Source organism: Aurantimonas litoralis, from assembly GCF_026153195.1.
In the GTDB taxonomy this organism is placed as follows: domain Bacteria; phylum Pseudomonadota; class Alphaproteobacteria; order Rhizobiales; family Rhizobiaceae; genus Aurantimonas; species Aurantimonas coralicida.
This window is the reverse complement of sequence record NZ_JAPFBM010000004.1, coordinates 167,646-224,394: the sequence shown is the minus strand read 5'-3', so window position 1 is coordinate 224,394 and position 56,749 is coordinate 167,646. Positions and strand designations below refer to the sequence as shown.

Genomic DNA, 56,749 nt, shown 5'->3' with positions numbered 1-56,749 from the left:
CGGTCGCCGGAATCTCGATGGCGGCGATGCGCACCGTCACCGCCCGCTCGAAGGCCGAATAGCCGGCGCCGAGGATCGCGATGGCCAGCAGCAGGCCGAGCAGCCCCAGTTGCGCCAGACGGCGCCGCGCCGACATGGGATCAGTTCCCCGTCGCGAAGGCCCGGCGGATCGCGCCCGCCCTCACCGCAGCGGACCGATCACCGAGACGCTCGTCTCGTCGGTGCGCCCGCGCCGGCTCGGATCGTACATGTTCTGCACCAGCGCCGCCGGATGGACGAACTCGCCCGGCGAGACCGCCCGCACGATATAGGCAAAGCGCCTCGTGGCCGTGTCGCCGTCGCCCTGGTCGATCGCCGCCAGGAACCGCTCGGCCCGGAACTCCGTATGTGCCGCCTCGCCGGTCAGCTGCAGCCAGTCCAGCGCTGCCACGTCGCCGCCGCGCAGGATCGCCGGATTGTCGATCTCGAAGCCCGCCGGCAGCGGGTCGTCGACCATCAGCCGCGCCGGTCCCGAATCGAGCGGCGTCACCTCCAGCACCGTGACCAGCCGCTCGCCCTGCCCGATGGCCGACGGATCGGCCGGATCGCCGTCCAGCGTGTAATAGCGCCGGTCGATCGCATAGCCATCCGATTGCGCCGCCGGCGCGAACTCCGGCACGCCGCGCAGGGTGATCTCGGCCCGCACCGGCTCTGCCGCGCGATTGGCGATGTCCAGCCCGCCGCTGATGTCGGCCGCCGTGAAGGCCGCCGCATACGGCCCCTCCACGTCGCGCCCGGCCACCGTCAGCTTGGGCGGGCTGCGGTCGAGCAGCGCATGCGCCGCCAGAAGCGACCAGGAATCCTCCTGCGTGCTGGTAAAGCGCTGGGTCCGCCGCGCATCGTTCACCTGCCGCACCAGCCCGTCGAAGGAGACCCCGTCGATCGCCGTCTCCAGTCCCAGCGTCAGGATCGCCGCATCGTCGCGCAGCGGCGTGCCGTAATCGCCCCGCTGCGAATTGAGCAGCGGCGAGCCGATGGCGTCGTCGACCGCGGCGCGGAACACCCGTTCGGCCCGCACCCGGTCGCCATAGAGCGCCAGCGCGGCGCCGATCTGGGCCTTAGCGAGCGGCGTGCGGAAGTTCACCAGCTCGTTGTCGGCGTAATAGCGCAGGTCGCCGATGGCCGCCCGGCCATTGCGGGCCAGCACATAGCTCGCATAGGCCACCGGCCCGAAGTCGGGTGCGTCCGGCAGATAGGCGAGGCTGTTGCGCAGATTGTCGATGGCGAGGTCGAAGCCTTCCTCCGGCACCTTGTAGCCGGCCTCGCGGGCCCGGGTCAGGAAGTCCGTCACATAGGCGTCGAGCCAGAGGTCGCCGTAATCGGGCCGCCACAGGCCGAAACTGCCGCTGGACGACTGGTTGGCCAGCACGCCCGAAATGGCTCCGTCGACCCGCGTCTTCACGTCCTCGACGCGGTCGAGGCCGGCGGCGAGGATGGTCGGCTCCAGATAGACCAGCGGCATCGCCCGGCTGGTGATCTGCTCGGTGCAGCCATAGGGATAGACGTCGAGCGCCCGCACCACGCCGGCCACGTCGAACTCGGCCGCCCCGGTGACGCTCAGCGTCGCCGTCGCCGTGCCCGGCAGGAAGTCCGCGAAGAGGCTGCGGTCGAAATCGAACCGCCCGCCATTCGCCGCCAGGGTCACGGCGCTCTTGTCGACGGTCTCCGGCGCGATCGAGCGCACCGGCAGCGTGACCCGCTTCGACAGGATGTCGCCATTCGGCAGCGTCAGCGCCACCTCCAGCCTGCCGTCGCCGACCGCCGCGCCGGTCACCGGCATCAGGAAGGTCTCGCGGCGGCCCTCCACCAGGTCGAAGCGCCGCGGCGCGGTGTCGTCGAAGGCGACGATCCCCTCCGCGCCCGACACCGCCAGGCTGGCCGCGCCGGTCGGCCCCTCGACATGGGTCACGTCGATGGCGATACGCGAGCGGTCGCCCGGCGCCAGGAAGCGCGGCTGGTTGACCGCGATCACCACCGGGTCGCGCACGATCATGGAAGCATCGGCCTCGCCCACCCCGGTCTTCGACCAGGCCAGCGCCATCAGTTTCAGCGTGCCGTTGAAGTCGGGAATGTCCAGCGGCACCGCCGCGGTCCCGTCCTCGCCGACCGTCACCACGCCGGAGAACAGCGCGACCAGCGCCTCCATCGGCGGCGGGCTGTCATAGCTCGCCCCGGCGTCGCCGCCCGAGCGCACGCTGCCCGGCGCGCCCTGCATCCGGTCGATCAGCTTGGAATAGAGGTCGCGAATGTCGACGCCGAGACGCCGCTTGCCGAAATAATGCCCGCTCAGCGACGGCGGCTGGAAGCCGGTGATGTTGAGGATGCCCTCGTCCACCGCCGCCAAGGTCAAATAGGCGGTCTCACCCGCCGCGACGCCGTCGACCGAAACCTCCACCGTCATCCGTTGCCGTGGCTCGATCTTTTCCGGCGCCGCGATGGCGACCTGCAGGGCCCGATCGCCCGGATCGACTTCGGCATGGGCCAGCCCGATCGCCCGGCCCGGCATCCGCTTCCGGTCGAGGTCCATCGGCCGGTAGACGATCGCCGCGATATAGGCGCCCGGCCCCCAGTCGCGGGTGACCGGCAGTTCCACCGTGCCGCCTTCGGCATCGATCTCGGCGGTCTGCCGGGTGATCACGCGTTCGTCCATCACCAGCACTTCGGCGGTTCCGGCAAAGCGCGGCTCGATCCGCACAACCGCCGTATCGCCGATCCTGTAGCGCGGCTTGTCCAGCGACACCCGGGCCATGTCCGGCGTGTCGAGCGCGGCGGCCGCGACGTACCAGCCCGCCTCGAAGCCGGCGCTCGCCGGCACCGCGGCACCGGACGGATCGCTCAGCACCAGCTCGTATTCGCCCCATTCCACCGGCAGCGACAGGGCCGCCGGCGCCTCGGTCCCGATATCCACCGTGCCGCTGGCGACGCGCTCGGTGCTGCGGACCGGCTCGTAGTTCCAGTTGCCGCCCGTCGCGTACCACTGGAAGCGGGTGTTCACCTTGTTGAGGACCCAGTCGATCCCGGCCTGTGCCATGCGCGCGCCGTCGGCATCGATGGCGATCAGGTCGAAGCCGGCCTCCGCCCCCTCGCCCACCGTTCCGTCGAAGCGCGGCTTGATGCCGAGGCGCGGCTTGGCGCCGGCCAGCGGCAGGTCCAGCCTGCGCTCCACCGGCCGTCCGCCGGTGTCGATCACCCGCACCTGCAGGGCGGCGGTCACCGGCTTGGTCGTCGCCGGCGCGGTGAACGGGTCGAGCCCGATCGTCGCGTCGCCCGCCTCGTCGGTCTGTCCGCCATTGAACGGCTGGCGCAGCGCCGTCGTCTCGTCGCCGGCCAGCCCGAAGCGGTAGCCCGGATAGGCGCCGAGACGGTCGGTTGCCGTCAGCACCGCCTCGCCGCCGACCTCCAGCCCGCCGGCCGGGGCGCCGAAGAGATAGCGCGCCGCCACCGCGATCACCGGCGGCGCGTCGGGGTCGAGCGTCTCGGCCTGCGTCGTCAGTTCGAAATCGATCTTCTCCGGCTCGAAATCCTCGACGATCACCGTCGTCTCGGCCAAGGCCGGCTGCTTGGGATCGGTATGGAGGGCCACCTTCCAGACCCCGCGCATGGCGCCCGCCGGCAGGTCGAGGCCGAAGGCGAAACCGCCGGCACCCGCATCGGCCACCTGCCGCCGCCGATGCTCGACGCCGTCGGGCCGGGTGACGATCTGCGTCATGGTCAGGCCCTCGACCGCCGCGCCCGTGGCGTCGCGCATCGTGCCTGTGAAGAACGCCGTCTCGCCGGTGCGGTAGATGCCCCGCTCGGAGGTCAGGAACACGTCCAGCGGCCCGGCCGGCGCCCGGCCATCCACGCCGCGATCGGTCAGGTCGAAGGGCGTCTGGGTCAGATCGAGAAAGACGAAGTCCTTTGCCGCCCGCGCTGCTGTCAGAAGCGCCGGCCGGTCGCCGCCGGTGCCGCGCAGGAGGCCCGCCGGCAGCCGCGCATGGCCGGCCGCGTCGGTCGTCGCCGTGCCGAGAACCTGGTTGTTGGCGGCCACGAGATCGAGCGTGATCCCGGCCATCGGATCGGCGCTGCCCAGCGAGCGCGCGAAGACGTGGAAGCCATCCTCGGCGGCCAGGCTGGTCAGCCCGATATCGCTGACGACGAACCACTGGGTGGCGAAGCTGTCTTGGTATCGCAGGCCGTTCTTCGCCTTGGCGGTCAGCACATAGACCCCGGGCTCGATCTCCGGCACGATCTCGGATACCGGGATCGCCGTCGTCACTTCGCTGTTGGTCTCGCGCACCACGCCGACCGTGCCGGTCCACACGTCCTCGCCGGTTTCGGCCGCCACCTCGGTGATCTGCCACTCGGACAATTGCTGCAGCAGCCGCCCGTCGGCGATCGCCCGCGACAGGGCCCGGTCGCCCATCCGCTGCAGCCGCGCCTCGATCTCGTCGGTGTTGATCGTCGTCACCGGGATCGTCGTCTCGCCGCCGGCCGGCAGCACATAGGCATTGGTGGCAAACCGCACCGAGGGGTCGCGGTCGCGCACATAGACGCTCACCTCCGCCGAGCGCGACAGGGTCTCGCCATCGACGGAACGGATGCCGGGACGCGCGACGATGCGGTAGCGCTCGCCGTGCTTGACGCCATCGATGCAGATCTGCGACCCGCTCGCCGTCACCGGCAAGGTCTCGCCGCCCTCCACCTCCACGAAGTCGCCGGCATTCTCCGAACTGGTCAGCTGGCTCGACAGCGCGTCCGAGAAGTTCAGGCAGATGCGCGGGCTGGCCGCATTGTTGTCGACGCTGTTGTCGACGATGCGGAAACCGTGCGCGGCCACGACCGCGTCGAGACTGGCGCGAATATCCGCCATCTCCGCCAGATCGAGGCTCTCGCGATAGGCCTTGATCGCTCGCTTCCAGTTCTGGGCCGCCTCGTAGGCGCGGGCCAGCGTCGCCAGCGCCCCGGCGCGTTCGTCGTCATGGCCGGCGGTCAGATAGGCGTTGATCGCGCCAGCCTCGCGCAGGCGGTTGTTGGCGGGCTGATCGCCATATTGCTCGGGCGTATAGGCAAGCGCCGCATCGGCGATGCCCTGCCAGGCGAAATGCGCCAGCGGCGCGCGCTTCAGCGCTTCCCGCCATGCCCGGATCGCCTGCGGATGGGTCAGTGCCGTTCGCGCGAGGCCGGCAATCTCCAGCGCACTCGCATCGCCGAACCGGATGCTGCGGTCCTCATTGGCGATCTCCAGCCGTAACTGCCTGGCATCGTCCAGCGTCGCGGCCGGCAGGAACGCCAGATCCGCCATGCGCGCCTCGACGCTGTCGGCGTCGATCCCGGCCTCGGCCACCACCTTGCCGGAAATCGCCCCAGCCACCGTCCGCAATTCGCCCACCGCCTCCTTCAGGAAGCACCAGCGGCTGTTGGTATTGAGGGTGAACGCCTGGCAGCGGTCGTCGGCGAGACAGGTCGCGGTGCACTGGTCGAGATCGACATCCTTGAGGATGTCGTAGTCGCGGCCGAAATAATCGGCGCCCTCGGTGGTGATCACCCGGCGCCCGTCTTGCGCAAGGGAAGGCACTGCGGCCTGCCCCGAAAACAGCAATGCGACCGCCAAAACGAAGAAGAGCCTGCCGAAACCGCGCATCGAATGCTTCTCCCCGGCGGACTTCCGCCGGGTTCATCCTATGCCGAAGCTTTGACTCGCACCAGTGGATTCCGGCGGGACGTCCGATGACGACGCCCCGCCGGAATCAGGCCCGTGTCAGCCCGCCAGACCCTGCAGAAGGGCCCGTGCCCGGCCGATCTCGTCCATGTTGATCGTATGGCCGGGCTCCGGATACAGCACCGCGGTCACTGCCGCGCCGCGCGCTTCGTAATGCGCAATTGTCTCGCGCACCCGCACGGCCGGAATGAACGGATCGCGCTCGCTGCAGCCGATGAACACCGGCAGGCCATCGAGCCGGCCCGTCTCCTCGCGCCCCTCCACCGACGGCCCGATCAGGCCGCCGCTGAAGCCCAGCACGGCCGCCACGCGGCCCGGATGGCGCGCGACGTATTCCAGCGACAGGCAGGCGCCCTGCGAGAAGCCGGCGATCACCACCTTGTCCGCCCCGATCCCGGCCGCGTCGAGATCGGCGAGGATCGCCGCGATCCGGTCCAGCGCGGCGCTCAGATCCGGCTCGTTGGCGTGGAGCGGCTCCATGAAGGGGCGCGGATACCACGCCCCGCCGCGGGCCTGCGGCGCCAGATAGGCGATGTCGCCGAGGCCGATCGCCCCGGCGATGCCCAGAATGTCCGCCGCCGTCGCGCCGCGCCCGTGCAGGCAGACGACGACCCGGCGGGCGCTTTCCAGCGGCGCCCCGGCATGGCCGAGATGATGGCGGGCCAGAAGCGCGTTCGAATCCTCGGGGGTCATGTCCTGTCCTTTCTCTAGCGGTCGAGCGGCTTCAGGCCGGCTTCGATCTGCGCGCGCTTGGCCTCGAGGAAGGGCGGCAGCGACAGGCTCTCGCCAAGGCTCTCCATCGGCTCGTCGACGGCAAAGCCCGGCCCGTCCGTGGCGATCTCGAAGAGCACCCCGTTCGGCTCGCGGAAATACAGCGAGCGGAAATAGTACCGCTCCACCTCGCCGCTCGACGGCACGCGGAAGCCGCGCACCCGCTCGGTCCAGGCGTGCAGTTCCTCCACGTCGGCCGTGCGGAACGCCACGTGATGCACGCCGCCGGCACCCTGCCCGGCCGCCGGCAGCGACGGATCCACCGCGACGTGCAGTTCGGCCGCCGGGCCGCCCTCGCCCATCTCGAACACATGCACGCTCGCACCGTCCGCCTCATAGGTGCGGACTTCGCGCATGTTCATCATCTCGGTCAGTACCGGCGCGGTCCGGGCAAGATCCGGCACAGCCATGGTGATCGGCCCGAGGCCGCGGATCTGATGCGCGGCCGGCACGCTGCTCGCGTCCCAGGGATTGGCCTCGCCGGCGCCCCCGTCGTCGATCAGCCGCAGCCGCTGGCCCTCCGGGTCCTCGAAGTCGAGCGAGGCGCGGCCGTCCAGTTCCACGATCTCGCCGGTCGCAACACCGGCCTCCGTCAGCCGCGCATGCCAGTAGTCGAGGCTGGCGCGGCCGGCGACCCGCAGGCCGGTCCGCGAGACCGCATGGTTGCCGCGGGTCTCGGGCTGGGCCGGCCAGTCGAAGAAGGTGATGTCGGTGCCCGGCGTCGCCTTTCCGTCGGCGTAGAACAGATGATAGGCGCTGGTGTCGTCCTGGTTGACCGTCTTCTTGACCAGCCGCAGGCCCAGGACCTCCGTGTAGAAGCGGAGATTGCCGGGCGCATCGGCCGTGATGGCGGTCAGATGATGAATGCCTTTGAGGGCAAGGGTCATGGTATCGCTCCGTTGCACGAGGTCGCTTGGGGCAAGATAAGCGGCCTTGGCCTCGCAATTGGAAGGGCGCCGTTCGTGACGAATCGTTTCTCTTTGTTGAACGGCCGTCGTTCGGATGCGAACAGTGCCCCGTCGTCCACCCGGTCCTCCCGCACCGTTTTCCCTGTTCCCGGAGGCTCACCATGCCCATGACCGACCTGGATCCCATCCTCGACGCCATCGCCGCGCGCCGGGGCACCGATTCCCGGCGCCTCATCGTTGCGCTGGCCGGGGCGCCCGGCTCCGGCAAGAGCACCATGGTCGAGCATCTGCGCGACCGGTTGAACGATGCGTCGCCGACGGCCGGGACCGGCACCGCCGCGCCGGGGATCGCCGACATCCTGCCGATGGACGGCTTCCACTATGACGACCTGGTGCTGGACGCGCGCGGCCATCGCCCCCGCAAGGGCGCACCGCACACTTTCGACGTCGACGGGCTGATCGTCACCCTCGACCGGCTGAAGGCCGATGACGGCCGCGCCGTCGCCGTGCCGGTCTTCGACCGCGCCATCGAGATCGCCCGCGCGGGTGCCCGCATCATCGCGCCCTCGGCCCGCATCATCCTCGTCGAGGGCAATTACCTCCTCCTCGACGATCCGGCCTGGGCGCCGCTGCGCCAGCGCTTCGACCTGACGGTGATGCTCGCCGTCCCCGAACCGGTCCTGCGCCGCCGGCTGAAGGATCGCTGGCTCGGCCACGGCCTGACCACCGACGCCCTCGTCACCAAGCTCGACGGCAACGATCTGCCCAACATGCGGCTGGTGCTGGAGCGCAGCGTGCCGGCGGACCTGACGGTGGTGAATGACGGCTGACGCTACGCGGGCGACCGGCGCCCTGCCCGCCGCGGCTCAGCCGCCGGCCAGGCGCAGCGCCACATAGACCCAACCCGCCAGGGCCGCGCCGGAAATCGCAAGGTAGAAGGCCCGGCAGATCCGCGGCTCGAACCAGTCCCAGTCGCGCCCGGCGCCATAAGTCGCCGCCCCGTCGACCAGCGCGAACAGGCCGAGCGCCACCAGCGCCGGAGCCCAGGCCTGGGTGATCATCGCGTCGAACACCGCAATGCGCGTCATCACGTGAAGCGCCGTCGCATCGATCCGCTCGATGGCGCCCATATAGGCCACCCACAGGGAGCGGCGGGCGCCCGCCAGCCAGCGGGCCAGCTTGTCCGGATCGGGATGGCGATAATCCTCGATCGCCCCCGTCACGAGAATGAAGGCGATCTCGAAGCCGGCCGCGCCCAACCCACAGATCGCCGCCACCTCCAGTCGCAGCGGCAGCCAGCCGGAAGAAGCGATCGCGGCCAGGACGCCGAGTTCCGCAAGGCCCGAGGCTAGGCCCCAGAGACCGGCCCCGGCGACGCCCGCCTTCATCACGCGCCGCGCGAACCGCACCCGCGCCAGGAGCAGCTTCCCCGCGACGGCGAGTGCCCAGGCCGCGCCCCCGATGGCGTAATAGGCCAGATCGCCGGGCCGCACGGCTGCCAGCCAGATGACGGGCCCCAGCGTCAGCACCGCGAGCACGGTCAGCGACACCCGGTGATGCAGATGCGGCAAGGCGACGATGTCTGGCTGCTGCGGACCGGTCATGGCTCCCCTTGCGTCAGATATCGCGCCATGCGGCTTCCATCTTAGGTTGAATTGCTGTAGATTGCCATCATGGGTTGATTTTGCCCAGTATAATCCCTGCCGGTTGCAGGCTCGCGTCTGGCGAGCGGCCCCGCAGGGGCCGTTCCATCGATGCCGAATACGGGAGACCGTCATGCGGGTTGTTCTCTGTGCGCCCCCGATCATGGATCGGTTCGAGGACACGCTGGAATCCATCGCGATGGATGCCCATCGCGAATGTCCGCCCTATGGCATGTATCTCCTGCGCGCCGCCCTGCTTCAGGCCGGCCATCACGTCGATTTCGCCGATCTGATCGCGCTGGGCACCAGTTCGGTCCAGGGCTTCTCGGCCGAGATCGACCGTGCCGATCTCGTCGGCATCGGCGCCACCTCCATGTCCTGGCCCACCGCCATCGAGGTGCTGAAGCAGATCCGCCGTCGCCGGCCCGACGTCCCGGTCGTCGTCGGCGGCATCCACCCGACCATGTTCGACCAGTATGTGCTGTCCGCCTTCCCGGTGCAGTTCGTCGTGCGCGGCGAAGGCGAAGCCGCCATCGTCGCTCTGGCCAACGCGCTGGAGGGCTCCCGCGATTTCCACGAGGTTCCGAACCTCTCCTGGAAGACCGACGACGGCGTCGTCGTGCGCAACAGCATCGAGAAGCTGATCCGCAAGGACGAGCTCACCGATTTTCCGGTGCCCGATTACGGCGACCTGCCCGACCGGGTCTATCAGGCCCTGTCGATCGAATCCTCGCGCGGCTGCGTCTTCGACTGCTCGTTCTGCTCGACCTCCTACCGGCGCACCTGGCGCGGCATCCAGCCCGAGGAATTCGTCGACCGTCTGGAGATGATCCTGCCGCATGTGCCGCGCACCAGCGCCGGCCACATCCACATCATCGACGACGAGTTCTCGATGAACGTCAAGCGCGCCACCCGCATCGCCCAGATCATCAGCCAGCGCGGGCTCGACGCCGGCCTGGTCTACGATTCCCGCGCCAACGATATCTGCGACGAGGCCTATGTCGAGGCGATGGCGCCCCACACGGTGCAGTTCCTGGTCGGCGCCGAATGCGGCTATGACGAGGGTCTGGCGCTGATTGGCAAGGGCACCACCTGCGCCAAGCTGGAAGAGGCCGCCCGCATCCTGCGCAAATTCGGCATCGCCGACCGGGCCGACTTCTCCTTCGTCCTCGGCCTGCCCTGGGAGGGCCGCACAGAGGTCGAGCGCACCATCGCCTTCGCCACCCATCTCCACGCCACCTACGGGGTGCGCGTTCTCCTGCAATGGTACTGCCAGATCCCCGGCTCGCGCCTGTGGGACGAGGCGGCGCGCAACGGCCTCGTCACCGAGGCGATGTATGACGAGTTCGGCTTCTTCTCGAACTACTATCTGTTCCAGTCGGGCGTGAAGATCCCCACCGCCGACATCTATGCGATCTCGGACAAGGTGGCCGCCGTGCGCACCGTGTCGCAGGCCGTCTACAAGGGCCGCAACATGATCGAATATGCCTTCCCCGAGCCGGTCGCGAAGTATTTTCCGCGGATCCTCGAGACCTTCCAGCAGAATGGGCTGGCGAGCCTGCGCCAAGTCGCCGGCCCCGGATCGCAGGCGGCACGCCGCGAGATCCCGGTCGAGCCCCCGAACCCGGCCCCGCCGGGCGAACGGATCGGCATTCCCCTGCGACATTTCCACGGCGTCCACGACAAGGGAGCAGTGACATGACCGACCTGCAGAAGGGCGAAGACACCTATGTGAAGGCCCTGCAACAGATCTTCACCGACCCGGAAGTCCGCAAGGCCCTGGAGGCCGAGCCGGAAGCCACGATGGAAAGGCTCGGCTTCGATCTCGACGACGAGGCGCGGGCCACCCTGCGCGCCAACGACCAGCCCGAACTCGCCGTGGCCGCCGTGCCGGCGGTTCTGGTGAGGGTCGCCACCAACGGCACCCGGCCGGCCGTCCGCGTCGCGGTCTCCAGCTCGACCTTCGCCGCCACCCGTGGCCGCGCCGCCGAGCTCGATGCCGAGCGCGACCGCAGCAGGTAGGCCGGCCCAGCCATCGCTGCGCCGGCCCCACCCGCCTGCCGCCACGGGCGCCGGCACCTCCCGGAGGCGTCGGCGCAGCGACGTCAGACGACGAGCCTCAGGATCGACTGCCGGCCGCGGCCATCCTCAACGCGCCGCGATCACCGGGACGATGGCTGCGCCGATCTCGGCGACTGCGGCATTGCGCGTGCTGAAATCCGCCGGCGAGTCGGACAGATAGATCGCCACGAAGACCGGCGCGCGCCCCGGCGGGGTGATCATCGCCACGAGGCTGCGCGTATAGTCCTGTCCGCCGCCGGACTTGTCGACCACCTCCCAGTCCTTGGGCGTACTGGCGCGGATCAGCTTGCCGGTCACGCCGCCAAGGCGCATCCACTCGCGCAGTTGCTCGCGCGACGCCGGGCGCAATCCGTCCCCGATCAGCATGTTCTCCCAGCTCGTCGCCATGGCTTTGGGGCTGGTCGTGTCGCGCGGATCGCCGGGGGCGAAGATGTTGAGATCGGGCTCGGTCCGGTCGAGCCGGGTCACCGCGTCGCCGATGCCGCGCAGGAAGGCGGTCACCGCCTGCGGACCGCCGAGCCTGGCGAGAAGCAGGTTCGCGGCGGTGTTGTCGCTCATGTCCGTCGTCGCCAGGCAGAGTTCGCCGACCGTCATCGCGCCGCCCTGGCGCGTTTCGGTCACCGGCGCATAGCTGAGAATGTCGGCGGCCCGGATCTCCACCGGCTCGTCGAGCGCCAGTGCGCCCTGTTCGGCCTGCTCCAGCACCGCCCCGCACAGAACCGACTTGAACGTGCTGGTCATCAGGAAGCGCTCGTCTTCGCGGTGCCCCCACTGCCAGTCACTGCCGCTGTCGCGGATGAAGACGCCGATGCGGGCATCCAGCCGCTCTTCCAGCCCCCGCACCGTCTCCGCCAGGCGCGCCGTGGCGTCCTCGGCCTGCGCCTGAGGCCCTGCCCACAGCGCGGCCACGACCACGACAGCCGACAGGACCGATCGGCGCGACACCATCCGGCAAAAGCTCTTCATCTTCATCCCCCACGCAATAGCCGGTTGCCTTTGCAACCGTTGGAAGGGGGCGATCAACTGCTGGTTTATGTCGAAATGGAGGCGAAACGCGGCGCTCGTGAGCGCCATCCACAGGCCGGCGAATGACCCTAGAACTCGATCCCGAGCTGCGCCTTCACGCCCGAGCGGAACGGGTGCTTGATCATTTCCATCTCGGTGACGAGATCGGCGAAGTCGATCAGCTCGTCCTTGGCGTTCCGACCGGTGATGACGACATGCTTCATCTCCGGCTTGCCCTTCAGGAATTCAATCACCTCGGCGAGATCGAGATAGTCGTAACGCAGGACGATGTTCAGCTCGTCGAGCAGCACCAGCTTGTGTTCGTCGTCCATGATCAGCGCCTTGGCCCGCTCCCAGGCCGCCTTCGCCGCGGCGATGTCGCGCTGCCGGTCCTGGGTCTCCCAGGTGAAGCCGTCGCCCATGGCGGTCATCGTCACCTGGTCGGGAAACTTCTCCAGCACCTTGCGCTCGCCGGTCTCCCACTTGCCCTTCACGAACTGCACGACGGCGACCTTCATGCCGTTGCCCAGTGCCCGGAAGACCAGGCCGAAGCCGGCCGTCGACTTGCCCTTGCCCTTGCCCGTATGGACGATGACGAGACCCTTCTCGATCGTCTTGGTGGCGATGATCTTGTCGCGCGCCGCCTTCTTCTTCTTCATCTTCTCGGCGTGCCGGGCGTCGAGCTCGGCGTCCGACATGCCGTCGGTGATCTTGGGTTTGTCGTTCATGTCAGGCCTCCCCTGCGGTCTGTGTCTGGTCGCCGAAGATCTTGGCGTAGAAGATGCGTTCCTCGCCCTCCGGATAGTCCGGCAGCCGGCCGAAGGGGCGATAGCCCATGGCCTCGTAGAAGCCGGGCGACTGGAACGAATAGGTGTCGACCCAGACCCCGCGCAGCGCCGAGTCGCGCGCGATCGCCTCGGCCCGTTCGACGAGCCGCCGGCCCAGGCCCGCGCCGCGATGGCGCTCGGGCACCGCCAGCACCTCGATATGCAGCCAGTTCCAGTAGATCTGGGCGATCAGCCCGCCGTCGATACCCGCCGCGTCGCTCAAAGCCAGGGTCAGGAAGCGCGGCGACATGGCAAAGTCGGTGCGCGTCGCCAGTTCCGCCAGCGGCGCCACGATGCGGCTGCGCGTCTCGTCGTCGGCCATCTCCACCCGGTGGATGTCCATGCGCGCGCCTCCTGCGGTCCGTCATCCGGCACCCAGCTCCGCCCGGGCGGAGTTCGAGCGCGGTATCCATAGGCCCCGGTCGATCGCCTCGGCAAGCTTGTCGCACATCTCGCGATAGGCGTTCGCATTGTTGTCGAGCATGAAGTCCCGCACCGGCTCGTCCACCACGAAGGCCCGGTACACCGCCTCGAAATGATGGTCGCGCACCGCGCCCGTGGTCGCCGAGAAGGCGAAGAGATAGTCCACCGTCGCGGCGATCTCGAAGGCGCCCTTGTAGCCGTGGCGCATGACGCCGGCGATCCATTTCGGATTGACCACCCTGGCCCGCACCACCCGGCCGATCTCCTCGTCCAGCGTGCGCACCACCGGTCGCTCGGGCCGCGAATGGTCGTTGTGATAGACCACCGGCCGGTCGCCCGAGACCTGCTCGACCGCCGCCGTCATGCCGCCCTCGAACTGGTAGTAATCGTCGGAATCCAGAAGGTCGTGCTCGCGGTTGTCCTGGTTCTGGACAACCGCCTCGATCCCCGACAGCCGCTGCTCGAAGCCGGCCCGGTCCGCCTCGCCCGCGGCGTCCGCCCCGTAGGCATAGGAGCCCCAGACGATGTAGCTCTCGGCCAGATCCGCCCGGTCGTCCCAGCCCTTCTCGTCGATCAGCGCCTGCAGTCCCGCGCCGTAGGCGCCGGGCTTGGAGCCGAAGATGCGAAAGCCCGACCGCCGCGCAGCCTCGGCCTCATCGACGCCGTCGGCCATGAGCGCCTGCCGCTCGGCCCGCATCCGCGCCGCGATCGGATTGTCCGCCGCCTCCTCGTCCAGTGCCCCGACCGCCCGGATCGCCCGGTCGAACAGCGCGATCTGGTCGGGAAAGGCGTCGCGGAAGAAGCCCGAGATGCGCAAGGTCACGTCGACCCGCGGCCGGCCGAGTTCGGCCAGCGTCACGATGGCGTAGCCGGTGACCCGCCGCGAGGCCCGGTCCCAGACCGGCCGGGCGCCGATCAGCGCCAGCGCCTGGGCAATGTCGTCGCCGCCGGTGCGCATGTTGGAGGTGCCCCAGGCCGTCAGCCCGATCGAGCGCGGCCAGTCGCCCTCGTCCTGCAGATGCCGCGTTACCAGAAGCTCCGCCGAGCGCCGGCCGAGATCGTAGGCTGCCTCGGTCGGCACGGCACGGGTGTCGACGGAAAAGAAGTTGCGGCCGGTCGGCAGCACGTCCGGGCGTCCCCGCGTCGGTGCGCCCGACGGTCCCGGCGCAACGAAGCGGCCGGCAAGCCCGGCCAGCAGTCCGGCGATCTCGGCCGGGCCCGACCCCGTCACCGCCGGCGCGAGCCGCGTCTCGACCTCTGTCAGCACCGCCCGCGTCGCGGTCCAGCCCGGCTCCGCCGCCGTCTCGCCGGTCACGAGCAGCGCCGCCAGCCATTCGATCCGCTCGACCGTGTCGCCAGCCGTGCGCCAGGCATCGGCCGACAGGTTCTGAAGCACGTCGGGCCGCGCCCCGGTCCAGCGTGCCGCCATGTCGCAATCCAGCGGATCAAAGTCCTCCGCCTCCCCGCCATCGCTTCCCAGCAGATCGGCCGCGATCGCCCGGTGCAGCGAGCCGTCGCCCGGCGCACTGCCGCGCGGCAGCCGGGCCAGCGCCACGGTCAGATCGGTCAGGAGCCGGCCTTCCGGCGCGACGCCGAAGACATGCAACCCGTCGCGGATCTGCATCTCCTTCAGGTCGCACAGATAGGCGTCGAGCTTTTCCAGCGCCCTATCCTCGGCCTCGCCCGCCGCGATGCCGGCATCCTGGTCGAGACCGATGTCGCGGACGAGATCGAGGATCTGCCCCTTCAGCAGCTCCAGCCGCCGCGGATCGCTGCCGGCCGCCTCGTAATATTCGTCGACCAGTGCCTCGAGATCGCGCAGCGGCCCGTAGCTCTCGGCCCGCGTCAGCGGCGGCGTCAGATGATCGATGATCACCGCGCTCGTGCGGCGCTTGGCCTGCGTGCCCTCGCCCGGATCGTTGACGATGAACGGATAGAGATGCGGCAGCGCCCCGAACACCGCCTCGGGGAAACAGGTCTCAGACAACGCCAGCGCCTTGCCCGGCAGCCATTCCAGATTGCCGTGCTTGCCCATGTGGATCACCGCGTCGGCATCGTATTGCGTCCGCAGGAAGGCGTAGAGCGCCAGGTAATTGTGCGGCGGCACGAGGTCCGGCGAGTGGTAGGTCTCCTTCGGGTCGATATTGTAGCCGCGCGCCGGCTGGATGCCGACCAGCGTCGCGCCGAACCGTGCCAGCGGCAGCGCAAACGCGTCCCAATCGGCCAGGAAGAACGGATCGGCCTCGGGCGCGCCCCAGCGCTCGGTCACCGCCGCCCGCACAGCCTCCGGCAAACCGTCGAAGAACGCGCGATAGGCCGCGAGCGCCAGCGTCTCGCGGATCACCCGCGCCGCCGTCCCGGCATTGGTCGGACCGGCCATCAGGTGATCGATCAGCCCGTTGCCCGTCGCCGGCACGTCGGCGACGTCGTAGCCCGCCGCCGCCATGGCGTTGAGGACGGTGATCGTCCCGGCCGGCGTATCCAGGCCGACGCCGTTGCCGAGCCGCCCGTCCCGATTGGGGTAGTTCGCCAGGAGGATCGCCACCCGCCGCGCCTTCGCGGGCTTCGTCCGCAGCCGGCACCAGCGCGCCGCCAGTTCGGCAACGAAATCCACCCGGTCCGGCAGCGCGCGATGCGCCACGATGTCCGTCTGGGTCAGCGCATCCCAGTCGCCCGCCGACTTGAAGGCGATCGCCCGGCCGAGCACCCGCCCGTCCACTTCCGGCAGGGCAACATTCATCGCCAGATCGCGCGCCGAGAGCCCCTGCGACGAGGCCTCCCAGGCCTCGCGCGCCCCGCTCGCCAGCACCGCCTGCAGGACGACGGCCCCGCCTTCCTCCAGCACCGTCGGCACCCGCTCGCCGCCGGGCGACGAGACGGCGAAGCCGGTCAGATTGACGACGACGTCCGGCGCCCGCTCGGCAAACAGCGCCCGCAGGGTCTCGATCGACACCGGGTCCTTGAGGCTGGAGACATAGACCGGCAGGATTTCGAGCCCCTGCCGCGCCATCGCGGTCGCCAGCGCCTCGACGGGCTCGGTCTGGCCGCTCTGCATCAGCGCCCGGTAGAAGACGATCGCCGCCAGCGGCCGCACCGGAGCGGCAGCCGGCCGCGACGCGTCGGCCTCGACGCCCGCCAGTTCCAGCCTGCCCGCCTTCAGGAGCGGCTGCGCCTCCGGCGGCCAGTCCCCGTTCGACAGGATCGCGCCCAGCGCCTGCAGGAAATTCTCCGCATTCGCCGGCCCGCCCTCGACGAGATAGCGCCACAGCCGGGCGCGCGGCCCCTCTCCAAGGGTGTTGTAGCGGTCGAGCCCAGGGTCCGGCTTGTCGTCGCCCGGCACCACGACCAGATGGCCGCCCGTCGCCTGGGCATTGGCCAACAGCGCGTCCAGCCCATAGGGCCAGTAGGCGGCGCCACCGAGAATGCGCACCACCACCAGCTTCGCATGGCGAAGCGTCCGGGCGACATAGGCGTCGACCGACATCGGATGCTTCAGCCGCAGGAAGTTCGCCAGCCGCAGCGACGGGGCAGCCGCACCCAGCCGTCCGGCGGCCCCGGCCAGGCCGGCAATCTCCGTGTCGGCCGCCGACAGCACGACAATGTCGGCCGGCGTCTGGCCGAGATCGACCGCCTCGCCGCCATCGTCGATCGTGCCTTTCTGGGCAAGGAGAAGATGCACGACGCTGCGCCCTACTCCGCCGCCGCCTGCGCCGCTCCATCGGTCAGGGCGCGGATGGTCGCCCGGATCGTCCCGCAGGTCGCCGCGTCCAGCCCGTCATGCAGGCCGATGACGACCAGCCGGGTGGCGCGGGTCTCGCCCGGCTTCCAGGGCCGGTCGAAATAGGTCTCGATCCGCTGGCCGACGGCCTGCACGACCAGCCGCATCGGCTTGCCCGGCACGTCGGCAAAGCCCTTCAGCCGCAGGATGTCGTGGCCGGCGATAACCGCCGACAGTCCCTCCGCGAAGGCCTTCGGATCGGTGACCTGCCCGGCCTCCACGACGAAGCTCTCGAACTCGTCATGGTCGTGATCGTGGCCCTCGCCTTCATGGTGGAGCTCGTGATGCGACTTGCGATCGGCGATCAGGTCCTCCGTCCCGGCCGACAGGCCCAGAAGCACGTCGGTCGGCAGCACGCCGCCTTCCGCCGTGACGATCTTCACGGCCTCGGCGCACTGGCTGCCGATCTCGCCGCGCACCCGCTCCAGCGTCGCCGCGTCGACGAGGTCGGCCTTGTTCAGGACGATCAGGTCGGCCGCCCGGATCTGGTCCTCGAACAGCTCTTCCAGCGGATTGTCGTGGTCGAGGCTCTCGTCGGCGGCCCGGGCCGCGGCGACCTTGGCCTCGTCGTCGGCAAAGCGTCCGGCGGCGACCGCGGCGGTGTCGATGACCGTCACCACGCCGTCCACCGTCACCCGCGTCTTCACCTCGGGCCAGTTGAACGCGGCGACCAGCGGCTGCGGCAGCGCCAGCCCCGAGGTCTCGATGACGATGTGATCCGGCAGCCGGTCGCGGGCGAGCAGCTTGGTCATGGTCGGGATGAAGTCGTCGGCGACGGTGCAGCAGATGCAGCCATTGGTCAGCTCGACCACGTCGTCCTCGGTGCAGGTCTCGATGCCGCAACCGGTCAGGATGTCGCCATCGACGCCAAGGTCGCCGAACTCGTTGATGATCAGGGCGATCTTCCGGCCGCCGGCATTCTGCAGCATGTTGCGGATCAGCGTCGTCTTGCCCGCGCCGAGAAAGCCGGTGACAACGGTGGCTGGTATCTTCTGCACGGCTTCAACCTTTCAGGGTGAGCGGTAGGCCGGCGGCGACGAAGATCGCCTCGTCGCACGCGGCCGCGATCAGTTGGTGGAGACGCCCGGCGTGGTCGCGGAAGCGCCGCGCCATGGCGTTTTCGGGGACGATCGACAGGCCGACCTCGTTGGAGACGAAGACGATCAGCCCCGGCGGCCGGCCCTGCAGGCAGGCCGCGAGCCGGTCGGCCTCCTGGTCGACGTCGCGTTCCGCGAGCATCAAATTCGACACCCAGAGCGTCAGGCAGTCGACCAGCAGCGCCCGGTCCGGCGCCGCTTCGCTTTCAATGGTCGCGACGAGATCGAGCGGCGCCTCGACGGTGCGCCACGGCGCCGGCCGACGCGCTTTGTGCGCGTCGATCCGGGCGGTCATTTCGGCGTCGAAGGCCTGCCCCGTCGCGATGTAGACGGGGGCGCGACCGCTCCCGCCGACGCGGCGCTCGGCGAAGGCGCTCTTGCCCGAGCGCGCGCCACCGAGAACGAGGACGAGGCGGTCGGTCGCGCCGGCCTCAGCCGGCAAGACCGGCGATCGCCAGCAGCTGCTCGCCGAGGATCATCGCCCCGGCACCGGCGACGACGCCGCCTGACACCCGCAGGCCGAAATTCTCGCGGGCGGCCAGGCCGCTGCCGAGAAGCCGCACGGCGATGAAGCCGGCGGAGACTGCGACGACATACTGGATGGCCGCAAAGCCGATCAGATAGGCGACGACCGCGCTCGATTCCGAACCGACCACCGCTTCGCCATAGGCATAGCCGTGGAACAGGCCGGCGACGGCGAAGAGCGAACCGATCGCCAGCATGCCGTAGGAGCGGCCGGACAAAGCGAGGATGCCGATGCCGGCGACCGACAGGGCGACGACGAATTCGGCGGCCGGCAGGTCGAAGGCCATCAGGTGCAGCAGCGTGCCGGCGACGGTGGCGCCGATGAACAGCAGCGGCGCGGCGAAGCGATGCGCGGTCAGCGCGGCGAGCAGGCCGACACCGATGATGAAGGCCAGGTGGTCGAGGCCGATGACCGGATGGGCGAGACCCGACAACAGGCCCTCACCCATGCCCTGCGGCGCCATGCCACCAGCCGGGTGGTGGGCGAAGGCCGCGGTCGGAATCAGGGACAGCAGCGCCGTCACGGCGAAACGATTGCGGAAAGGCATGAAGACAACTCCCGTGTCCTGTTGGAACGGACGCGGATAGTCCCAAAAAACCGGCGTTTCCCCGAAACTCCGCGGCACGACGGCCGCCGGATCGAAACACAGGTCCTGAAGGAACATCCCGTCCCGTAGACGTCGCACGTGGATGGCAGGTCTCCTGGCTCGCGGGTCGTCGGTCTTCGCCTGGCCTTCCCGGAGACATCTCCAGTGGCTTTCGCCGGTCTCGCCTGGCCTGACGGCCCGACGCATCCCGGTGGTGAAGACCTCGCCGCTCTACAGTCGCGGGGTCGGCTGCGATATGGGCCCCCTGTTTGGGTCGGCCCGTCGCATTCCCTCTTCGCCCCTGCCGCGTGGCAGCGGGGGAACCATCCTTCGACGGACCCGGCGCAAGCGTCGAATCCGATCAGCTCGCAGACTAGCGATCGGCCGGCGCGACGCAAGCCAATTCGCCGCACGGGCGGGCGCTGCGTGCCGTGCGCGATACGCATGCAAAAGGCCCGGCCGCAGTCTCCTGCAGCCGGGCCTCGATGCATGTCAGGCGCTCGGTTCAGCGCGCCGCCGACTGCTCGCAGGCTTCCACATGCTTGGCCAGCGCCTCGTTGGAGAGGATCGCGCTGATCGTGCGGATGTCGCGGTTCTGGAACTTCGGCGTCTTCTGCAGCTCCTTGAGCCGCTCGAGCATGGTCACTCGGCTCATGGTGTTCTCCTTCTTGCCGGTTCCGCGACGGGGATCCCGCCGCGGGTTGGGGCGGGCGCCGTCAGGCGGCCCGCACGCTCGCGGTCACGGGAATCTCGATGTCGACCTCGAGGGTCGAGACCTGTTCGCCGCGATCCATCTTCACGATCACCTTCTCGCGGTCGACATGGACGTGCCGTGCGATCACCGCGAGAATCTCCTCGCGCAGGAGCCCGACGAGATCGGAATGGCCGACCGTCGCGCGCTCGTGGGCGAGCAGGACCTGCAGGCGCTCGCGCGCCATCGGCGCCGAGCTCTGCTTGCTGAAGAAACTGAAAAGGCTCATGCCGCTCTCCGTCCGAAGATCTTGCCGAACAGGCCGCGCTTCTCCCCCGGGATCACCATGGGAACGGTCTCGCCGGCCAGGCGGCGCGCGGCGTCGGTGTAGGCCAGCGCCGGTGCGCTGCGGGCGTCGCCCAGCGTGACCGGCGTGCCGAGGTTGGACGCGCGCAGCACGTCCATCGATTCGGGAATGATGCCGAGGAGCGGGATCGACAGGATCTCCAGCACGTCCTCGACCTTCAGCATGTCGCCGCGCTCGGCCCGGTTCGGGTCGTAGCGGGTCAGAAGCAGGTGCTTCTCCATCCGCTCGCCGCGCTCGGCCTTGGCGGTCTTGGCGTCCAGCAGGCCGATGATCCGGTCCGAATCGCGCACCGAGGAGACTTCCGGGTTGGTCACGACGACCGCGACGTCCGCATGGCGCATCGCCAGGGTCGCGCCGCGCTCGATGCCGGCCGGGCTGTCGCAGATGATCCAGTCGAAGGTCTCGCGCAGCTCGTTCATGACGATCTCGACGCCTTCCGACGTGAGATTGTCCTTGTCGCGGGTCTGCGAGGCCGGCAGCAGGAACAAAGTCTCCAGCCGCTTGTCGCGGATCAGCGCCTGCGGCAGCTTGGCGTCGCCCTGCACCACGTTGATCAGGTCGTAGACCACCCGGCGCTCGGCGCCCATGACCAGGTCGAGATTGCGCAGGCCGACGTCGAAATCGACCACGACGGTCTTCTCGCCCCGCTGCGCCAGCGCGGCGCCCAGCGCTGCCGTGGAGGTCGTCTTGCCGACGCCTCCCTTGCCCGAGGTCACCACGATTACTTTTGCCATCTCGTTCTCCTGTATGCTGGTCGGCCGCCGGCTAGACCAGGATTTCCGTCTTCAGCGTGTCACCGTCGAGCCAGACCTGCACGGCCTGCCCGCGATGCGCCGGATTCATGTCGTCGGCCATCTTGTAGAGGCCGTCGATCGCCAGAAGCTCGGCCTCGAGCTTGCGGCAGAAGATGCGGGCCGAGGCGTTGCCGACCGAGCCGGCCATCGCCCGGCCCCTGAGGGTGCCGTAGACGTGGATCGAGCCGCCGGCGACGATCTCCGAACCGGACGCGACCGAGCCGAGAATGGTCACGTCGCCTTCCGGGAAGATCACCGACTGGCCCGAGCGCACCGGCTCGTGGATGATGATCGACGGCATTGCTCGGACCGGCTGCGGCTCGGGCCGCGGGGCCGGCGCTTCGGCCTTCGTGGCAGTGCTGGCCGGCGCGCTCGCGGGAGCCGGCGCGGCCGGCGCCTCGAAATCGTCGGCCGGACGTCCGCCCTTCATCGCCGGCGGCATGCCGAAGCCGAGCAGCGAGGCGCGGGCGCCTTCGATGCCCATGATCCGGACACTGCGCTCGCCGAGTTCGCCGATCAGCTCCTTCAGCTGCGCCTGGTCGATGTCCAGGCCCTCGACGTCGAGAACGATGGGACGACCGAGGAAGAAGCCGGTCGAACGGGCGGCCAGATCGTCGAGGCGAGCCAGCCAGCTGTCGAACGGCAGCTCAGGGGACAGCACCAGCGCGAGGAAGGAGCGGCCCTTGAGGCGGATCGGACGGGTGTCTGTTAGCGCTTTGGTCATCTGCGTTAATTTTCGGTTGCTGGGCGATCTAATCGGACGTCGGTTAACCGGAGATTAAGCCTCAAAGCCTGCGCCGGGCTGACGCGAAAGCGGCGATTTGCCCTGTCCGGATACGGCCTTGGCGGGGCTATGACGTCCTTGTGGCCTTGCGATGGCAGCCGCTTTCGGCCATGACGCCGGGGCAGGGTCGACCCTCGAGACCGGGGGAGCTGCGGCCGCAGACACGGGGACTTGCCATGATCACCGGACGGATGTTCGCCACGCTCGCAGGGGCCCTCGGCCTGTTCGCCGGGCTCGCCACGCCGGGCCTCGCCCAGGAGCCGATCACCCTCGGCGAGATGAACAGCTACACCACCCTGCCCGCCTTCACCGGTCCCTATCGCAAGGGCTGGGAACTGGCGCTGGAAGAGATCAACGCCGCCGGTGGCATCGACGGCCGGCCGGTCGCGGTCGTCAGCCGCGACGACAATGGCAAGCCCGCCGACGCCATCCGCATCGCCGAGGAATTCGTCGCCTCCGACGACGTCGCGGTGGTGTGGGGCGGCTTCTTCTCCAATGTCGGCCTCGCCCTCACCGACTTCGCCAAGCAGCGCCAGGTGCCGTATCTGGCCACCGAGCCGCTGGCCGACGCCATCGTCTGGTCGCAGGGCAACCGCTACACCTTCCGCCTGCGCCCCTCGACGGCCATGCAGGCGGCGATGCTGGCCGAAGAAGCCGCCAAGCTCGACGCCACCCGCTGGGCGACCATCGCGCCGAACTATGCCTATGGCACCGATGCCGTCACCGCCTTCAAGGCCGAGCTGAAGAAGCGCAAGCCCGACGTCGAGTTCGTCGGCGAGCAATGGCCGCCCCAGGGCAAGCTCGACGCCGGCCCCACCGTGCGCGCCCTCGAAGCCATGAAGCCCGACGCGATCTTCAACGTCACCTTCGGCGCCGACCTCGCCAAGTTCGTCCGAGAGGGCGACATTCGCGGCCTGTTCGACGGCCGCGAGGTCGCCTCGCTGCTGTCCGGCGAGCCGGAATATCTCGAGCCGCTGGGCGCCGAGGCCCCCGAAGGCTGGATCGTCACCGGCTACCCCTGGTACGACATCGATACGCCCGAGCATGACGCCTTCCGCACCGCCTATGAGGCGAAATACGGCGAGCATCCCTATGCGGGCTCGCTGGTCGGCTATAACGGGATGAAGGCCCTCGCCGCCGCCCTGACGAAGGCCGGCGGCGCCACCGACGCCGACTCCCTCATCGCCGCCTTCGAGGGCCTCGAGGTGCCCGACGCCCCGTCCGGTCCCTTCACCTTCCGCGAGGCCGACCACCAGTCCACCATGGGCGCCTGGGTCGGCCGCACGGCGGTGCGCGATGGCCAGGGCGTCATGGTCGACTGGCGCTATGCCGACGGTGCCGACTACCTGCCGTCGCCCGAGGATGCCCGCAAGCTTCGTCCCGCCGAATAGGCCGGCCGCACAGGCAGCGCACAGACGCCGGCGCGTGGTGACCCCTCCGGTCGCCGCGCGCTGGCGCCCATCCCCAACGAGGAGACGGTGTTGACGACGCTCGGCTTCGTATTCGCCCAGCTCCTGGCCGGCCTTGCCGACGCGTCGTCGCTGTTCCTGGTGGCGGCCGGCCTGTCGCTGATCTTCGGCGTCACCCGCATCGTCAATTTCGCCCACGGCTCGCTGTTCATGCTGGGCGCCTATGTCGCCTATTCGGCCGTTACCTGGCTGCCGACCGGCCATCTTGGTTTCTGGGGCGGCATGCTGGTGGCGGCCGTCGCAGTGGCGCTGATCGGCGGGCTGATCGAGATCGTCATCCTGCGCCGGCTCTACGCCTCGGCCGAACTCTACCAGCTCGTCGCCACCTTCGGCGTGCTCCTCGTCATTCAGGATGTCGCGCTGGCGGTCTGGGGGCCGGAAGATCTGCTCGCGCCCCGCGCCCCCGGTCTCGGCGGCGCCCTGCGGATCTTCGGCGAGCCGGTGCCGCAATACGACCTCCTGCTGATCGCCGCCGGCCCGGTCGTCCTCGCCGCCGTCTGGCTGGTCCTCAACCGCACCCGCTGGGGCACGCTGGTCCGCGCCGCGACGGAGGACCGCGAGATGACCGGCGCCCTCGGCGTCGACCAGGCGCGCCTGTTCACCACCGTCTTCATGCTCGGCGCCTTCCTTGCGGGCCTTGCCGGCGCCCTCCAGACCCCGCGCGAGGCCGTCAGCCTCGCCCTCGATCTCGACGTGGTGGTCGAGGCCTTCGTCATCGTCGTCGTCGGCGGGCTCGGCTCTATCGGCGGCGCCTATGCGGCGGCCGTCCTGATCGGCGTCCTCAATGCCTTTACCCTCCTGTGGTTTCCGACCCTCGCCACCGTCCTGCCCTTCCTGGTGATGGCGGCGATCCTGGTGGTGCAGCCCTACGGCCTGTTCGGCCAGGCCGCCCTCGTGGCGCCGGCCCCGGCCGAACGCGGCGCCACCCTGCGGCTGCCCGGCCGCACGGTGACGATCCTCGTCGTCCTCGCGGTCGCGGGTTTCGCGCTGCTGCCGCTGGTCGAATCCGGCTTTGCCCTGATCCTGCTCACCGATTTCTTCGTCGCCGCGCTGTTTGCCGCCAGCCTGCAGTTCATCATGGGCCTCGGCGGCATGATCTCCTTCGGCCACGCCGCCTTCTTCGGCCTTGGCGCCTATGGCGCGGCGCTGGCCGCCACGGCCCTCGGCCTGCCGATGTTCGCCGCCATGGCGCTGGGCGTCGCCACCGGCGGCCTCGGCGCCCTCGTCATCGGCTGGTTCTGCGTGCGCCTGTCCGGCGTCTATCTCGCCATGCTGACCCTCGCCGGCGCCCAGATCCTCTGGGCCGTCGCCCTGCAATGGCAGGATGTCACCGGCGGCGACGACGGCATTCTCGGCGTCTGGCCCGACCGCTTCGCCGCCTCCCGCACGGTCTATTATCTGATCGCCCTTGGCCTGTGCGCCGCCGGCCTCTGGCTGATCCGCCGCATCGCCCATGCGCCCTTCGGCTATCTCCTGCGCGCCACCCGCGACTCGCCCCTGCGCGCCGAGGCCATCGGCCTCGACGTGCGCGGCCGCCAGCTCGCCGCCTTCGTCATCGCCGGCCTCTTCGCCGCGCTCGCCGGCACGGTCTTCGTCTTCGCCAAGGGCAGCGTCTTTCCCACCATCCTGGCGGTCGGCCAGTCCGTCGACGCCCTGCTGATGGTGCTGATCGGCGGCGTGCAGGCCCTGTCGGGTCCGATCGCCGGCGCCGCGATCTTCGTCGGCATCGAGGACTGGGTCGGCCGGCTGCCCTATTGGCGGTCGATCTTCGGCGTCATCATCCTCGCCGTCTGCATTCTGGCGCCCCAGGGCATCGCCGGCGGCCTGCGGTCGCTGGCCGGCCGCGCACGCCGCCGCGCCACGTCCCCTTCCGGAGCGCCGGCATGAACGCGCTGGAGATTCGCGGCCTGAGCAAGTCCTTCGGCGGCGTCGTCGCGGTCGACGACGTCGGCTTTCACGTCGCGTCGGGTGAGATGCTGGCCCTGATCGGCGCCAATGGCGCCGGCAAATCCACCACCTTCAACATGCTCAACGGCCAGCTGCGCTCCGATCGCGGTTCGGTGCGGCTGTTCGGGTCCGAGATCGCCGGCCTGCCGGCCCGTCGCATCGCCCGGCGCGGCGTCGGCCGCACCTTCCAGATCACCCAGACCTTCACCTCCATGACGGTGCGCGAAAACCTGCAGACTGCCCTGCTCGCCCATCGCAAGCGCCGCTTCGACTTCTTTTCCCGCGCCGTCGCCGCCGAGCGCGACGCCGCCGACCGCCTGCTCGCCATCGTCGGCATGGAAGAGGCCGCCGACCGTCCCTCCGCCGAGCTTGCCTATGGCGACGTCAAGCGGCTGGAGCTCGCCGTCGCCCTGGCCGCATCGCCGCGGCTTCTGCTGATGGACGAGCCGACCGCCGGCATGGCGCCGCGCGAGCGCACCGCCCTGATGGCGCTGGTGCGCGGCATTGTCGAGGACACCGGCCTCAGCGTCCTCTTTACCGAGCACGACATGGATGTGGTCTTCGCCCATGCCGACCGCATCGTGGTGCTCAACCGGGGCGCCGTCATTGCCGAGGGCACCGCCGATGCGATCCGCGCCGACCCGACCGTTCGCGCCGTCTATCTCGGCGGCGGCACACCGGAATCAGTCACAGAACAAGTCTCGCCAAATGCTTGAACTGCAAGCGATCGACAGTTTCTACGGCGACGCACACATCCTGCATGGCGTGTCGCTGACCGTAAACGAAGGCGAGATCGTCGCCCTCGTCGGGCGCAACGGCGCCGGCAAGTCCACGACGCTGAAGAGCGCCATGGGCCTCGTGCGCCCGCGCCGCGGCACGGTGCGCTATCGCGGCGCCGACATCACCGGCCTGCCGCCCTACCGCATCGCGCGGCTGGGCCTCGGCTACGTCCCCGAGGACCGCCGCATCTTCAAGGATCTGACGGTTTCCGAAAACCTCGAGGTCGGCCACCGCGACGCCGCGGACGCCGACACGCAATGGACCCCGGCGCGGCTCTTCGCACTCTTCCCCAATCTCGGCGAACGCCGCGGCCAGAAGGGCGGGCGCCTGTCCGGCGGCGAACAGCAGATGCTCAGTCTCGCCCGCACCCTGATGGGCAATCCGCGTACCCTGTTGCTCGACGAGCCCTCCGAGGGCATCGCACCGGTCATCGTCGACGCCATGGCCGCGGCGATCCGCGACCTCAAGCGCGAAGGCCTGTCGGTGCTTCTGTCGGAGCAGAATCTCGGCTTTGCCCGCGCCATCGCCGACCGCGCGGTGATCATCGAGACCGGCACCGTCCGCTTCACCGGCAGCTTTGCCGAGATGGAAGCCGATCCCGACATCGTCTCCAGCCACCTCGCCGTCTAGGCAGCGCGGCTCTCCCAGTCGCCGCGATCAGCCGCCGTCGCCGAAACCCGCGCCCTGGTGCTCGCCGAGCTTCGGCGCCGGCCGCTCCAGCGACAGTTCCGCCTCGCCATAGGTGATCGGGCTGCGTACGCCCGCCATGCCGCCCGGCGCGATCTGCATGCCGCGATGGACGATCTGCGGGTCGGCGAAGACGTCGGCGACATCGTTGATCGGTCCCGATGGCACGCCCACCGGCTCCAGCGCGGCGAGAAGGTCGTCGCGGCGCCATGCGGCGATCGCGCCGGCCAGGATCGGCGTCAGCGCCTCCCGGTTGGCGACCCGCGCCTCGTTGGTGGCGTAGAGCGCATCGGCGGACAGCTGCGGCAGGTCGAGGACGGCGCAGAGCCGCGCGAATTGCCGGTCGTTGCCGCAGGCGATGATCAGATGGCCGTCGGCGACCGGAAACACCTGATACGGCACGATGTTGGGATGGGCATTGCCGAGCCGCGACGGCGCGGCGCCGGTGGCGAAGAAGTTCAGCGCCTGGTTGGCGAGGACGCCGGCCATGCAGTCGTACAGCGCCATGTCGACATATTGGCCGCGCCCGGTCCGCTCGCGGTCGGCCAGCGCCGCCTGGATGGCGATGGTGCCGTAGAGCCCGGTGAAGATGTCGGCGAAGGCGACGCCGATCTTCTGCGGCTCGCCCGCCGGGTCGCCGGTCAGGCTCATGATGCCGCCCATGCCCTGGATCATGAAATCGTAGCCGGCCCGGCCCGCATAGGGGCCGTCCTGGCCGAAGCCGGTGACCGAGCAATAGACGAGGCGCGGATTGATCGCCTTCAGGCTCGCGTAGTCGAGGCCGAACTTCGCCAGCCCGCCGACCTTGAAGTTCTCGATCAGCACGTCCGCCTCGGCCGCCAGCGACCGCACCAGTTCCCGCCCCTCCTCGGTGCCGAAATCGGCCACCACCGAGCGCTTGCCGCGGTTGCAGGCGTGGAAATAGGCCGCCGTGCGCTCGCCGTCCCGCTCGACGAAGGGCGGCCCCCAGCCGCGGGTGTCGTCGCCCGCGGGGCTCTCGACCTTGATCACGTCGGCGCCGAGATCGGCGAGCGTCTGGCCGATCCACGGGCCGGCCAGGATACGGGCGAGTTCCAGGACCTTCAGTCCGGCATGGGGTGCGTGCGTCATATCGTCGGCGTGCCGCCCGGCGCCGGCGCTGTCAAGCTGCGCCAGCGCCGATCGCCCCCGCTCTCAGAGCCGCTCCGCAGCCACACACATCGCTTGACGACGGACCCTGGGGCCAACAACATCCTGGACTTACGCAGAGACGCTAACAGCTGATATTCAAATTCATCTGATGCGCCCAAGCATTCGGAAAACATTCGTTCCTGCAGATCCTTGATTACGGAGGAACGCAGATGATCGCCCCGTTCGAAGTCGTCGGTCAACGCGCCCGCTGCTGGCAGCGGGCGCGCCGTCCTCAGTCCACGAAGGCGCGTTCGACGACGAAGGTGCCGGGCTTGTTGTTGGCGCCTTCCTCGAAGCCGCGGGTTTCCAACAGCGCTTCCGTGTCCTTCAGCATCGCCATGGAGCCGCAGATCATCGCCCGGTCGGTCTCCGGGTCCAGCGGCGCGATGGCGAGGTCCTCGAACAGCTTGCCGTTCTCGATCAGCGTGGTGATCCGGTGGCCGCGCGTCTCGCCGTCGCGGGTCGCGCTGGCGTGGAAGATCAGCTTGTCGCCGATGAACTCGCTCATCAGCTCGTCGGCCTTCGACGTCTCCACCAGCTCGCGGCCGTAGGCCAGCTCGGCATTGCCCCGGCAGGTCTGGGTGAGGATCACCTGATCGAACTTCTCGTAGGTCTCCGGATCGCGGATCACCGAGGCGAAGGGCGCGATGCCGGTTCCGGTCGAGAACAGGAACAGCCGCTTGCCGGGCTTCAGCGCGTCATGGACGAGCGTGCCCGTCGGCTTCTTGCGCATCAGCACCGTGTCGCCGACCTGGATCTTCTGCAGATGCTCGGTCAAGGGGCCGTTCGGCACCTTGATGGAGAAGAACTCCAGCTCCTCGTCCCAGGCCGGGCTGGCGATGGAATAGGCGCGATAGACCGGCTTGGCCGCGTTCGGGAGGCCGATCATCACGAACTCGCCCGAGCGGAAGCGAAAGCTCTGCGGCCGGGTGATGCGGAAGGCGAACAGGCTGTCGGTATAGTGCGTGACCTTGGTCACCGTCTCGGCGAAGACGCCGGCGGGAATCGGGAAGGCAGGCTCCGGCGAATGCTCCGGCTGTTGGGCGAGAGAACTCATCAGGCGTCGTTCCTTTCCATGGTCCGCGACCGCGCGAGACGGCCTTGTCCGGTGCGCGCGACGGTCACCGCCGCGTCACGATTGATCGGGTCCCGGCTGTCGGGAGAATGGCAGGCCGGACGGCATCCTTGCCCCGTGCCTACATCGCAGTCGTGCCGGAAGATAGAACCCCGCACCCCGCAATGCAGCGTCGCACGTTCCAAATATCGGCATTGTTCGGGGAAAACATTCGCCGCAGCCGCCATGCGGCGCGTGCGCCCGTCCTCACCTCAGTTCAGGTTCGCCGCGGCCCGCGCCTCGGCCATCTCTTCGAGGCACGCGACCCGCGCGCTCGAACAGGCAAAGCCCGCGATCACGCTGCGCACCACGCGCGCGCCGACCCCGGTCAGGTCGAAGCCCCGATCCGAGCGCAGCCATTCCGAGATGACGCCGCTCACCGCGCAGACATAGGCGGTGGCCGCCTCCTTCGGCTGCCATTCGTGCTTCAGCTCGCCGCGAATCTGCACCGCCGCGAAAATGCCGGTGATCGCCTTGTGCATGGTCGCCTCGGCATCGGCCCGGCGCAGCATCGCATCCTGCATCTCGCCGACATATTCGCAGCGGAACAGGAGAATGGTCAGGATCTTGCGCGTCCGTTCGTCGCGCTCCAGATGGCGAAGCGCCTCCAGCGTGTTCTCGTAGAGGTCCTGCAGCGACCGCCGGCCGGCACAGGCCTGCTCGTCGAAGAACTCTTCCTGGGGCAGCTTCGCGCGCTCCTGCATCGCCCGGAACAGTTCGAGCTTGTTGGAGAAGTGCCAGTAGATCGCGCCGCGCGTCAGGCCGGCACTCGCGGCAATGTGACTGAGGGTCGTTCCTGCGACACCCTGTTCGTAGAACAGCGTTTCCGCCGCGTCGAGGATCGCCTCGCGCGTCTGCATCGCGTCCTGCTTGGTGCGTCTCAAGTCCGGGCCTCCCTTGCTCCGATACATTTATGGATGTATGTATGCCGCAATGCAAGAGAGCGGCGCCATGGCCGGCCGGAAAAAGGTTTTACAATGCGCGGACTTAACCTGATTTTGCGCATGACGGCGTGCGTCGGCGTCTCGCTGGCAGCCGCGGGCGCGGCCTTCGCACAGGCCGGCGGCACCCCGCCCCCGCCTGCCGTCACCGTCCTGACGGTGAAGAGCAAGAACCTGCCGGTGACCTACGAATATGCCGGTCGCGTCGCCTCCTCCCGCGAGGTCGAGGTCCGGGCACGCGTCGGCGGCATCCTGCTCGAACGCAATTTCGACGAGGGCTCGCGCGTCGAGGCCGGCACGCTGCTGTTCCATATCGATCCGGCGACCTACGAGGCGCAGGTGGCGCTGGCCAAGGCGCAGGTGCTCCAGGCGCAGGCCCAGCTCGGCCAGGCCAAGCGGACCGAGGCCCGCGCCCGGCAGCTCGCCCAGAGCGGCGCGTCGAGCCAGGCGACCCTTGAGGACTCCGTCTCGTCGCGCGAACTCGCCGAAGCCCAGGTCGCCGCCGCCGAGGCGCAGTTGCAGACCGCCACCCTCTCCCTCGACTACGCCACCGTCGAGGCGCCGGTCGCGGGCGTGACCAGCCTGGAACAGGTGCCCGAGGGCAGCCTGCTCAGCACCGGCGACCTGCTGACCCGCATCAGCCGCCTCGATCCGGTCTATGTGAACTTCTCGGCCGCCGACAGGGAAGCCGCCTCCATCCGCGAACTGGTCGAGAGCGGCCAGTTGCAGGGCGCCTCCTCGCCGTCCGACCTCACCGTCACGCTGATGTTCGGCAATGGCGAGACCTACGGCGAAACCGGCACCATCGACTTCACCTCGACGACGATCGATTCGCAGACCGGCACGATCCTGTCGCGCGCCGTCCTGCCCAATCCCGAAAGCCGCCTCCTGCCGGGCCAGTTCGTGCGCCTGCAGCTCGAGGGCCTGTCCATCGAGAACGCCATCGAACTGCCGACCGAGGCGCTGATGCAGGGCCCGCAGGGCACCTTCGTCTACACGCTGAACGACGAGAACCTGGCCGAGGTCAGCCCGGTCGTCGTCGGCCGCGAGCTCGACGGCTCCATCGTCATTTCCGAGGGCCTCGCCGATGGCGACAAGGTCGTCGTCAAGGGTGTCGTCAAGGTTCGCCCCGGCGCCCCGGTCAATCCGCAGCCGGCAGCCGCGAACGCCGATGCCGCCGGTGCCAAGCCCGATGCACCTGCGACGGACGCCCCCGCCGCCGAGGCAGCTCCCGCAACAGACGCCCCCGAGCCTGCCGCTGCCGACGAGCCCGCCGCCGACACTGCCAACGAGGCGGCTGGCGAACAGCAGGGTGCGATCGAGCGCGCCGTCGACGCGGCCAACGACAAGGTCGTTGCCGACGCCGGGCACACGCCCGGTGAAGTCGGGCGCACGGATGCCCCGCCGGTGCCGCTGACCGCCCTGCCCGATGGCGCCGACGCCCGCCGCGCCACCAGCGACGGCGACGCTTCGGCGGAGTCCGCCCGATGAATGCGCGGTTCTTCGTCGACCGGCCGATCTTCGCGGCCGTCATCTCGATCCTGATCACCCTCGGTGGCCTGCTGTCGATCAGCGCGCTGCCGATCGAGCAGTATCCGCAGCTGGTGCCGCCGCAGGTCCAGGTGCGCGCCTCCTATCCCGGCGCCAGCGCCGAGACCATCGCCCAGACCGTCTCCGCGCCGATCGAGCAGCAGATCAACGGCGTCGAGGACATGCTCTACATGCAGTCCACGAACTCCTCGACGGGCACGGCGACGATCACCGTCACCTTCGCCAGCGGCACCGATCCCGACCAGGCGACGATCAACGTCAACAACCGCGTCCAGCAGGCCAATGCCTCGCTGCCCGAGCAGGTCCAGCGTCTCGGCGTCACCGTCGCCAAGCAGAACTCGTCGATCCTCGCGGTTCTGACCATGTCGTCGGAGGACCCGCGCTACGACGCCACCTATGTGTCGAACTACGCGCTGCTCAACGTCCTCGACGAGCTGAAGCGCCTGCCCGGCATCGGCGAGGCGCAGCTCTTCGGCGCCCGCAACTATTCCATGCGCATCTGGCTGCGGCCCGACGCGCTGGCCTCCTACGGCCTGACGCCGGGCGACGTGGCCACGGCCGTGCGCGACCAGAACGCCCAGTTCGCCGCCGGCCAGTTCGGCGCGCCGCCCACCAACACCGACCTCGCCTTCACCTATTCGGTGACCACGGCCGGGCGCCTGCCCGACGCCGAGGCCTTCGAGAACATCATCCTGCGCTCCGACGAGAACGGCTCCTCGCTGCTCCTGAAGGATGTCGCGCGGGTCGAGCTCGGCGCCCAGGATTACGGCTTCAACGCCACCTATAACGGCACGCCGACGGTGCCCATCGGCATCTACCTGCAGCCCGGCGCCAACGCCCTCGACACGCTGAGCGGCGTGCGCACCCGCATGGAGGAGCTCTCCGGCTCCTTCCCCGATGGCATCAGCTTCGCCATTCCCTACGACACCACCAAGTTCATCGAGGCCTCCATCGAGGAGGTCATCATGACCTTCATCGAGGCCATGGCGCTGGTCTTCGTCGTCGTCTTCATCTTCCTGCAGAGCTTCCGGGCAACGCTGATCCCGATGCTCGCCGTCCCGGTGTCGATCATCGGCACCTTCGGCGTGCTTCTGGCGCTCGGCTTCTCGATCAATCTCCTCACCCTGTTCGGCCTTGTCCTGGCCATCGGCATCGTCGTCGACGACGCCATCGTGGTGCTTGAGAATGTCGAGCGGATCATGACCACCGAGGGGCTCAACGCCAAGGACGCCACCGCCAAGGCGATGACCGAAGTCGCCGGCCCGGTGATCGCCATCGTGCTCGTCCTGTGCGCCGTGTTCATCCCGGTGGCGTTTCTCGGCGGCCTCGCCGGCACCATGTACCGGCAGTTCGCCGTCACCATCGCCGTGTCGGTGGTGATCTCGGGCATCGTCGCCCTCACCCTCACCCCGGCGCTCTGCGGCCTTCTCCTGAAGCAGGGCCATTCCGAGCCCTGGGCGCCGTTCCGCTGGTTCAACACGGGCTTCGACAAGCTGACCAACGCCTATGGCGCCGGCGTTGCCTTCATCATGCGCCGGGCCGTCGTCGCCCTCGTCCTGTTCGCCGGCATCGTCGGCGGCAGCTACTATTTCTTCCAGACGATCCCCGGCTCGCTGGTCCCCGACGAGGATCAGGGCGTCAATTTCGCCATCGCCATCCTGCCGCCGGCCGCCTCGCTGGCGCGCACGACGGAGGTGATGGAGCAGGTCAGCGCGAATGTGCGCGAGCATCCGGCGGTCGCCGACGTGGTCGCCTTCGCCGGCTTCGACCTCTTGGCCGGAACCCAGAAGTCCAGCTCGGGCGTGGCCTTCGTCACCCTCAAGGACTGGTCGGAGCGCGAGGACCCGTCGCTCGACGCCCGCAACCTCACCGGCCCGATCATGGGCATGAACGCCGGCATCCAGGACGGCATGGTGCTGGCCTTCAACCCGCCGCCGATCCAGGGCCTGTCCACCACCGGCGGCTTCGACCTGTTCGTGCAGGACCGGCAGAACCGCGGCTCCCAGGAACTGGTCGCGGCGACCAGCGCGCTGGTGGCGGCCGCCGCCGAGCGGCCGGAGCTGGCCGGCGTGCGCACCACCTTCTCGGCCAACGTCCCGCAGTACCAGATCGACGTCGACCGCCAGAAGGCCAAGGCGCAGGACGTGCCGATCTCCTCGATCTTCGAGACCATGCAGTCGACCTTCGGCTCGCTCTATGTGAACGACTTCACCCTGCTCGGCCGCAACTACCGGGTCTCGCTCCAGTCCGAATCCGACTTCCGCGAGAAGCCGCAGGATCTGCGCTTCGTCTACGTCAAGGCGAACAACGGCGCGATGATCCCCCTCGACGCCCTCCTGTCGGTCGAGCGCATCGTCGGCCCCGACCTCATCGAGCGCTTCAACGCCTTCACCGCCGCCAAGGTCTCCGGCGGCCCCGCCCCCGGCTATTCGTCGGGACAGGCGCTGCAGGCCATGCAGGAGATCGCGGCCGAAAAGCTGCCCGACGGCTATCAGGTCGCCTGGACGGGTTCGGCCTATCAGGAGATCGCCTCGGGCGGCACCGGGCTCGCCGCCATCGGCTTCGGCATTCTGATGGTCTTCCTCATCCTGTCGGCCCAGTACGAACGCTGGTCGCTGCCCATCGCGGTCCTTCTGGCGGTGCCCTTCGCCATGTTCGGCGCGCTGCTGGCGATCTGGCTGCGCGGCCTCGACAACGACGTCTACTTCCAGATCGGCCTCGTCACGCTGGTCGGACTGGCGGCCAAGAACGCCATCCTGATCGTCGAGTTCGCGGTTCTGAAACGCGAGGAGGGTCTGTCGGCCTTCGACGCCGCGCTGCAGGGCGCCAAGCTGCGCTTCCGGCCGATCGTCATGACGTCGCTCGCCTTCATCCTGGGCGTCGTGCCGCTGGCGATCTCCACCGGCGCCGGCTCGGCCAGCCGCCACTCCATCGGCACCGGCGTCATCGGCGGAATGCTCGCGGCGACCTTCGTCGCGATCTTCTTCATCCCGCTGTTCTACAAGCTGCTGGCCCGCAAGCAGCCGGCCCGCGGCAGCCACACGGCTCCGACCTCCGGCGACGATGGCGCAGCAACGCCGGCGCCTGCCCCGGCCGAATAAATTCCGGCCCGGCCGGTTCGCCTCGGGAACCGGTTCATCCCACGAAAAAGGCGGCGCGCCTGACTGGCGCGCCGCCTTTTTGCCGTGTGAGCACAAAGCATTGCCGGATGGTCCGGAATCGATCTCTCAACCGTTTCCGCCCCGTGCGATCACGCCTCGACCGGCACCTCCAGCTTGTCCAGCGGGCACGGATGATCCTTCTTGTCGCATTTGCGCCGATAGACATGCGCCCAGCGATTGTAGCGCCCGGCCCGGACCAGCCGCTCGGCGAGGGTCCGGAAGAACGCCTTCTTCTCGGCCTTGCCGTCCAGCCGCTTGAACCGCTTCTTTTCCGGCTTGGTCATGGCGCAGCCGATGCAGCGGCCGCCATCCTTGTATTTGCAGATATCGATGCACGGGGACGGGGCATCGGCCCAACGTTTGGCCACGGGCGCTCCTGTGATGGTCGGATGGCGAAGGGGCGAATGACGTGGCGGTCTCGATCCGGCCTGCGGCACTTCCCTTCCATTCCCGGTCTGCTATGAATAGATGAACGTAGTTGTCAAGTTTAGAACGGTTCGAGACGTCGGGTGCGATTCCCTGTCGCGGGTTCCCGGCGCGGTCTTCTTACAGAACGCGGTTGCCTGAATGTCTGCACTGCCCCTGCCCGAGACTCTTCCCTCCTCCGGGCGCGCCCCGGCGCGAATCCTCGCCTTTCCCGGCGGCAATTGCCCGACGGTCCGTCCCGCCGCGCCCCAGCTCACCGATGCCGAACGCGACGAGCTGAACCGCCTGCGCTGGTTCGCATTGCGCAGCCGGCTCGCCCCGAAACCCGATCTCGAACGGGCCTGCTTCCTTCTCGCCGGCGAGGAGAACGTCTCGCTGGAGCGCTTCGCCATCGCCTTCTTCCGCGGCCTGTCCGGCCAGAGCCTGCGCGAGATGGTGTTCTACCGTCCCGGCGCGAAACAGGCCTCGGACGACGAGATCTGGCTGCTGCGCCTTCTCGCGGTGCTGCGCGCCGGCGAGAACGCCGCCGCTGGTGCGCTGGTCGCCTGGCGGGTCCGCCCCGAGGGCCGGCGCTGGCTGCGCTTCCTTGCGGCCTCCCTCGCCCGGACGCTCTGACGCGAAAAATCGCATGGGACCGATTGCCGCGACCTTGCCATGCCCGGCCCCGGAGGCTAGATTAGAATTATTCTAAGACACCACTAAGGGACCGGAGACCATGGGACTAGTAGCAGCCAAGATCGAGCCGACGGCGAAGGAAGAGATCGTCAACGGCCTCACCCAGTCGTTGGCCGAGACGGCGATCGCCACGCTGAAGGCCCAGAACTTCCACTGGAACGTGACGGGCATGTCCTTCGGCGCCCTGCACGCGCTGTTCCAGGAGATCTACGAGGATCACTTCGAAGGTCAGGACACGCTGGCCGAGCGGATCAAGGCGTTCGACGCCCATGCCGAGGGCCGTTACTCGGTCTATCTGGAGCGCAGCGCCATCGAAGAGCATGACGGCCGCACCGACGCCCGCACCATGGTCGAGGTCCTGATGCAGGATCAGGAGACCCTCTCCTCGACCCTGTCGGCGCTTGCCGAGGTCGCCGACCAGCATGGCGACTTCGCGACCAATGACCTGGCGACCGCCCGCATCGAGCAGCACGACAAGTTCGCCTGGATGCTGCGCGCCCATCTGAAGACCACCGCCGCCTGAGGCGACCCGCTCGCCGCCCTTTCCGGCGGCGGACACGAGACATGCAAAAGGCCCGCCGGAGATCGTCCGGCGGGCCTTTTGCATGTCTCGACAGTGTTTGCGGGCGACACGGATCAGGCGTCGTCGCCCTCCACCGGGATCGGACAGGGAACGCCCTCCCGCTCGCATTTGCGCCGGTAGGACATGATCCAGAAGGCCGGATTGCGCGCCGATTCCTGCAGGCGCCCGATCAGCGTCTCGATGAACTCGCGCTTCTGCTCCGCACCGCCCGACGACGGGAAGGCCTGCTTCTCCGCCTTGGTCATCGAGCAGCCGACGCAGCGGCCCTGGCGCTTGTATTTGCAGATGTCGACGCAGGGAGACGGCGCGGTGGCCCAGGCGGCGTCCGCGGCGTCGGTAACCTTGGTATCCATGAAGAGGGCTGGCCGCTGTTGACGAAATGGCGGGTGACGGCCGGCATATAGGAGTACCGCAGCCATCCTGCCAGCGGTCTCACACACGCACGTCACACGCAGGAGGGCGACCGGCGCGCCATCCCTGCGCCGGTCCCGTCAAACGATCGCAGGATGCGCCTCAGCTCGCCGCGGCGAGCCCGTGCACCGGTTCCATCAGGCCGAGCCGCCGGCGCATGAACGCCTTGTTGCCCAGGAGATCGTCGATCGTGTAATTGCCCAGCGCGCCGAGAAACGCGTTCAGCGCCTCGCGCAGGGCCGAATTGAGCTCGCAGCTCTCGATCAGCGGGCAATCCACGGCGCCGGTCTCGAAGCACTCCGCCAGGGCGAAATTCTCTTCGGTCACTTCCACGACATTGCGCAGATTGATCGCCGCAGCCGGCCGCGCCAGGCGCACGCCGCCATTGCGGCCGCGCACCGTCTCGACCATGCCGGCCTCGACCAGCGGCTGCAGGATCTTGAACAGGAACAGCTCCGACGCCGAATAGGCTGCCGCGATATCCTTGATGCGACTGAGCTGCCCGCCATTGGAGGCGCAGTACATCAGGATCCGGATCGCGTAGTTCGTCTGGCGGGTAAGCCGCATCAAATCGTCCTCGACCATCGTCGCTGGTTAACTTCCAGCGAACCCAATCTAGAACGATTCCAGCATCATGAGAAGGGGAAGCGGGAACCGCGCATCCGCGCGGCTCCGTTTCGTCCCGTTTCGGCGCCGCAAGCGCCGCGCCTTGCGCCCTATTCCGCCGCCTGTGCGGGCGTCTCGGCGGCCGCCGTCGGAATGTAGTTGAGGATCGGCGCCAGCCACCGCTCGACCTCGGCGACGGGCATGCCCTTGCGCGCGGCATAATCCTCGACCTGGTCCCGCTCGATCTTCGCAACCCCGAAATAATAGGAGTCCGGGTGTCCGATATAGAGGCCGGACACCGACGAGCCCGGCCACATGGCGTAGCTCTCGGTCAGTTTCACGCCGGTCGTGGCCTCCGCGTCGAGCAGTTCGAACAGCGTCGTCTTCTCGGTGTGGTCCGGCTGGGCCGGGTAGCCCGGCGCCGGCCGGATGCCGGCATAATCCTCGCTGATCAAATCTTCCGGCGTGAAGGTCTCGTCCGGCGCATAGCCCCAGAATTCCCGCCGCACCTTCTCGTGCATCCGCTCGGCAAAAGCCTCGGCGAATCGGTCGGCAAGCGCCTTGACCATGATCGACGAGTAGTCGTCATTGGCCTTGGCGAAGCGATTGGCGATCGCCTCCTCCTCGATCCCGGCGGTGACCACGAAGCCGCCGACATAATCCGCCTTGCCGCTGTCCAGCGGCGCGACGAAGTCGGCCATCGCCACGTTCGGCCGGTCGCCGCGCTTGGTCAGCTGCTGGCGCAGCGTGTAGAGCGTCGCCAGCTCTTCCTTGCGGTCGTCGCCGGTGAACAAGCGAATGTCGTCGCCCACCGAATTGGCCGGCCAGAAGCCGATCACGGCCCGCGGCTGGAACCACTTCTCGGCGATGATCTGCTTGAGCATGGCCTGCGCGTCGTTGAACAGCGACCGCGCCGCCTCGCCCTGCTTCTCGTCCTCCAGGATGCCCGGATAGCGGCCCTTCATCTCCCAGGTCTGGAAGAACGGCGTCCAGTCGATGTAGCGCGACAGCTCCTCCAGGTCCCAGTCCGTAAAGACCCGGGTGCCGGTGATCGCCGGCTTGACCGGCTCGTAGGCCGCCCAGTCGCTGACCTGCGCGTTGGCGCGGGCCTTGGCCAGCGGCAGCCGCTTCTTGTCGCGTTCGCCCTTGCGATGCGCCTCGGCAACCTTCTGATAGTCGGCCTTCACGCCCTCGATGTAGGAGCCGCGGGTCTCCTCGGAGAGCAGGTGCGAGACCACGCCGACCGCGCGCGAGGCATCGGTGACGTAGACCGTCTGGCCCCGGTTGTAGCCGGGGTCGATCTTCACCGCCGTATGCACCTTGCTGGTCGTCGCCCCGCCGATCAGCAGCGGGATGTCGAAGCCCTCGCGCTCCATCTCGGCGGCGACATGCACCATCTCGTCGAGCGACGGCGTGATCAGGCCGGACAGGCCGATGACGTCGACCTTTTCCCGCCGCGCCGTCTCCAGGATCTTGGCGGCCGGCACCATCACGCCGAGATCGATGACCTCGTAATTGTTGCAGGCCAGGACCACGCCGACGATGTTCTTGCCGATGTCGTGGACGTCGCCCTTCACGGTCGCCATCAGCACCTTGCCGGCGTTCGAGCGCTCGTCGGTGCCGTTCAGCCGCTTCTCCTCCTCCATGTAGGGGAGCAGATGCGCCACGGCCTGCTTCATCACCCGGGCCGACTTGACCACCTGCGGCAGAAACATCTTACCGGCGCCGAACAGGTCGCCGACGATGTTCATGCCGTCCATCAGCGGCCCCTCGATGACGTGCAGCGGGCGGTCCGCCTCCAGCCGCGCCTCTTCGGTGTCCTCGACGATATATTCGGTGATGCCGTTGACCAGCGCATGGGCGATGCGGTCCTGGACGCTCTTCTCGCGCCAGGTCAGATCCTTGGCCTTGGCCTCCTTGCCGCCGGCGCCGCGCCAGCGCTCGGCCAGTTCCAAGAGCCGCTCGGTCGGGTCGCCGCCGTCGGCCCGCTTGCGGTCGAGAACCACGTCCTCGCAGGCCTCGCGCAGTTCCGGATCGATCGACTCGTAGACCGCCAGCTGGCCGGCATTGACGATGCCCATGTCCATGCCCGCCTGGATGGCGTGGTAGAGGAACACCGCGTGCATCGCCTCGCGCACGGCCTCGTTGCCGCGGAACGAGAAGGACAGGTTCGACACGCCGCCGGAGATGTGGGCGCCCGGCAGGTTCTGGCGGATCTGGCGGGTCGCCTCGATGAAGGCGACGCCGTAGCCGTTATGCTCCTCGATGCCGGTGGCGATCGCGAAGACGTTCGGATCGAAGACGATGTCCTCCGGCGGGAAGCCGGCCTCTTCGGTCAAAAGCTTGTAGGCGCGCGTGCAGATCGCGACCTTGCGCTCCAGCGTGTCGGCCTGGCCCTGCTCGTCGAAGGCCATGACCACCACGGCGGCGCCGTAGCTGCGCACCAGGCGCGCCTGCTTCAGGAAGCTCTCCTCGCCCTCCTTCATGGAGATCGAGTTGACCAGCGCCTTGCCCTGCACGCATTTCAGACCGGCCTCGATCACGTCGAACTTGGAAGAGTCGATCATCACCGGAACCTTGGCGATGTCGGGCTCCGCCGCGATCAGGTTCAGGTAGTCGATCATCATCTGCTTGGAGTCGATCAACCCCTCGTCCATGTTGACGTCGATGATCTGGGCGCCGTTCTCCACCTGGCTGCGCGCCACGTCGAGGGCGGCTGGCAGGTCGTTCGCCTCGATCATCTTGCGGAAGCGGGCCGAGCCGGTGACGTTGGTCCGCTCGCCGACATTGACGAAGGGAATCTCCTTGGTCAGCGTGAACGGCTCCAGGCCCGACAGGCGCATCAGCGGCGCGATGGTCGGCACCTTGCGCGGCTTGTAGCGCGCCGCCGTCTCGGCCACAGCCTTGATGTGGTCCGGCGTCGAGCCGCAGCAGCCGCCCAGGACGTTGACGAGCCCTTCCTCGCAGAAGATCTCGACCTCCTTGGCCATCTGCTCCGGGCTCTGGTCGTATTCGCCGAATTCGTTCGGCAGGCCGGCATTCGGATAGGCGCAGACGAAGGTGTCCGCGACGTTCGAGATTTCCGCCAGATGGTCGCGCATCGCCGCGGCGCCGAGGGCGCAGTTGAGGCCGATGGTGAAGGGCCGGCCGTGCCGCACCGAGTGCCAGAATGCCGTCGGCGTCTGGCCCGACAGCGTGCGGCCGGACAGGTCGGTGATCGTGCCGGAGATCATGATCGGCAGCGTCACGCCCTTTTCCGCGAAGATCTCCTCGCAGGCGAAGATCGCCGCCTTGGCGTTCAGCGTGTCGAAGATCGTCTCGATCAGAATCAGGTCGGAGCCGCCGTCGATCAGACCGCGCAGCTGCTCGCCATAGGCGATGCGCAGATCGTCGAAGGTCACGGCGCGGTAGCCGGGATTGTTGACGTCCGGCGAGATCGAGGCGGTGCGGTTCGTCGGTCCGAGCGCGCCGGCGACGAAGCGGCGCTTGCCGTCCTTCTCCTCGGCGCGGATGCAGGCGCGCCGGGCCAGCCGCGCGCCGTCGCGGTTCAGCTCGTAGACCTGGTCCTCCATCTGGTAATCGGCCTGGGCGATCGTGGTGGAGGAGAAGGTGTTGGTTTCCAGGATATCCGCGCCAGCGATGGCATAGGCATAGTGGATGTCCTCGATCGCCTGCGGCTGCGTCAGGTTCAGGAGATCGTTGTTGCCCTGCAGGTGGCATTCGCAGGCGCCGAAGCGATGCCCGCGGAAATCGTCCTCGCCGAGGCCCAGAAGCTGGATTTCGGTGCCCATGGCGCCGTCGAGCACCAGAATACGCTCGGAAACCGCCTTGCGCAGCGCCGCGGACGCCTCTGCCGGCGAACGGCCTTCGGTCATCGCCCCGAAAAGCTTGTCGGACGTCTCTGTCATGGCTTCACCGTTTCCTTGTCGCTCCGCGGCAAATCACATAAACATATCCTTATGTCAATATTTGCCACGGCGTCGGCTTGTCTGCGCCCACCCTTACACCATGCCCGCGACGGATAGAATTCGAGGGGATGGCGCAGATGTTTGCGCCCGCGCCTGAGGGGCGGATGACGGGCGGCGCTGGTGAGCCTCAGCGCTTGCCCGCCACGTGACAAACCGCAGCAGCGCCGCATGCGTCGTCCCCGGCAGGAAAGCGACATCGACCGCCGCCGCAGCATCGGCGTCACCCCGACCTGCGCAGAAAACGCTCCCCACATCCCCACTCGGCGTCATCCTCGGGCCCCGACCCGAGGACCCATGCCAAGCCATCCCACGCCGCAGACCGCGCCCCTCCTCCCCCGAAAAGACACCTGCACCACAGAGGAATGGGTCCTCGGGTCAAGCCCGAGGACGGCGTAGATGTTTGCGTCCTCGCCTGACAGGTCGATGACGGCTGCGGCGCTGGTGAACGTCAGCGCATGCCCGCCCCGCCCGCGAGCTAGCCCACGGCATCGCCCCATGCGTCGCCCCGGCAAGACAACGACATCGACCGCCACCGCCGCGTCGGCGTCACCCCCGCCATCCGCAAACAACACACCCCACCTCCCCACTCGGCGTCATCCTCGGGCTCCGACCCGAGGACCCATGCCAAGCCATCCCCACCGCCGCCACGTCGCGGACCGCGCCCCTCCTCGCCCGAAACGACAGCGGCAACGCAGAGGAATGGGTCCTCGGGTCAAGCCCGAGGATGACGGCTTAGGTGTTTGCGCCTCAGATGGAGAGGCCAACGACGGCTCCAGCGCTGGTGGGCGACAGGCTTGCGCCGCCCCGCCCGTTGGCAAGCCCACGGCATCGCCTCATGCGTCGCCCCCGGGCAGGACAACGACATCGACCGCCGCCGCAGCATCGCGTCACCCCCGCCGCCCGCAGAAAACGCACTCCACTCCCCACTCGGCGTCATCCTCGGGCTCCGACCCGAGGACCCATGCCAAGCCGCCCCAACCGCCGCCACGCAACAGAACGCCCTTCCTCCCACGGAGCAATACCGCCACCGCAGAGGAATGGGTCCTCGGGTCAAGCCCGAGGATGACGGCGTGCAAGGAAGAGCGCCGCGCCCCACCACCCCACACGCCGCACAAACCACGACGTCAGCCTTGCACAAGCTTCAGGGCGTACCCATCTGTGTGTGGTGCAACGCGTCCCTGACTTGTCAGGTCGATGCGCCCAGGGTCTTCTGCTCTTCGTCCGACCACGGATGTACTGGCGAGTCGAAGAGTGAGGCCCGCACATTGTCTCTCAGAGACAACGCGGAGCCGCCGGGCAATGTCCCTGGCGGCTTTTTCGTGTTCGGTCGCCGGATCAGCCCGCCCTAGACGGACGGCATCCCCCGCGGCCGGGCGCGCGACGCGTCGCCGAAGATCAGACTGTCCAGCGCCAGCCGGCCTCCGCCGAAACACATCAGCGTCAGCGCCATCGCCGCCCAGGGCAGATGAAAATTCGCCCAGCCCTCCGGCACGGTGATCTGGATCACCGCCGTCATCACCAGGAGCGCGAGCGCGGCGAAGCGCGTACCCAGCCCCAGCACCAGGAGGATCGGCAGCACGATCTCTGCGATGCCCGCCAGATGCGCGCTCAGGATCGGCGCCGGATAGGCGTATTCGGCACCCAGGATATGCAGCTTGAACTCCTGCGTGAACAGATAGCGGGCGCCGCCCGACAGCTGCAGGAAGCCATCCCACTTGGTCAGGCCCGATCTGTAGAACGGCACCGCCAGCGCAACCCGCAGGGCCAGCAGCGGCAGGGCCGCCGGAACAGCGCCCAGCGCCGCCTCTGCACGGATCAGCAACTCACGCATCCCCTGTCTCCCTGTCGCGAAAGCCGGTCACGGCCCCCAGATCGATGAACGCGATCAGCGCCTCGCCGAAGGCGAAGGTCTGGTCCGCGTCGACAGCCGCCCCGGCCGCCTCCGCCAGACTGGCACCATTGATCAGCGCCGCCACGAAGGGCACGTCGCAAGGCGGCAGGATGGTGGAGCGCAATTCCGCACCCGGTCGCGTCACGAGCACCGCCTCAGCCTGCCAGTGTTCGACCGGGCGCACCGGCTGCTGCTGATGGTGCGACCAGATCGTGCCCACGGGATACGCCGAGCGCACCAGCCGCACGGCCGGATGCAGCGCCAGCGTCATGGCGTCGAGCCGCGACGGGTCGAACCCGGCAAGGCCGGCCCGGTCCAGCGCCTCGCCTTCCGCCGCGTGATAGGCCTGCGTCAGCGCGACCTCCAGCCGGGCGACATCGGCGAGATAGGGCAGCCTCCCGGCCGGCGCGAAACCGGCGACGAAGTCCGCAAATCCATGGCCGTATTCGAGCATCACCGGCGAGGCAGGCTTCTCGGTGGCGACATAGGCGCGCGCCATGATCTGGAAGAAGGCGTCGCCGACCAGTTGCCGGACCACCGGAAACGCCTTTTCCAGCGCACCGACCAGCCCGACATGGATATTGTTGCGATAGACCGCGAAGCGGCGGGCGTCGCGCGTGCCGCGATGCGTCGTCAGCCCCGTTGGCATCTGCGCCTCCGCCGCGGTCAGGGCGGCGATGAAGCGCTGCGCGCCGAGCGTCGGCGCGGTGCCGGCCGCGGCGCTCATGCCGCCGACCGGATACGGCGATCCGCCTGCCGCGCCTCGGCCAGGGCGCCCTCCACACGCACGACCTCGTCCATCAGCGCCGCGAAGGGCGGCACGTCATTGTCCCATTCCACCAGCGTCGGCAGCGGGCCGCTCTTTCGCAAGGTATGGCGGTAGAGCGCGAAGACGTCGGGCAGCACCGGCGCGTTGTGCGCGTCGATCAGCAGCCGCTCGCCGGCATCGTCCACCGTCTCGTCATAGCCGGCCAGATGGATCTCCCCGACGCGCTCCAGCGGAAACCGGTCGATATAGGCAAAGGGGTCGAGCCCGTGATTGACCGCCGACACCATGACGTTGTTGACGTCCAGCAGCAGGCCGCAGCCGGTGCGCTCGGATATCGCCGTCAGGAAGTCGATCTCGTCGATGCTGGATTCGGCGAACAGGAGATAGGTCGAGGGGTTCTCCAGCAGCATCCGCACGCCGAGGGTCTCCTGCGTCTCGGCGACATGCGCCACCACCCGCTCCAGCGTCGCCGGCGTATAGGGCAGCGGCAGGAGATCGTTGAAGAACGCGCTTTCATGGGTCGACCAGGCCAGGTGCTCGGAAAAACTCGCCGGGCGATAGCGGTCGATCAGGGCCTTCAGCCGCGCCAGATGCGCCCGGTCGAGGGCGCCCTCGCCGCCGATCGACAGGCCGACGCCGTGCAGCGACAGCGGATAGCGGGCGGCGATCGCCGTGAGATAGCGGTGCGGCGGACCGCCGTCGCCCATGTAGTTCTCGGCATGAACCTCGAAGAAGCCGACCGCCGGGTCCGTCTCAAGGATCTCGGCGGCATGTTCGAGCTTCAGGCCCAGCCCTGCGGCAGCGGGCAAGGGCGATGTGTCCGCCATCGATACGGCGGTCTTGCGATGTGACGACATGGGGGCAGCCTCCCGGAAGCCAACGTCGGGGGAAGGCCCGGCTTGCCAGCCGGGCCTTCCGGTCAGGGCCGTGTCAGCTCGGCACGTCGCGGGTCAGCGGCTCGGTCGAGCCCATGCGGTCGCCCGGCACCTCCATGGTTTCGCAGGTCCCGGCCGGCACCGCCTTCCAGGCATTGCCCTGGTAGTCGACGCTGGACGTGCCGGCGCAGGTCGTGCCGGGGCCGGCGGCGCAGTCGTTCTGGCCGGCCAGCGCCACGCCGTAGCACTTCACCGTATCCTTGCTGTCCTGCGCCGAAGCCGGCAGCGCCGAGGCGGTCAGGGCGGCGGCGAGCGAGCCCGCCAGTGCGAGATTGAGAGAGCGACGGTCCATGGAATCCTCCTTCGAGACCTTTGATCGGGCGACACCGTTGCCGGTCCCGCCTCCCTGTCTTCGGGGCCGCCTCCCGGTTCGTTACGCCTTCTCGACCATCACCATCATGTGAACCGTGTTGCGCCCTGCCGGCGGAAAAATTCGCCATGCTGCGAAACATCCAAGGCACTGCGCGCGAAGGACCAGACATGAAGCCTGCCTCGCCCGTCCGGCCCGGACGACTGGAATCCCTCTTGATGGCGGCCAACGCCGGCGACGACGGCGCCTATCGTGATTTCCTGCAGGAGGTCGCGGGCCTTCTGCGCGGCTTTGCCCGCGCCAGGGCGCCGGTGCATGCCGGCGGCTTCGATCCGGAGGATCTGGTCCAGGAGATCTTGATGGCGGTGCATCTGAAACGACATACGTGGCGCGAAGGCGAGCCCGTGAAGCCGTGGCTCTTCGCCATCGCCCGCCACAAGGCGATCGACGCCTATCGCCGCGAGGGCCGGCGCATCAATCTCGACATTGCCGACTTCACCGACACGCTGGACGATCCCGCCACCATGCCCAACGCCAAGGCCCACGACATCTCCCGCGCGCTCCTGTCGCTCGCCGGCCGCCAGCGGGAGGTCGTCGCCTCCCTGTCCGTCCATGGCCATTCCATCACCGAGACCGCCAGTCGCCTCGGCGTTACCGAGGGCGCCGTGCGGGTTGCGTTCCATCGGGGCCTCGCCGCGATCGCCGCCAGATTCGGACGGACCTGACGCCATGCAGACCGACACCCTCATCGACACGCTGGTCGCCGACCGCCGGCGCACCGCGCCGGAGACAGGCCCGTCCTGGCTGCTGCTCGCCCTCGTCGCCGCGGCGCTCGCCGGCCTCGTCTTCTTCACCGCCATCGGCGTCCGACCGGATTTCGCCGGCGCGCTGCAGACGATCCGCTTCGACTTCAAATTCGTCGTCACCGGACTGCTTGCCGTCACCGCCATCGTCACGATGCGGGCCTTCTCGCATCCTGGCGAGCCGCTGCGTCGGCTGTGGTGGCTGGCGCTGCCGGCCGGGGTGATGCTCGCCGCCGTCCTTGCCGAGCTGATCGCCCTGCCGTCGGACACATGGATGGCCTATCTCGTCGGCTCCAACGCGCTGATGTGCCTGACCGCCATCCCCTCCATGGGCGCCCCGGCGCTGATCGTCTTCCTGTGGGCCCTGCGCCGGCAGGCGCCGACCCGACCGGCCCTCGCCGGGGGGCTTGCCGGCCTCGCAGCGGCCGCCGTCGCCGCCATCTTCTATGCGGCGCAATGCACCGACGATTCGCCGCTCTTCGTCGCCGTCTGGTATCCGCTGGCCGCCTCGGCGCTGGTCGCCGCCGGCGCGCTGCTGGGCTGGCGGCTCCTGCGCTGGTAGCCCTTCGGGCGTCGCGACACCTACGCCTCGCCGCCTCGGGGCGGCGCCCCTTTACATCGCCCCATCGCTCACGTTGAACACGGCGCAGGGGCGCGGGGGTGCAGCCGCGCCGTTCCAGATGAGGCGCCTACGATGACCGCAATCGCAAACGCCGGATCGTCTTCCGGCACCCGGCTTCCGACCTTCGCCGATGTCGCCGCCGCGCGCGAGCGCATCGCCGGCATCGCCCACCGCACGCCGGTGCTGACCTCGCGCTTTGCCGACGCGCGGGCGGGCGCGACGCTTCACTTCAAATGCGAGAACCTGCAGCGCGCCGGCGCCTTCAAGTTCCGCGGCGCCTGCAACGCCATCGCCGCCCTGCCCGAGGATGCGCGCCGCCGCGGCGTCATGGCCTATTCCTCCGGCAACCACGCCCAGGCGATCGCGCTGGCCAGCCGCATCGAGAACGTGCCGGCGACGATCCTGATGCCGGCCGACGCCCCGGCCATGAAGGTCGCGGCCACCCGCGGCTACGGCGCTGACGTCATCACCTACGACCGCTACAGCGAGGACCGCGAGGCGCTGGCCAACACCGTCGCGACGGATCGCGGCCTGACGCTGATCCCGCCCTACGACCATCGCGACATCATCGCCGGACAGGGCACCGCGGCGGCCGAACTCTTCGCCGAGACCGGCCCGCTCGACATCCTGCTGGTCTGCCTCGGCGGCGGCGGCCTCCTTGCCGGATCGGCGCTGGCCGCAAGCGAACTGTCGCCCGGCTGCCGCGTCATCGGCGTCGAGCCGGAAGCCGGAGACGACGGCCGCCAGTCCCTGGCCAAGGGCGAGGTCGTGCGCATCGACGTGCCGCGCTCCATCGCCGACGGCGCTCTGACCACCCATCTCGGCGACCTCACCTTCCCGATCATCCGCGACCGGGTGGATTCGATCGTCACCGTGCCCGACGCGGCGCTGGTCGACGCCATGCGCTTCTTCGCCGAGCGCATGAAGATGGTGGTCGAGCCGACCGGCTGCCTGGCCGCTGCCGCCGCCTTTACCGGCGCGGTGCCCTGCGAAGGCCAGCGCGTCGGCGTCATTGTCAGCGGCGGCAATGTCGACGTGGCGAGCTACGCCCGCTTCCTCGCCGACTAGGCGCCCCGTCCCGCCGACACCGGAGCCGCACCTGCCGGCGGCGCCACTCCGCGCCCGTCAGTCTCCGGCGCCGCCCGAAGCGTCCGGCCAGCCTTCGCGGCCGATCAGCGGCACGAAGGCGACCATCTCGAGCACGGTCTCGTCGAATTCCGTGGCCGAGCGCCGGGTGATCCGGCGCAGTTCCTGGCCCTGCCGCGTCCGGCCGACCGGGATCACCAGCCGCCCGCCCATCGCCAGTTGCGCGCGCAGCGCCTCGGGAACCGCCGGCGCGGCCGCGGCCACCAGGATCGCGTCGAAGGGAGCGGCGCTCTCCAGCCCTTGCGTGCCGTCCCCGATGGTCACCGCGACATCGTAGCCGAGCGCCTGCAGCCGCTCGCGCGCCGCTTCGCCCAGCGCCGCATCGCGCTCGATCGAGACGATGGTCGCCCCCATCTCGGCCGCGACCGCCGCGGCATAGCCCGAGCCGGTGCCGACATCGAGCACCCGGTCCCCCGGCGCGATCGCCGCCGCTTCCAGCATCCGCGCGACGATATAGGGCTGCGAGATCGTCTGCCCGCCGCCGATGGACAGCGGCCCGTCCACATAGGCGGACGACACCAGCGCCTCCGGCACGAAGGCCGCGCGCGGCACCCGTCCCATGGCGTCGAGCACGCGGCGGTCCGAGATGCCGTGGCGGACGAGCTGGTCCTCCACCATCCGGCGGCGCAGTTCCTCGCTCATCGGCTCTCTCCCTGGTTTCCGGTCGCCCTCGCGCAGCTCTCCCGTTGCTCTTTGCCCCGCTGTCGCCGCTTACGGCACCGGGCTGAGCACGATCTTGCCGCGCACATGGCCGGTCTCGATCCGCTCATGCGCCGCCGGCAGATCCGCGAACGCCATGGTCGCGATCTCCGGCGGCCGCACAGCACCCGAGGCGACGAGGTCGAGGATCCGCGTCAGATGCGCCCGGTCGCGCCCGACATGCGGCCGCACGATCCGGATGTTTTCGGGCGTCGCCATGTCGGCCGGCCCCAGCGCAATGTGCACCAGCAGGCCGCCGGGCTTCAGCACCTTCAGCGAGCGACGATGCACCTCGCCGCCGATCGTGTCGAACACCACGTCGCAATCGGCCACCGCCTCCTCGAAGGACGTGGCCGTGTAGTCGATGACGCTGTCGGCGCCGAGATCGCGCAGATAGTCTTGGTTGCGCGCACTGGCCGTCACGAACACCTCCGCGCCGACATGGCGGGCATATTGCACGGCGAAGCTGCCGACGCCGCCGGCCCCGCCATGGATCAGGATACGCTGGCCGCGCGCGAGCTGCGCCACGTCCTCCAGCGCCACCAGCGCCGTCAGCCCGGTCAGCGCCAGCGCCGCCGCCTCGACATGGGACAGCGCCTCCGGCTTGCGCGCAACGAGCCCGGCGGAGACCGCGACCTTGCCGGCGCAGGCGCCCTCGTGGCCGCGGTCGAGCACCCCGAACACCGCATCGCCCACCGCGACATCGGTCACGCCCTCGCCGAGTCTTGCAACCGTGCCGGAGAAATCCCGGCCGAGCGTCAGCGGAAAGCGGATGGCATCCGCCCCCGGCGAGCGGCCGGCCCGCAGCTTGGCATCGGCCGGATTGACGCTCGCCGCCGCGACCGTCACCAGCACCTCGCCCGGCCCCGGCGCCGGATCGGGCACCTCGCGCAGCATCAGGCTGTCCGCCGGTCCGAATTCATCGATCTGCCAGGCCTGCATGGCCGCCTCCCCCTCAATTGCGCCGATGCGGCGACATGCCGAAACTGGCGGGCGCGCCACCGTCCCGCAAGCGGCACCGCCTCCTCGCGCTCCCGCCGCCTCACCCCTTATGGTCCTCTGCCCGGAAGAAAAGAACCGGCGAGACGCTTTCGTCCCGCAACTTTCCCGCCTATCACTTCATCAGGCAACCTGACGGATTGGAAGACCCATGGCGCATCCCGTGACCGCTCGCGAGAATCGGCTGAAGACCCGCGTGGCGGCGGGCGAGAAATCCTTCGGCGTCTGGCTGCAAAGCGCCAATGCGACCACGGCCGAGATCGTCGGGCTCGTCGGCTTCGACTTCGTCATCATCGACCAGGAGCACGGCACCGGCGATATCCAGTCGGCGATCGACATGATGCGCGCACTCAATGGCACGCCGACCACCGCCATCATCCGCGTGCCGGCCGCCGATCCCGCCTATCTGAAGCGCATCGTCGATGCCGGCGCCGAGGCCGTGCTGGTGCCCATGGTCAATTCCGCCGCCGAGGCGCAGAGCGTCGTCGACGCCTGCCTCTACACACCCTTCGGCCAGCGCGGCAACGCCGCTGCCGTCGTGCGCGGCTCGCGCTACGGCCTGGTGCCGGACTATGTCGCCACCGCCCATGAGCAGCTGATGGTCATCCCGCAGATCGAGACCGTCGAGGCCGTCGCCAATGCCGAGGCGATCGCCTCGGTGCCCGGCGTCGACATGGTGTTCATCGGCCCCGCCGATCTCTCTGGAAGCGCCGGTATGCCCGACCAGACCGGCGCCCCCGAGGTCGAGCGGCTGATTGCCGAGGCCGAAGCGGCCGTGCGCCGCGCCGGCAAGCCGTTGGCCACCGTCCCGCGCCAGGGTCGCAGCTGGCAGCAGCTCCTCGGCGAGGGCTACGCCGCCGTTGCCTCCGGCAGCGACATCGCCTGGCTGCGCGACGCCGCCCTCGCCCAGGCAAAGGAGTGGCACGATTTCGCCGGCTGACCGGTCCTCGGCGGGCTGACCCTGCCGCGCGCAGCCGTGGGCGCTTTCTCAGCCCCCTTTGCGGCGGCGACCAGCATCAATCCGCGTCGGCCTTGCCGGCCGCTGCCGGGTCCGGCCCCGGAACATGCAGCCCGGCCAGCAGGCTGACGAGTTCGGCCTGCCGGGACAGGCCGGTCTTCATGAACACCGCCTTCAGCTGTGAGCGGACGGTCTCCGGCGAATTGCCGGAAATCCCGGCCAGCGTCTGGATGGTGCCGCCCCTGGCGATGCCGCGCGCGACGCGGGATTCGGCCGGCGTCAGGTCGAACAGCCCTTCGATGATGTCCGCCGACGGCACCTCGCGGCGCGTCACCGGCGTGATCAGTAGAACCGCCGAGGCCGAGAAGAAGATGTCCCGCGCCGCCAGCCGCACCGGCACCAGATGGGCGATCATCGGCGGATGCCCTTCGCGCGCCGCCAGCGGGATCGAGCGCATCGACCTCGCCCGGCCTTCCGACAGGACGTCTGCCAGCAGCGCATCGGCGCCCGGATCGCTGAAGGCGACGCGCTTGCTGCCGTCGCGGATCACGTCCGGGATCAGCGCCTCGAACAGCCGGTTCGCCGCGGCGATGCGGTGCGACAGCGACAGCACCGCCCCCGGCAGGCCGACGAGACCGAGCATTTCCGTCGCCGCATGCGCCCGCTCCAGCTCCAGCCGTCCGGACAGGACGGCCGCCCGCGCCAGATGCGGCCGCAGCGCGTCGAGCTTGTCCACGGCGGCACGGTCGAAGGGGCCGTCGTCATAGCGGCGCTCGAAGGTGTAGAGCAGCTTGTCGCCGGTCGGCACCTTCACGCCCGTCCCGGCGCACCACCCATAGCCTCGGGGCCGCAGGAACTCCGTATACATGGGCTGGGTGTCGAGGTGCTCGCGCGTCATCACGTCGAGCTCGGTGATGAAACCCGGATGGGTGGACGTCAGTCCGTGCGGCGTCCGCATATCCATCTCGGGGCGGCCGAGCGCCGCGAAGTCGGCGAGCAGGTCGGACATCATCTTCGAACCGACCCAGCGCATGCCGTCCGGATGAAGGTCGAGCAGCGCGCCACCGCAGCTTCCCACCTCTTCGGCGACGTCGTGGAGAATGGCCGGCCAGAACTCGCCGACGAAGGCAGCCTCGTAGATCCTGTCGACAAGGTCCGTCTCGCCGCGTGGCATGCTCCGCTCCGTCCGATGGCTCACAAGCCATCAGACGCTACGAATTACATCCTCTGCGTGCAAGCGGGATGCATCGCCTGCATGTTTCGCCTCACGCATGTCCCTCGCGCTCGACCACCCGCAGCACGTAGTCGCCGAGGAAATCCGGCGTCTCCGGATCGTAGCGGACAGTCGCGATATAGGGGTACTCGTCGGCGAAGGTCCCGAGGTCACCGCTGGCCGAGAACAGCAGCGTCGGGATCCGCCGGCGCTTGAGCACCGCGAGCACCATCGGCAGATAGCGGCAGCGGGCATCGACGCCGACCACGGCCACGTCGTAGTGGCGGCGCAGAAGGTAGCCGAGCTTCGCCGGCAGGCTGATGCAATCCGTCAGGATCTCCCGGCCGAGGAGGACGTCCTCGATGAACGCGGCCACCAGCGGGTCGTCGACCAGCACCAGCGCCTCCAGGCCGGACATCCTGCCGCCGAAACTGCCGGCCCCGTCCATCATCGCCCGACACCCGCCATCTCCTGCACGCACCGCGCCCCTTCGAGGACGGGAATGCGCCGACGCCTTCCTGCGGAACTGCGGCTCGAAACGGTGGCACCCGCGACAGCCTGATGCATGATCGTGCCCTTCGGTGCGCGGGCACTGGCCCGCATTGTTCCCATGGTCCCGCCGGCCGCCCGTCTCCGCATCCCCCGTTTGAGGGATACGCCCGGCAAACCGGCCGCATCGGCCCGTCACGACCCAAAAGAACCAGGCGCCTGCGATGATTCGGCCGGGTTTCGGCACCTCATATACAGAAACCTGCCGTAGCGTCATTTGACAGGCGCATCAGAAGGTAAAAATTTTTACGCGTGCTGAAAAGAGCCGCACAGGCCGGACCGCCACATGGGGGAGCGAAACATGATCGCCACGGCTGCGCCGCCTCGTTTGACCACCGCTCCGTCCCGCCGGACGCCGGGTGCCGCCCTGCCGATCCGCCATTGCATCGACCGCACAGCCCCAACGCCATCCCGCAGCCGCGCCTGACACCGCGCCCGGCGGAGGATACGATTTTCCTGCAGGGGCTCCTCGAAGGCATCGCGCGGATCGAGACGATGGGGTATCGCAAACTCGACGCACTCGGCGCCTCGCCGCTTCGCAGTGTCCGCACGGTCGGCGGCGGCGCCGTCAACACGGCTTGGACTCAGATCCGCCGGGCCATGCTGGGCGTGCCCTTCCTGCCGGCGCGGGCATCGGATGCGGCGGCGGGCACGGCGCGTCTCGCCCTCGGCAGGAACGACTTCCCATGACCGGTCACGCCATGCAGTTCGACAGACTTCGCGACATCGCCGAACGCTACGACGCCTTCTTCCTCGACCAGTTCGGCGTCGTCCATGACGGCACCGCGGCCTATCCCGGCGCGCCCGAGGCGGTCGCGGCGCTGGCCGGCCTCGGCAAACCGGTGCTGTTCGTCACCAATTCCGGCCGGCCGGCGGCGTTCAACGAGGACCGCCTCGCCCGTCTCGGCATCGCGCGCAGCCTCTATCTCGCCTGCGTCACCTCCGGCGACGTCGCCATCGGTCTGTGCGAAGACGGCACCATCCCGCTGCCGCGGGACCGCGAGACACGCTGCCTGACCCTGTCGAGCCCCGGCGACACCAATCTGTCCGACCGGCTCGGCTGCCGCGCCGTCGAGCCGGCCGAGGACGCCGATCTGGTCGTGATCGCCGGCAGCCAGGCCGACCGCATCGCCATGGCCGAGTATGAGGACCGCATGCGCCCCGCCGCGCGCCGCGGCGTGCCCTGCATCTGCACCAATCCCGACCGCGAGATGCTGACGCCGCAGGGCCTCGTGCCGGCCGCTGGCGCGATCGCCGACCTCTATGCGGCGCTCGGCGGCGAAGTGACCTTTGTCGGCAAGCCCTATGGCGAGATCTATGCCGCGGCCCATGCGCTGATCGCCGACGTCCCGCCGTCGCGCATCCTCTGCGTCGGCGACAGCATCGACCACGACATGGCCGGCGCCGCGTCCTTCGGGGCAGCCAAGGCATTGGTACGCACCGGCATCCTCGCCGGCGCCGGCGACGAGACGGTCGCCGGCCGGATCGCGGAGGAAGGCGTCACCGTCGACCATCATCTCGCCAGCCTGCAATGGTGAGCCGTCGATAGCGACGCGCCTCTATCAGCTCGGCGATACGCGCGTCTCAGTTGGCGACGGCGTCGCGCGATTGCAGGCCGTAGCTGCCGAACCCCTCCAGCACCTCGGCGATCTCGGCATCGCTCAGGATCACCGGACCACCCGGTAGCAGCAGGCTGTGGTGATATTGCTGGGCCAGCGTCTCCAGCTCGACCATCCGCCACATCGCCTTGTCGAGATCGCTGCCGATGGTGATGGCGCCGTGATTGGCGAGCAGGCACCCCGTCCGCCCGTCCAGCGCCGCCAGCGCTTCGCGGGACAGCGCTTCCGTGCCGTAGCGCGCATAGCCCGAGCATTTCACGTCGGTGCCGCCGAACACGGCGACCATGTAGTGGCAGGCGGGGATCGCGCGGCGGGTCATCGCCAGCGTCGTGGCGAAGATGGGATGGGCATGAACGACCGCGCCGGCGTCCGGCCGCGCGCGCAGGATATCGCGGTGAAAGCGCCATTCGGTCGACGGCTTCAGCGGCCCCGACCAGTCCGATCCGTCCCCCTCCAGCGGCACCGAGACGATCATCTCCGGCGTCAGCGCCTCGTAGGGCGTCGCGCTCGGCGTCAGCAGCATCGCATCGCCGTGTCGCGCCGAGATGTTGCCCGACGTGCCCTGATTGATCCCGTTGCGGTTCATCTCCAGGCACAGATCGATGATTTGCTGCCGCACCGCCCGTTCGCTGTCGCGCATTGCCCCCTCCCTCTCGATTGTCATTCGCCCCGGCACCGGAACCGGGCCCATGCTCCCGCCCGGCCCAGACGCGCGCTAACCGCCCCTCACCCGGCGGCGTTCTCCGCCAGGATCGCCCGGGCCGTCACCTCGTCTGTTACCAGCCCGTCCAGGAATTCGCTGCGCAGCAGCGCCAGGATCGGCGACACCTTGTCGGCTCCGCCCGCCAGCGCCACGACCCGCGAGGCCCGCAGATGGTCCAGCGTCGGCGACAGCGCCCGGGCGCTGACGGCCTCCGCCACCGGCTGCCCCGCCGCGTTGAAATAATGGCCGAGCAATTCGCCGACCGCCTTGCCCGCGCGAATCTCGCCGATCTCGTCGGAGCCCACCAGGCTGGCGGTGAACAGGAACGCGTCCTCGGTCACGTCGCCGATGCCGGCAAAGACCAGCGGCGCCGAGCAGGCGAGGTCGAAGACTTCGCCGACGCCCGGCTGGCTCAGCAGCACCGCCTTGTCCTCGGCCGTGTTGGCGAAGGTCGGCAGCGGGATCTGGAAAGCCTCCGCGCCGGTCTTTTCCGCCAGCCGGTGGATCACGTCGTAGGGATTGGCGGCAAAGCGCCGGGTGAAACCGCCGAGCACCGAGACGAAGCGCGTGCGTCCGGTCGCCACCGCCGGCATGGCATCGACGGCCGCCGCCAGGGTACGGCCATGGCCGACGCCGATCAGCGCGTGTTCGCCGCGCTCGATCTCGTTCTTCAGGAAGTTCGCGCCGGCGATCCCCAGCACCCGCAGCGGCAGCGCCGTCTCCTCGCCGAGATCCGGCGCCACGCTGCAGAATTCGAGCCCGAAGCGCTGGCGGATCGTCTCCTCGAGCTCGAGGCATTCGGCGACTTCCGCATCGACGAAGACCCGCACAAGCCCGTCGCGATTGGCGCGGGCGATCAGCCGATGCGCCTTGATGCTGGTGACGCCGAGCCGCTTGGCGATCTGGCCCTGGGTCATCCCGCCGGAAAAATACAGCCACGCCGCCCGCGCCGCGAGACCGGCTTCCCCGTATTCGTCATGGCGATGGGGCGCCTCGTTCGGCACGGCAATCTCCCGGTTCCGCGGACATCGCCGCACGCCAATTCACCGATCGCGCAGCGTCGCGGGAGCTATCCACCGCCGCCGCACGCACGGCAAGCCTCGCTCCCGGCGCCTGCCGCCGACTGCACAGAATCCTAGAGGCGCGCCCACAGAATTGCAAAATATTGCGTCATGTGCATAGATTTTCATGTCGCTGCAGAAACCGGAGGCGGCCCCCGGGCAGACGAGGCGTTCATGGCCTTTACTGCCTCGAACTCGCCTTCCGCGAGCGCGAGCCCGCCGATCGCCAGGCCGTGGCGGCCCTCGCCGAATCCGTCGCCCACTGGGCCCCCTATGCGGACACCGGCCTCGCCACCGCCCAAAACGATCGCGTCCCGTCGCCCGCCTGACCCGCACGCTCCCTGCGCGATTCCACCTTGCGCTCGCCGCCGACGCCGGGGCGATCCGCCACGCACAGGCCGCCGCACGGCCGCCCCGCGTCACGCCAAACCCCGCCCGTGCCGGCTGGAGTGCGGCCACCTTTCGAAGCGCCCATTGCGTGACTTTCCGCCGGACCGCCCCATAAGTAGCTGACCAACGACGCGAAACGGAGCTCGATCGACCATGGCTGGCATGCGACCCCAGGAACGCCTCTGGATTTTCCCGAAGGTCAATCGCCCGGTCTTCCTCGTCTCCGCCCTGCTGATCGTCGCCTTCATCGTCTTCGGCGCGATCTTCAGCGATTTCGCCAATACCGTCTTCACCGGCGTCCAGGGCTGGCTGACCGGCTATCTCGGCTGGGCGATGATCGTCCTCGTCAACGCCCTCCTCGTCTTCGTGGTCTTCCTGGCGCTCGGCCCCTTCGGCGACGTCCGGCTCGGGCGCTCGGACGAAAGCCCCGAATATTCGCTGTTCTCCTGGACCTCCATGCTGTTCAGCGCCGGCATCGGCATCGGCCTCATCTACTGGGGCGTCGCCGAGCCGATGTACCATTTCTTCGCTCCGCCGAACGCCGAGCCGGAAACCGTCGCCGCCGCCCAGG

At 69.0% G+C, this 56,749-nt stretch carries 51 protein-coding genes and 1 riboswitch (2 of these 52 only partly in view); of the genes, 18 read left to right on the top strand and 33 right to left on the bottom strand.

Annotated features, from left to right (window positions below; all coding sequences use genetic code 11):
* The 4 genes from pbpC to N7I30_RS10840 form a co-directional block, all read right to left on the bottom strand.
* Positions 1–136 carry the 5' end (the start) of a penicillin-binding protein 1C gene (pbpC, locus tag N7I30_RS10855; RefSeq protein WP_498638745.1) on the bottom strand. The gene continues 1,934 nt to the left of window position 1, outside the view, so the window shows 136 of its 2,070 coding nt (coding positions 1–136); it begins with the start codon at positions 134–136; the stop codon falls past the left edge of the window.
* A 45-nt stretch (positions 137–181) separates the two neighbouring features.
* Positions 182–5,566 carry an alpha-2-macroglobulin family protein gene (locus tag N7I30_RS10850; protein WP_498638743.1) on the bottom strand — a complete coding sequence of 1,795 codons (5,385 nt, stop codon included), beginning with the start codon at positions 5,564–5,566 and terminating at the stop codon, positions 182–184.
* Between the two features lie 213 nt (positions 5,567–5,779).
* Entirely contained in the window at positions 5,780–6,433 is a 654-nt protein-coding gene (locus N7I30_RS10845; RefSeq protein WP_498638739.1) for an alpha/beta hydrolase, read from the bottom strand.
* 14 nt (positions 6,434–6,447) lie between these two features.
* Complete coding sequence (locus tag N7I30_RS10840) at positions 6,448–7,398, bottom strand: ring-cleaving dioxygenase (protein WP_498638737.1); 951 nt, start codon at positions 7,396–7,398, stop codon at positions 6,448–6,450.
* Between the two features lie 182 nt (positions 7,399–7,580).
* Between N7I30_RS10840 and N7I30_RS10835 the strand changes: the two genes are divergently transcribed.
* On the top strand, positions 7,581–8,249 hold the full coding sequence (locus N7I30_RS10835; protein ID WP_348646340.1) for a nucleoside triphosphate hydrolase: 669 nt from the start codon (positions 7,581–7,583) through the stop codon (positions 8,247–8,249).
* 36 nt (positions 8,250–8,285) lie between these two features.
* Here N7I30_RS10835 and N7I30_RS10830 read toward each other — a convergent pair whose 3' ends face one another.
* A complete protein-coding gene (locus N7I30_RS10830; protein WP_498638735.1) occupies positions 8,286–9,023 on the bottom strand; it encodes a hypothetical protein in 738 nt (245 codons plus the stop codon).
* Between the two features lie 172 nt (positions 9,024–9,195).
* On the opposite strand from N7I30_RS10830, the gene N7I30_RS10825 reads away from it, so the two are divergent.
* Both N7I30_RS10825 and N7I30_RS10820 read left to right on the top strand, forming a co-directional pair.
* On the top strand, positions 9,196–10,764 hold the full coding sequence (locus N7I30_RS10825) for a B12-binding domain-containing radical SAM protein (RefSeq protein WP_498638734.1): 1,569 nt from the start codon (positions 9,196–9,198) through the stop codon (positions 10,762–10,764).
* Positions 10,761–11,084 (top strand): hypothetical protein, encoded by a 324-nt coding sequence (locus N7I30_RS10820; RefSeq protein WP_024348765.1) that lies wholly within the window; start codon positions 10,761–10,763, stop codon positions 11,082–11,084. The genes N7I30_RS10825 and N7I30_RS10820 overlap by 4 nt, the downstream gene beginning before the upstream one ends.
* 126 nt (positions 11,085–11,210) lie before the next feature.
* Here N7I30_RS10820 and bla read toward each other — a convergent pair whose 3' ends face one another.
* From bla to minC, 11 genes are all read right to left on the bottom strand, one after another.
* Positions 11,211–12,110, bottom strand: a complete 900-nt coding sequence (gene bla / locus N7I30_RS10815) for a class A beta-lactamase (RefSeq protein WP_498638733.1) — start codon at positions 12,108–12,110, stop codon at positions 11,211–11,213.
* 128 nt (positions 12,111–12,238) lie between these two features.
* Positions 12,239–12,877, bottom strand: coding sequence for a cob(I)yrinic acid a,c-diamide adenosyltransferase (gene cobO, locus N7I30_RS10810; protein ID WP_009208866.1), 639 nt, complete (start codon positions 12,875–12,877; stop codon positions 12,239–12,241).
* 1 nt (position 12,878) lies between these two features.
* Positions 12,879–13,319 (bottom strand): GNAT family N-acetyltransferase, encoded by a 441-nt coding sequence (locus N7I30_RS10805; protein WP_498638731.1) that lies wholly within the window; start codon positions 13,317–13,319, stop codon positions 12,879–12,881.
* A gap of 21 nt (positions 13,320–13,340) precedes the next feature.
* A complete protein-coding gene (gene cobN / locus N7I30_RS10800; protein ID WP_498638729.1) occupies positions 13,341–17,078 on the bottom strand; it encodes a cobaltochelatase subunit CobN in 3,738 nt (1,245 codons plus the stop codon).
* Positions 17,079–17,089: 11 nt separating this feature from the next.
* Positions 17,090–18,175 (bottom strand): cobalamin biosynthesis protein CobW, encoded by a 1,086-nt coding sequence (gene cobW / locus N7I30_RS10795; protein ID WP_498638727.1) that lies wholly within the window; start codon positions 18,173–18,175, stop codon positions 17,090–17,092.
* 4 nt (positions 18,176–18,179) lie between these two features.
* Positions 18,180–18,716 (bottom strand): bifunctional adenosylcobinamide kinase/adenosylcobinamide-phosphate guanylyltransferase, encoded by a 537-nt coding sequence (gene cobU / locus N7I30_RS10790; protein WP_498638725.1) that lies wholly within the window; start codon positions 18,714–18,716, stop codon positions 18,180–18,182.
* Complete coding sequence (locus N7I30_RS10785; RefSeq protein WP_277023556.1) at positions 18,706–19,347, bottom strand: HupE/UreJ family protein; 642 nt, start codon at positions 19,345–19,347, stop codon at positions 18,706–18,708. The genes cobU and N7I30_RS10785 overlap by 11 nt, the downstream gene beginning before the upstream one ends.
* 127 nt (positions 19,348–19,474) lie before the next feature.
* Positions 19,475–19,729: riboswitch (cobalamin riboswitch) on the bottom strand.
* Between the two features lie 162 nt (positions 19,730–19,891).
* Positions 19,892–20,041 (bottom strand): hypothetical protein, encoded by a 150-nt coding sequence (locus N7I30_RS10780; RefSeq protein ID WP_169513611.1) that lies wholly within the window; start codon positions 20,039–20,041, stop codon positions 19,892–19,894.
* A gap of 61 nt (positions 20,042–20,102) precedes the next feature.
* Complete coding sequence (minE, locus tag N7I30_RS10775) at positions 20,103–20,366, bottom strand: cell division topological specificity factor MinE (protein WP_024348772.1); 264 nt, start codon at positions 20,364–20,366, stop codon at positions 20,103–20,105.
* Positions 20,363–21,178 (bottom strand): septum site-determining protein MinD, encoded by an 816-nt coding sequence (gene minD / locus N7I30_RS10770; protein WP_009208858.1) that lies wholly within the window; start codon positions 21,176–21,178, stop codon positions 20,363–20,365. Before minD ends, minE begins: the two co-directional genes overlap by 4 nt.
* Positions 21,179–21,209: 31 nt before the next feature.
* The gene (minC, locus tag N7I30_RS10765) at positions 21,210–21,962 is read right to left on the bottom strand and encodes a septum site-determining protein MinC (protein WP_187392500.1); all 753 of its coding nucleotides are present in this window, start codon (positions 21,960–21,962) and stop codon (positions 21,210–21,212) included.
* Positions 21,963–22,198: 236 nt separating this feature from the next.
* Between minC and N7I30_RS10760 the strand changes: the two genes are divergently transcribed.
* The 4 genes from N7I30_RS10760 (at position 22,199) to N7I30_RS10745 (ending at position 26,848) form a co-directional block, all read left to right on the top strand.
* A complete protein-coding gene (locus tag N7I30_RS10760) occupies positions 22,199–23,413 on the top strand; it encodes an ABC transporter substrate-binding protein (RefSeq protein WP_491391923.1) in 1,215 nt (404 codons plus the stop codon).
* A gap of 87 nt (positions 23,414–23,500) precedes the next feature.
* On the top strand, positions 23,501–25,378 hold the full coding sequence (locus tag N7I30_RS10755; RefSeq protein WP_498638722.1) for an ABC transporter permease: 1,878 nt from the start codon (positions 23,501–23,503) through the stop codon (positions 25,376–25,378).
* Positions 25,375–26,154, top strand: coding sequence for an ABC transporter ATP-binding protein (locus tag N7I30_RS10750; protein WP_498638720.1), 780 nt, complete (start codon positions 25,375–25,377; stop codon positions 26,152–26,154). Before N7I30_RS10755 ends, N7I30_RS10750 begins: the two co-directional genes overlap by 4 nt.
* The gene (locus tag N7I30_RS10745) at positions 26,147–26,848 is read left to right on the top strand and encodes an ABC transporter ATP-binding protein (protein ID WP_498638718.1); all 702 of its coding nucleotides are present in this window, start codon (positions 26,147–26,149) and stop codon (positions 26,846–26,848) included. Before N7I30_RS10750 ends, N7I30_RS10745 begins: the two co-directional genes overlap by 8 nt.
* Before the next feature lie 27 nt (positions 26,849–26,875).
* On the opposite strand, the gene N7I30_RS10740 is transcribed toward N7I30_RS10745, so the two are convergent.
* From N7I30_RS10740 to N7I30_RS10730, 3 genes are all read right to left on the bottom strand, one after another.
* Positions 26,876–28,015: a CaiB/BaiF CoA transferase family protein gene (locus tag N7I30_RS10740; protein WP_498638717.1), complete on the bottom strand. Its 1,140-nt coding sequence runs from the start codon at positions 28,013–28,015 to the stop codon at positions 26,876–26,878.
* A 292-nt stretch (positions 28,016–28,307) separates the two neighbouring features.
* Entirely contained in the window at positions 28,308–29,132 is an 825-nt protein-coding gene (locus N7I30_RS10735) for a ferredoxin--NADP reductase (protein WP_498638715.1), read from the bottom strand.
* 269 nt (positions 29,133–29,401) lie between these two features.
* A complete protein-coding gene (locus N7I30_RS10730; RefSeq protein ID WP_024348780.1) occupies positions 29,402–30,073 on the bottom strand; it encodes a TetR family transcriptional regulator in 672 nt (223 codons plus the stop codon).
* A 120-nt stretch (positions 30,074–30,193) separates the two neighbouring features.
* Here N7I30_RS10730 and N7I30_RS10725 point away from each other — a divergent pair, with 120 nt between their 5' ends.
* Both N7I30_RS10725 and N7I30_RS10720 read left to right on the top strand, forming a co-directional pair.
* Positions 30,194–31,621 carry an efflux RND transporter periplasmic adaptor subunit gene (locus N7I30_RS10725; protein ID WP_498638713.1) on the top strand — a complete coding sequence of 476 codons (1,428 nt, stop codon included), beginning with the start codon at positions 30,194–30,196 and terminating at the stop codon, positions 31,619–31,621.
* Positions 31,618–34,782, top strand: coding sequence for an efflux RND transporter permease subunit (locus N7I30_RS10720; RefSeq protein WP_491373834.1), 3,165 nt, complete (start codon positions 31,618–31,620; stop codon positions 34,780–34,782). Before N7I30_RS10725 ends, N7I30_RS10720 begins: the two co-directional genes overlap by 4 nt.
* 149 nt (positions 34,783–34,931) lie before the next feature.
* On the opposite strand, the gene N7I30_RS10715 is transcribed toward N7I30_RS10720, so the two are convergent.
* Positions 34,932–35,210 (bottom strand): DUF1289 domain-containing protein, encoded by a 279-nt coding sequence (locus tag N7I30_RS10715; RefSeq protein ID WP_498638711.1) that lies wholly within the window; start codon positions 35,208–35,210, stop codon positions 34,932–34,934.
* Between the two features lie 199 nt (positions 35,211–35,409).
* Here N7I30_RS10715 and N7I30_RS10710 point away from each other — a divergent pair, with 199 nt between their 5' ends.
* Together N7I30_RS10710 and N7I30_RS10705 are read left to right on the top strand one after the other, a co-directional pair.
* The gene (locus N7I30_RS10710; protein WP_187392509.1) at positions 35,410–35,883 is read left to right on the top strand and encodes a hypothetical protein; all 474 of its coding nucleotides are present in this window, start codon (positions 35,410–35,412) and stop codon (positions 35,881–35,883) included.
* A 100-nt stretch (positions 35,884–35,983) separates the two neighbouring features.
* Positions 35,984–36,466: a Dps family protein gene (locus tag N7I30_RS10705; RefSeq protein WP_024348784.1), complete on the top strand. Its 483-nt coding sequence runs from the start codon at positions 35,984–35,986 to the stop codon at positions 36,464–36,466.
* Between the two features lie 113 nt (positions 36,467–36,579).
* On the opposite strand, the gene N7I30_RS10700 is transcribed toward N7I30_RS10705, so the two are convergent.
* The 7 genes from N7I30_RS10700 to N7I30_RS10670 all read right to left on the bottom strand — a co-directional run bounded on the left by N7I30_RS10700 (position 36,580) and on the right by N7I30_RS10670 (position 45,398).
* Positions 36,580–36,879, bottom strand: coding sequence for a DUF1289 domain-containing protein (locus N7I30_RS10700; protein ID WP_228238957.1), 300 nt, complete (start codon positions 36,877–36,879; stop codon positions 36,580–36,582).
* 160 nt (positions 36,880–37,039) lie between these two features.
* Positions 37,040–37,504 (bottom strand): iron-responsive transcriptional regulator RirA, encoded by a 465-nt coding sequence (gene rirA, locus N7I30_RS10695; RefSeq protein ID WP_024348786.1) that lies wholly within the window; start codon positions 37,502–37,504, stop codon positions 37,040–37,042.
* 149 nt (positions 37,505–37,653) lie between these two features.
* The gene (metH, locus tag N7I30_RS10690) at positions 37,654–41,451 is read right to left on the bottom strand and encodes a methionine synthase (RefSeq protein WP_498638707.1); all 3,798 of its coding nucleotides are present in this window, start codon (positions 41,449–41,451) and stop codon (positions 37,654–37,656) included.
* A gap of 1,405 nt (positions 41,452–42,856) precedes the next feature.
* On the bottom strand, positions 42,857–43,342 hold the full coding sequence (locus N7I30_RS10685; RefSeq protein WP_498638705.1) for a DoxX family protein: 486 nt from the start codon (positions 43,340–43,342) through the stop codon (positions 42,857–42,859).
* On the bottom strand, positions 43,335–44,129 hold the full coding sequence (locus tag N7I30_RS10680; protein WP_498638703.1) for an HvfC/BufC family peptide modification chaperone: 795 nt from the start codon (positions 44,127–44,129) through the stop codon (positions 43,335–43,337). Before N7I30_RS10680 ends, N7I30_RS10685 begins: the two co-directional genes overlap by 8 nt.
* Positions 44,126–45,028, bottom strand: coding sequence for an MNIO family bufferin maturase (bufB, locus tag N7I30_RS10675; protein ID WP_498638700.1), 903 nt, complete (start codon positions 45,026–45,028; stop codon positions 44,126–44,128). Before bufB ends, N7I30_RS10680 begins: the two co-directional genes overlap by 4 nt.
* 73 nt (positions 45,029–45,101) lie before the next feature.
* Positions 45,102–45,398 carry a BufA1 family periplasmic bufferin-type metallophore gene (locus tag N7I30_RS10670; RefSeq protein WP_228238967.1) on the bottom strand — a complete coding sequence of 99 codons (297 nt, stop codon included), beginning with the start codon at positions 45,396–45,398 and terminating at the stop codon, positions 45,102–45,104.
* A 188-nt stretch (positions 45,399–45,586) separates the two neighbouring features.
* Here N7I30_RS10670 and N7I30_RS10665 point away from each other — a divergent pair, with 188 nt between their 5' ends.
* The 3 genes from N7I30_RS10665 (at position 45,587) to N7I30_RS10655 (ending at position 47,909) form a co-directional block, all read left to right on the top strand.
* Complete coding sequence (locus N7I30_RS10665) at positions 45,587–46,141, top strand: sigma-70 family RNA polymerase sigma factor (RefSeq protein ID WP_228238971.1); 555 nt, start codon at positions 45,587–45,589, stop codon at positions 46,139–46,141.
* Positions 46,142–46,145: 4 nt separating this feature from the next.
* Positions 46,146–46,781: an NrsF family protein gene (locus N7I30_RS10660; protein ID WP_228238975.1), complete on the top strand. Its 636-nt coding sequence runs from the start codon at positions 46,146–46,148 to the stop codon at positions 46,779–46,781.
* A gap of 132 nt (positions 46,782–46,913) precedes the next feature.
* The gene (locus N7I30_RS10655) at positions 46,914–47,909 is read left to right on the top strand and encodes a threo-3-hydroxy-L-aspartate ammonia-lyase (protein WP_498638697.1); all 996 of its coding nucleotides are present in this window, start codon (positions 46,914–46,916) and stop codon (positions 47,907–47,909) included.
* 57 nt (positions 47,910–47,966) lie between these two features.
* Here N7I30_RS10655 and N7I30_RS10650 read toward each other — a convergent pair whose 3' ends face one another.
* Both N7I30_RS10650 and N7I30_RS10645 read right to left on the bottom strand, forming a co-directional pair.
* Positions 47,967–48,629 carry a protein-L-isoaspartate(D-aspartate) O-methyltransferase gene (locus N7I30_RS10650; protein ID WP_498638695.1) on the bottom strand — a complete coding sequence of 221 codons (663 nt, stop codon included), beginning with the start codon at positions 48,627–48,629 and terminating at the stop codon, positions 47,967–47,969.
* A 69-nt stretch (positions 48,630–48,698) separates the two neighbouring features.
* Positions 48,699–49,628 (bottom strand): NADP-dependent oxidoreductase, encoded by a 930-nt coding sequence (locus N7I30_RS10645; RefSeq protein WP_498638693.1) that lies wholly within the window; start codon positions 49,626–49,628, stop codon positions 48,699–48,701.
* Positions 49,629–49,836: 208 nt separating this feature from the next.
* On the opposite strand from N7I30_RS10645, the gene N7I30_RS10640 reads away from it, so the two are divergent.
* On the top strand, positions 49,837–50,625 hold the full coding sequence (locus N7I30_RS10640) for an HpcH/HpaI aldolase family protein (RefSeq protein ID WP_498638691.1): 789 nt from the start codon (positions 49,837–49,839) through the stop codon (positions 50,623–50,625).
* Positions 50,626–50,701: 76 nt separating this feature from the next.
* On the opposite strand, the gene N7I30_RS10635 is transcribed toward N7I30_RS10640, so the two are convergent.
* Both N7I30_RS10635 and N7I30_RS10630 read right to left on the bottom strand, forming a co-directional pair.
* Complete coding sequence (locus N7I30_RS10635) at positions 50,702–51,817, bottom strand: helix-turn-helix transcriptional regulator (protein WP_498638689.1); 1,116 nt, start codon at positions 51,815–51,817, stop codon at positions 50,702–50,704.
* Positions 51,818–51,908: 91 nt separating this feature from the next.
* Positions 51,909–52,307: an ANTAR domain-containing protein gene (locus N7I30_RS10630; RefSeq protein ID WP_498638687.1), complete on the bottom strand. Its 399-nt coding sequence runs from the start codon at positions 52,305–52,307 to the stop codon at positions 51,909–51,911.
* Between the two features lie 350 nt (positions 52,308–52,657).
* On the opposite strand from N7I30_RS10630, the gene N7I30_RS10625 reads away from it, so the two are divergent.
* Positions 52,658–53,095, top strand: coding sequence for an FGGY-family carbohydrate kinase (locus N7I30_RS10625; protein WP_498638684.1), 438 nt, complete (start codon positions 52,658–52,660; stop codon positions 53,093–53,095).
* Entirely contained in the window at positions 53,092–53,943 is an 852-nt protein-coding gene (locus tag N7I30_RS10620; RefSeq protein WP_498638682.1) for a TIGR01459 family HAD-type hydrolase, read from the top strand. The genes N7I30_RS10625 and N7I30_RS10620 overlap by 4 nt, the downstream gene beginning before the upstream one ends.
* 46 nt (positions 53,944–53,989) lie before the next feature.
* Here the strand turns inward: N7I30_RS10620 and N7I30_RS10615 are convergent, their stop codons facing one another.
* Entirely contained in the window at positions 53,990–54,664 is a 675-nt protein-coding gene (locus N7I30_RS10615; protein WP_498638680.1) for a class II aldolase/adducin family protein, read from the bottom strand.
* 86 nt (positions 54,665–54,750) lie between these two features.
* A complete protein-coding gene (locus N7I30_RS10610) occupies positions 54,751–55,644 on the bottom strand; it encodes a sugar-binding transcriptional regulator (RefSeq protein WP_475363813.1) in 894 nt (297 codons plus the stop codon).
* Between the two features lie 687 nt (positions 55,645–56,331).
* Here N7I30_RS10610 and N7I30_RS10605 point away from each other — a divergent pair.
* On the top strand, positions 56,332–56,749 hold the beginning of the coding sequence (locus N7I30_RS10605) for a BCCT family transporter (protein ID WP_188077535.1). 1,253 nt of this gene lie beyond the right edge of the window; 418 of the gene's 1,671 nt are visible here — the first part of the coding sequence; the start codon lies at positions 56,332–56,334; its stop codon lies off the right edge, out of view.

Bases quoted from the DNA above. Each gene is read 5' to 3' on its own strand.
- N7I30_RS10845 (WP_498638739.1), bottom strand. From the start codon at position 6,433: ATGACCCCCGAGGATTCGAACGCGCTTCTGGCCCGCCATCATCTCGGC.
- N7I30_RS10840 (WP_498638737.1), bottom strand. From the start codon at position 7,398: ATGACCCTTGCCCTCAAAGGCATTCATCATCTGACCGCCATCACGGCC.
- N7I30_RS10835 (WP_348646340.1), top strand. From the start codon at position 7,581: ATGCCCATGACCGACCTGGATCCCATCCTCGACGCCATCGCCGCGCGC.
- N7I30_RS10830 (WP_498638735.1), bottom strand. From the start codon at position 9,023: ATGACCGGTCCGCAGCAGCCAGACATCGTCGCCTTGCCGCATCTGCAT.
- N7I30_RS10825 (WP_498638734.1), top strand. From the start codon at position 9,196: ATGCGGGTTGTTCTCTGTGCGCCCCCGATCATGGATCGGTTCGAGGAC.
- N7I30_RS10820 (WP_024348765.1), top strand. From the start codon at position 10,761: ATGACCGACCTGCAGAAGGGCGAAGACACCTATGTGAAGGCCCTGCAA.
- bla (WP_498638733.1), bottom strand. From the start codon at position 12,110: ATGAAGAGCTTTTGCCGGATGGTGTCGCGCCGATCGGTCCTGTCGGCT.
- cobO (WP_009208866.1), bottom strand. From the start codon at position 12,877: ATGAACGACAAACCCAAGATCACCGACGGCATGTCGGACGCCGAGCTC.
- N7I30_RS10805 (WP_498638731.1), bottom strand. From the start codon at position 13,319: ATGGACATCCACCGGGTGGAGATGGCCGACGACGAGACGCGCAGCCGC.
- N7I30_RS10785 (WP_277023556.1), bottom strand. From the start codon at position 19,347: ATGCCTTTCCGCAATCGTTTCGCCGTGACGGCGCTGCTGTCCCTGATT.
- N7I30_RS10780 (WP_169513611.1), bottom strand. From the start codon at position 20,041: ATGAGCCGAGTGACCATGCTCGAGCGGCTCAAGGAGCTGCAGAAGACG.
- minE (WP_024348772.1), bottom strand. From the start codon at position 20,366: ATGAGCCTTTTCAGTTTCTTCAGCAAGCAGAGCTCGGCGCCGATGGCG.
- minD (WP_009208858.1), bottom strand. From the start codon at position 21,178: ATGGCAAAAGTAATCGTGGTGACCTCGGGCAAGGGAGGCGTCGGCAAG.
- minC (WP_187392500.1), bottom strand. From the start codon at position 21,962: ATGACCAAAGCGCTAACAGACACCCGTCCGATCCGCCTCAAGGGCCGC.
- N7I30_RS10760 (WP_491391923.1), top strand. From the start codon at position 22,199: ATGATCACCGGACGGATGTTCGCCACGCTCGCAGGGGCCCTCGGCCTG.
- N7I30_RS10750 (WP_498638720.1), top strand. From the start codon at position 25,375: ATGAACGCGCTGGAGATTCGCGGCCTGAGCAAGTCCTTCGGCGGCGTC.
- N7I30_RS10745 (WP_498638718.1), top strand. From the start codon at position 26,147: ATGCTTGAACTGCAAGCGATCGACAGTTTCTACGGCGACGCACACATC.
- N7I30_RS10740 (WP_498638717.1), bottom strand. From the start codon at position 28,015: ATGACGCACGCACCCCATGCCGGACTGAAGGTCCTGGAACTCGCCCGT.
- N7I30_RS10735 (WP_498638715.1), bottom strand. From the start codon at position 29,132: ATGAGTTCTCTCGCCCAACAGCCGGAGCATTCGCCGGAGCCTGCCTTC.
- N7I30_RS10725 (WP_498638713.1), top strand. From the start codon at position 30,194: ATGACGGCGTGCGTCGGCGTCTCGCTGGCAGCCGCGGGCGCGGCCTTC.
- N7I30_RS10720 (WP_491373834.1), top strand. From the start codon at position 31,618: ATGAATGCGCGGTTCTTCGTCGACCGGCCGATCTTCGCGGCCGTCATC.
- N7I30_RS10710 (WP_187392509.1), top strand. From the start codon at position 35,410: ATGTCTGCACTGCCCCTGCCCGAGACTCTTCCCTCCTCCGGGCGCGCC.
- N7I30_RS10705 (WP_024348784.1), top strand. From the start codon at position 35,984: ATGGGACTAGTAGCAGCCAAGATCGAGCCGACGGCGAAGGAAGAGATC.
- N7I30_RS10700 (WP_228238957.1), bottom strand. From the start codon at position 36,879: ATGGATACCAAGGTTACCGACGCCGCGGACGCCGCCTGGGCCACCGCG.
- rirA (WP_024348786.1), bottom strand. From the start codon at position 37,504: ATGCGGCTTACCCGCCAGACGAACTACGCGATCCGGATCCTGATGTAC.
- metH (WP_498638707.1), bottom strand. From the start codon at position 41,451: ATGACAGAGACGTCCGACAAGCTTTTCGGGGCGATGACCGAAGGCCGT.
- N7I30_RS10685 (WP_498638705.1), bottom strand. From the start codon at position 43,342: ATGCGTGAGTTGCTGATCCGTGCAGAGGCGGCGCTGGGCGCTGTTCCG.
- N7I30_RS10680 (WP_498638703.1), bottom strand. From the start codon at position 44,129: ATGAGCGCCGCGGCCGGCACCGCGCCGACGCTCGGCGCGCAGCGCTTC.
- bufB (WP_498638700.1), bottom strand. From the start codon at position 45,028: ATGTCGTCACATCGCAAGACCGCCGTATCGATGGCGGACACATCGCCC.
- N7I30_RS10670 (WP_228238967.1), bottom strand. From the start codon at position 45,398: ATGGACCGTCGCTCTCTCAATCTCGCACTGGCGGGCTCGCTCGCCGCC.
- N7I30_RS10665 (WP_228238971.1), top strand. From the start codon at position 45,587: ATGAAGCCTGCCTCGCCCGTCCGGCCCGGACGACTGGAATCCCTCTTG.
- N7I30_RS10660 (WP_228238975.1), top strand. From the start codon at position 46,146: ATGCAGACCGACACCCTCATCGACACGCTGGTCGCCGACCGCCGGCGC.
- N7I30_RS10655 (WP_498638697.1), top strand. From the start codon at position 46,914: ATGACCGCAATCGCAAACGCCGGATCGTCTTCCGGCACCCGGCTTCCG.
- N7I30_RS10650 (WP_498638695.1), bottom strand. From the start codon at position 48,629: ATGAGCGAGGAACTGCGCCGCCGGATGGTGGAGGACCAGCTCGTCCGC.
- N7I30_RS10645 (WP_498638693.1), bottom strand. From the start codon at position 49,628: ATGCAGGCCTGGCAGATCGATGAATTCGGACCGGCGGACAGCCTGATG.
- N7I30_RS10640 (WP_498638691.1), top strand. From the start codon at position 49,837: ATGGCGCATCCCGTGACCGCTCGCGAGAATCGGCTGAAGACCCGCGTG.
- N7I30_RS10635 (WP_498638689.1), bottom strand. From the start codon at position 51,817: ATGCCACGCGGCGAGACGGACCTTGTCGACAGGATCTACGAGGCTGCC.
- N7I30_RS10630 (WP_498638687.1), bottom strand. From the start codon at position 52,307: ATGATGGACGGGGCCGGCAGTTTCGGCGGCAGGATGTCCGGCCTGGAG.
- N7I30_RS10620 (WP_498638682.1), top strand. From the start codon at position 53,092: ATGACCGGTCACGCCATGCAGTTCGACAGACTTCGCGACATCGCCGAA.
- N7I30_RS10615 (WP_498638680.1), bottom strand. From the start codon at position 54,664: ATGCGCGACAGCGAACGGGCGGTGCGGCAGCAAATCATCGATCTGTGC.
- N7I30_RS10610 (WP_475363813.1), bottom strand. From the start codon at position 55,644: ATGACCCAGGGCCAGATCGCCAAGCGGCTCGGCGTCACCAGCATCAAG.